The sequence below is a fragment of the Actinophytocola sp. NPDC049390 genome (assembly GCF_044466355.1).
GTDB lineage: Bacteria > Actinomycetota > Actinomycetes > Mycobacteriales > Pseudonocardiaceae > Actinophytocola.
On record NZ_JBITMQ010000017.1, the window covers coordinates 167505 to 208198 of the forward strand.

At 68.5% G+C, this 40694-nt stretch carries 47 protein-coding genes (1 of these 47 only partly in view); 31 read left to right on the forward strand and 16 right to left on the reverse strand.

Features of this window, described 5'->3' with window-relative positions; genetic code table 11:
• The 5 genes in view from ACIBVP_RS37860 to ACIBVP_RS37880 are tightly spaced (at most 13 nt apart) and all read left to right on the forward strand, a layout consistent with a single transcriptional unit that may run on beyond the window.
• Window positions 1-217 carry the 3' end of a hypothetical protein gene (locus ACIBVP_RS37860; protein WP_396111297.1) on the forward strand. It extends 233 nt beyond the left edge of the window, so only the last 217 of its 450 coding nucleotides appear in the window; the start codon falls outside the window, past its left edge; it ends in the stop codon at window positions 215-217.
• Window positions 214-648: a hypothetical protein gene (locus tag ACIBVP_RS37865; protein ID WP_396111298.1), complete on the forward strand. Its 435-nt coding sequence runs from the start codon at window positions 214-216 to the stop codon at window positions 646-648. Before ACIBVP_RS37860 ends, ACIBVP_RS37865 begins: the two co-directional genes overlap by 4 nt.
• Window positions 645-977 (forward strand): metal-sensitive transcriptional regulator, encoded by a 333-nt coding sequence (locus ACIBVP_RS37870; RefSeq protein WP_396111299.1) that lies wholly within the window; start codon window positions 645-647, stop codon window positions 975-977. The genes ACIBVP_RS37865 and ACIBVP_RS37870 overlap by 4 nt, the downstream gene beginning before the upstream one ends.
• Window positions 978-990: 13 nt before the next feature.
• Entirely contained in the window at window positions 991-1683 is a 693-nt protein-coding gene (locus tag ACIBVP_RS37875) for an ABC transporter ATP-binding protein (RefSeq protein WP_396111300.1), read from the forward strand.
• On the forward strand, window positions 1680-3191 hold the full coding sequence (locus ACIBVP_RS37880) for an ABC transporter permease (protein ID WP_396111301.1): 1512 nt from the start codon (window positions 1680-1682) through the stop codon (window positions 3189-3191). Before ACIBVP_RS37875 ends, ACIBVP_RS37880 begins: the two co-directional genes overlap by 4 nt.
• Window positions 3192-3742: 551 nt before the next feature.
• Here the strand turns inward: ACIBVP_RS37880 and ACIBVP_RS37885 are convergent.
• Complete coding sequence (locus ACIBVP_RS37885) at window positions 3743-4396, reverse strand: TetR/AcrR family transcriptional regulator (protein WP_396111302.1); 654 nt, start codon at window positions 4394-4396, stop codon at window positions 3743-3745.
• A 416-nt stretch (window positions 4397-4812) separates the two neighbouring features.
• On the opposite strand from ACIBVP_RS37885, the gene ACIBVP_RS37890 reads away from it, so the two are divergent.
• Window positions 4813-5547 (forward strand): alpha/beta fold hydrolase, encoded by a 735-nt coding sequence (locus tag ACIBVP_RS37890; protein WP_396111303.1) that lies wholly within the window; start codon window positions 4813-4815, stop codon window positions 5545-5547.
• 293 nt (window positions 5548-5840) lie between these two features.
• Here ACIBVP_RS37890 and ACIBVP_RS37895 read toward each other — a convergent pair whose 3' ends face one another.
• The 5 genes from ACIBVP_RS37895 to ACIBVP_RS37915 form a co-directional block, all read right to left on the reverse strand.
• Entirely contained in the window at window positions 5841-6725 is an 885-nt protein-coding gene (locus ACIBVP_RS37895) for a hypothetical protein (protein ID WP_396111304.1), read from the reverse strand.
• 282 nt (window positions 6726-7007) lie between these two features.
• A complete protein-coding gene (locus ACIBVP_RS37900; RefSeq protein ID WP_396111305.1) occupies window positions 7008-7229 on the reverse strand; it encodes a hypothetical protein in 222 nt (73 codons plus the stop codon).
• 88 nt (window positions 7230-7317) lie between these two features.
• A complete protein-coding gene (locus ACIBVP_RS37905) occupies window positions 7318-7572 on the reverse strand; it encodes a hypothetical protein (protein ID WP_396111306.1) in 255 nt (84 codons plus the stop codon).
• A gap of 328 nt (window positions 7573-7900) precedes the next feature.
• Window positions 7901-8428 carry a hypothetical protein gene (locus tag ACIBVP_RS37910; protein WP_396111307.1) on the reverse strand — a complete coding sequence of 176 codons (528 nt, stop codon included), beginning with the start codon at window positions 8426-8428 and terminating at the stop codon, window positions 7901-7903.
• 61 nt (window positions 8429-8489) lie between these two features.
• Window positions 8490-9392, reverse strand: a complete 903-nt coding sequence (locus ACIBVP_RS37915; protein ID WP_396111308.1) for a helix-turn-helix domain-containing protein — start codon at window positions 9390-9392, stop codon at window positions 8490-8492.
• On the opposite strand from ACIBVP_RS37915, the gene ACIBVP_RS37920 reads away from it, so the two are divergent.
• The 4 genes from ACIBVP_RS37920 (at window position 9355) to ACIBVP_RS37935 (ending at window position 11646) form a co-directional block, all read left to right on the forward strand.
• Window positions 9355-9564, forward strand: a complete 210-nt coding sequence (locus ACIBVP_RS37920) for a hypothetical protein (RefSeq protein WP_396111351.1) — start codon at window positions 9355-9357, stop codon at window positions 9562-9564. The two genes, ACIBVP_RS37915 and ACIBVP_RS37920, sit on opposite strands and share 38 nt — an antisense overlap.
• A gap of 141 nt (window positions 9565-9705) precedes the next feature.
• Window positions 9706-9942, forward strand: a complete 237-nt coding sequence (locus ACIBVP_RS37925; RefSeq protein WP_396111309.1) for a hypothetical protein — start codon at window positions 9706-9708, stop codon at window positions 9940-9942.
• Window positions 9943-10483: 541 nt separating this feature from the next.
• Window positions 10484-11347, forward strand: coding sequence for a helix-turn-helix domain-containing protein (locus ACIBVP_RS37930; RefSeq protein ID WP_396111310.1), 864 nt, complete (start codon window positions 10484-10486; stop codon window positions 11345-11347).
• A gap of 41 nt (window positions 11348-11388) precedes the next feature.
• Window positions 11389-11646 (forward strand): DUF397 domain-containing protein, encoded by a 258-nt coding sequence (locus ACIBVP_RS37935; RefSeq protein WP_396111311.1) that lies wholly within the window; start codon window positions 11389-11391, stop codon window positions 11644-11646.
• A gap of 169 nt (window positions 11647-11815) precedes the next feature.
• Here the strand turns inward: ACIBVP_RS37935 and ACIBVP_RS37940 are convergent, their stop codons facing one another.
• The 5 genes from ACIBVP_RS37940 to ACIBVP_RS37960 form a co-directional block, all read right to left on the reverse strand.
• The gene (locus ACIBVP_RS37940) at window positions 11816-12658 is read right to left on the reverse strand and encodes a hypothetical protein (protein ID WP_396111312.1); all 843 of its coding nucleotides are present in this window, start codon (window positions 12656-12658) and stop codon (window positions 11816-11818) included.
• Window positions 12655-13515, reverse strand: coding sequence for a GNAT family N-acetyltransferase (locus ACIBVP_RS37945; RefSeq protein ID WP_396111313.1), 861 nt, complete (start codon window positions 13513-13515; stop codon window positions 12655-12657). Before ACIBVP_RS37945 ends, ACIBVP_RS37940 begins: the two co-directional genes overlap by 4 nt.
• 78 nt (window positions 13516-13593) lie before the next feature.
• Complete coding sequence (locus ACIBVP_RS37950; RefSeq protein WP_396111314.1) at window positions 13594-13743, reverse strand: hypothetical protein; 150 nt, start codon at window positions 13741-13743, stop codon at window positions 13594-13596.
• Window positions 13744-13747: 4 nt separating this feature from the next.
• On the reverse strand, window positions 13748-14872 hold the full coding sequence (locus ACIBVP_RS37955) for a radical SAM protein (protein ID WP_396111315.1): 1125 nt from the start codon (window positions 14870-14872) through the stop codon (window positions 13748-13750).
• 35 nt (window positions 14873-14907) lie between these two features.
• On the reverse strand, window positions 14908-15150 hold the full coding sequence (locus ACIBVP_RS37960; RefSeq protein WP_396111316.1) for a hypothetical protein: 243 nt from the start codon (window positions 15148-15150) through the stop codon (window positions 14908-14910).
• Window positions 15151-15276: 126 nt separating this feature from the next.
• On the opposite strand from ACIBVP_RS37960, the gene ACIBVP_RS37965 reads away from it, so the two are divergent.
• Genes ACIBVP_RS37965 through ACIBVP_RS37975 form a run of 3 tightly spaced genes read left to right on the forward strand, consistent with a single transcriptional unit; the run spans window position 15277 to window position 16869 of the window.
• Window positions 15277-15486 carry a hypothetical protein gene (locus ACIBVP_RS37965; RefSeq protein ID WP_396111317.1) on the forward strand — a complete coding sequence of 70 codons (210 nt, stop codon included), beginning with the start codon at window positions 15277-15279 and terminating at the stop codon, window positions 15484-15486.
• Window positions 15486-16007 carry a DUF6879 family protein gene (locus ACIBVP_RS37970; RefSeq protein ID WP_396111318.1) on the forward strand — a complete coding sequence of 174 codons (522 nt, stop codon included), beginning with the start codon at window positions 15486-15488 and terminating at the stop codon, window positions 16005-16007. Before ACIBVP_RS37965 ends, ACIBVP_RS37970 begins: the two co-directional genes overlap by 1 nt.
• A gap of 16 nt (window positions 16008-16023) precedes the next feature.
• On the forward strand, window positions 16024-16869 hold the full coding sequence (locus ACIBVP_RS37975; protein ID WP_396111319.1) for a helix-turn-helix domain-containing protein: 846 nt from the start codon (window positions 16024-16026) through the stop codon (window positions 16867-16869).
• A 197-nt stretch (window positions 16870-17066) separates the two neighbouring features.
• Here ACIBVP_RS37975 and ACIBVP_RS37980 read toward each other — a convergent pair whose 3' ends face one another.
• From ACIBVP_RS37980 to ACIBVP_RS37990, 3 genes are read right to left on the reverse strand one after another with little or no spacing between them, the layout of a single operon-like run.
• Entirely contained in the window at window positions 17067-17708 is a 642-nt protein-coding gene (locus tag ACIBVP_RS37980) for a DUF5701 family protein (RefSeq protein ID WP_396111320.1), read from the reverse strand.
• Window positions 17705-18577, reverse strand: a complete 873-nt coding sequence (locus tag ACIBVP_RS37985) for a virginiamycin B lyase (RefSeq protein ID WP_396111321.1) — start codon at window positions 18575-18577, stop codon at window positions 17705-17707. The genes ACIBVP_RS37980 and ACIBVP_RS37985 overlap by 4 nt, the downstream gene beginning before the upstream one ends.
• Window positions 18574-19227: a CatB-related O-acetyltransferase gene (locus tag ACIBVP_RS37990; RefSeq protein ID WP_396111322.1), complete on the reverse strand. Its 654-nt coding sequence runs from the start codon at window positions 19225-19227 to the stop codon at window positions 18574-18576. Before ACIBVP_RS37990 ends, ACIBVP_RS37985 begins: the two co-directional genes overlap by 4 nt.
• Window positions 19228-19355: 128 nt before the next feature.
• Here ACIBVP_RS37990 and ACIBVP_RS37995 point away from each other — a divergent pair, with 128 nt between their 5' ends.
• The gene (locus tag ACIBVP_RS37995) at window positions 19356-22052 is read left to right on the forward strand and encodes a helix-turn-helix transcriptional regulator (protein WP_396111323.1); all 2697 of its coding nucleotides are present in this window, start codon (window positions 19356-19358) and stop codon (window positions 22050-22052) included.
• 575 nt (window positions 22053-22627) lie between these two features.
• The gene (locus tag ACIBVP_RS38000) at window positions 22628-23008 is read left to right on the forward strand and encodes an Lsr2 family protein (protein WP_396111324.1); all 381 of its coding nucleotides are present in this window, start codon (window positions 22628-22630) and stop codon (window positions 23006-23008) included.
• 60 nt (window positions 23009-23068) lie between these two features.
• On the opposite strand, the gene ACIBVP_RS38005 is transcribed toward ACIBVP_RS38000, so the two are convergent.
• A complete protein-coding gene (locus tag ACIBVP_RS38005) occupies window positions 23069-23680 on the reverse strand; it encodes a hypothetical protein (RefSeq protein ID WP_396111325.1) in 612 nt (203 codons plus the stop codon).
• 83 nt (window positions 23681-23763) lie between these two features.
• Here ACIBVP_RS38005 and ACIBVP_RS38010 point away from each other — a divergent pair, with 83 nt between their 5' ends.
• Window positions 23764-26532: an MFS transporter gene (locus ACIBVP_RS38010; protein WP_396111326.1), complete on the forward strand. Its 2769-nt coding sequence runs from the start codon at window positions 23764-23766 to the stop codon at window positions 26530-26532.
• On the opposite strand, the gene ACIBVP_RS38015 is transcribed toward ACIBVP_RS38010, so the two are convergent.
• Window positions 26505-26900: a winged helix-turn-helix transcriptional regulator gene (locus tag ACIBVP_RS38015; protein WP_396111327.1), complete on the reverse strand. Its 396-nt coding sequence runs from the start codon at window positions 26898-26900 to the stop codon at window positions 26505-26507. The genes ACIBVP_RS38010 and ACIBVP_RS38015 overlap by 28 nt on opposite strands.
• Before the next feature lie 421 nt (window positions 26901-27321).
• Between ACIBVP_RS38015 and ACIBVP_RS38020 the strand changes: the two genes are divergently transcribed.
• From ACIBVP_RS38020 to ACIBVP_RS38090, 15 genes are all read left to right on the forward strand, one after another.
• Window positions 27322-27789: a hypothetical protein gene (locus tag ACIBVP_RS38020; protein ID WP_396111328.1), complete on the forward strand. Its 468-nt coding sequence runs from the start codon at window positions 27322-27324 to the stop codon at window positions 27787-27789.
• 431 nt (window positions 27790-28220) lie between these two features.
• The gene (locus ACIBVP_RS38025; protein ID WP_396111329.1) at window positions 28221-28616 is read left to right on the forward strand and encodes a hypothetical protein; all 396 of its coding nucleotides are present in this window, start codon (window positions 28221-28223) and stop codon (window positions 28614-28616) included.
• An 87-nt stretch (window positions 28617-28703) separates the two neighbouring features.
• The gene (locus ACIBVP_RS38030; RefSeq protein ID WP_396111330.1) at window positions 28704-29378 is read left to right on the forward strand and encodes an SAF domain-containing protein; all 675 of its coding nucleotides are present in this window, start codon (window positions 28704-28706) and stop codon (window positions 29376-29378) included.
• Window positions 29378-30226: a chromosome partitioning protein gene (locus ACIBVP_RS38035; RefSeq protein ID WP_396111331.1), complete on the forward strand. Its 849-nt coding sequence runs from the start codon at window positions 29378-29380 to the stop codon at window positions 30224-30226. The genes ACIBVP_RS38030 and ACIBVP_RS38035 overlap by 1 nt, the downstream gene beginning before the upstream one ends.
• Entirely contained in the window at window positions 30223-31605 is a 1383-nt protein-coding gene (locus ACIBVP_RS38040) for an ATPase, T2SS/T4P/T4SS family (RefSeq protein ID WP_396111332.1), read from the forward strand. The genes ACIBVP_RS38035 and ACIBVP_RS38040 overlap by 4 nt, the downstream gene beginning before the upstream one ends.
• Window positions 31602-32456 carry a type II secretion system F family protein gene (locus ACIBVP_RS38045; RefSeq protein ID WP_396111333.1) on the forward strand — a complete coding sequence of 285 codons (855 nt, stop codon included), beginning with the start codon at window positions 31602-31604 and terminating at the stop codon, window positions 32454-32456. The genes ACIBVP_RS38040 and ACIBVP_RS38045 overlap by 4 nt, the downstream gene beginning before the upstream one ends.
• Window positions 32453-33331 carry a type II secretion system F family protein gene (locus ACIBVP_RS38050; protein ID WP_396111334.1) on the forward strand — a complete coding sequence of 293 codons (879 nt, stop codon included), beginning with the start codon at window positions 32453-32455 and terminating at the stop codon, window positions 33329-33331. The genes ACIBVP_RS38045 and ACIBVP_RS38050 overlap by 4 nt, the downstream gene beginning before the upstream one ends.
• Window positions 33332-33357: 26 nt before the next feature.
• Window positions 33358-33594 carry a hypothetical protein gene (locus tag ACIBVP_RS38055; RefSeq protein WP_396111335.1) on the forward strand — a complete coding sequence of 79 codons (237 nt, stop codon included), beginning with the start codon at window positions 33358-33360 and terminating at the stop codon, window positions 33592-33594.
• Window positions 33582-33953: a TadE family protein gene (locus ACIBVP_RS38060; protein WP_396111336.1), complete on the forward strand. Its 372-nt coding sequence runs from the start codon at window positions 33582-33584 to the stop codon at window positions 33951-33953. The genes ACIBVP_RS38055 and ACIBVP_RS38060 overlap by 13 nt, the downstream gene beginning before the upstream one ends.
• A 59-nt stretch (window positions 33954-34012) precedes the next feature.
• Window positions 34013-34444, forward strand: coding sequence for a TadE/TadG family type IV pilus assembly protein (locus ACIBVP_RS38065; RefSeq protein WP_396111337.1), 432 nt, complete (start codon window positions 34013-34015; stop codon window positions 34442-34444).
• On the forward strand, window positions 34441-34968 hold the full coding sequence (locus ACIBVP_RS38070; protein ID WP_396111338.1) for a hypothetical protein: 528 nt from the start codon (window positions 34441-34443) through the stop codon (window positions 34966-34968). Before ACIBVP_RS38065 ends, ACIBVP_RS38070 begins: the two co-directional genes overlap by 4 nt.
• 271 nt (window positions 34969-35239) lie before the next feature.
• Window positions 35240-35737 carry a hypothetical protein gene (locus tag ACIBVP_RS38075; protein WP_396111339.1) on the forward strand — a complete coding sequence of 166 codons (498 nt, stop codon included), beginning with the start codon at window positions 35240-35242 and terminating at the stop codon, window positions 35735-35737.
• Between the two features lie 155 nt (window positions 35738-35892).
• Entirely contained in the window at window positions 35893-36300 is a 408-nt protein-coding gene (locus tag ACIBVP_RS38080) for a hypothetical protein (RefSeq protein WP_396111340.1), read from the forward strand.
• Window positions 36301-36322: 22 nt separating this feature from the next.
• The gene (locus ACIBVP_RS38085; protein WP_396111341.1) at window positions 36323-39271 is read left to right on the forward strand and encodes a transcriptional regulator; all 2949 of its coding nucleotides are present in this window, start codon (window positions 36323-36325) and stop codon (window positions 39269-39271) included.
• Between the two features lie 1178 nt (window positions 39272-40449).
• Window positions 40450-40581: a hypothetical protein gene (locus ACIBVP_RS38090; RefSeq protein ID WP_396111342.1), complete on the forward strand. Its 132-nt coding sequence runs from the start codon at window positions 40450-40452 to the stop codon at window positions 40579-40581.
• Window positions 40582-40694: the final 113 nt, after the last annotated feature.

The following is a 40694-nucleotide window of genomic DNA, read 5'->3' on the forward strand; positions in this document are numbered from 1 at the left end:
CGGAACCGGGGCCTCGGCGATCGGAATGGTGGCCTGCTGCGCCCACCACGTCGCCGATCTCGCGCCGATCATCGGCGTCTCCGGCGTGGCGGTGTTCCTCACCGACTACCGCGTCCCGATCATGCTCGTCGGCATCGCCGTCAACGCCCTCGGCATCGTCCTCGCGACCCGGCGGCTGCACCGCGCCCCGCTCCCGGCAGGAGGCGATCAGAGATGAAGGCCCTGACAACCTCGCGGCGGCGCACCATCGCCGTCTGCGCGGCCGTCGCACTGGTCGTGCTCGCCGGAATCACGTGGTGGATGGCGCGATCCGACGACACGGCCGCCTCCAGTCTACCGGTTCGCACGGTGCAGGCCGGCGCGGTCGAGGTCACCCTGACCCCACTGACGCTCGACACCTCGGGCGCGGCGTTCCGGGTCGAGTTGGACACCCATACCGTGCCGCTGGACCTGGACATAGCCGCGTCCGCCCAACTGCGCGTCGACCACATCAGCGCCGACGGGGCGCGGTGGGAGGGACAAGGGCCAGGCGGCCACCACCGCGAAGGCACACTCCGCTTCACCATCGCCGTGCCGGCGGGCGCGAACGTGGAGCTGCGGATCACCGGCCTGCCCGCCGACGTCATCGCCTCGTGGAGCGCGCCATGACCAGCGCACCCACCCCGCTGAAACCCGGCGCCGACGGCGAGCTGAGCCCGCTGCGCCGCCGGTTGCGGCGCGTTGCCGGCCAGGTCCTCGGCATCGAGCGGATGCTGGCCGAGGACCGGTCCTGTGAGGACGTGCTCATCCAGCTCGCTGCCGTGCAGGGCGCGCTGCGCGCGGTCGCCCAGCAGGTACTCGCCTGTCACCTCACCCGGTCGGTCGGTGCGGTGGGCACCGGCTCCCTGCCCGCCGCAGCGGCGGCCGAGGAAGCCGCATACCTGTCCGGGCTGCTCACCGGCAACCCCGGCCCGCGTCCGTCACCGACGAAGACCTGAAGGAGTGGACCCCATGGCCGCGGTCCGCCACACCGAATCCGCCACCCCGACGAGCGCCGAGGCTGTCGCCGCCGAGCCGGTCCTGCGGGCGTCCGGCATCGAGAAGAGCTACCGGCGCGGGATCTGGCCGGTTCAGCGCACCCGGCAAGTGCTGCGTGGCGCCGACCTGACACTGGAACGCGGTGAGGTGGTCGGCCTCGTGGGCGAGAACGGGTCGGGCAAGTCCACCCTGATGAAGGTCCTAGTCGGTGCGCTGCGCCCGGACGCGGGCACGGTGACCGTCACCGGGCGGCTTGGCTACTGCCCGCAGGAACCGGTCGTCTACGAGCGGCTGACCTGCGACGAGCACTTCGAGTTGTTCGGTCGCGCTTACCGCATGAGCACCGACGCCGAACGCGCATCCCGGCGGGCGCTGTACGCGGCGCTCGGGTTCGAGCGCTACGCGACCACTCGCGCCGATCAGCTGTCGGGTGGCACGCTCGCCAAGCTCAACCTCGGGCTCGCGCTGCTGGCCGACCCCGACGTGCTGTTGCTGGACGAGCCCTACGCCGGGTTCGACTGGGACACCTACCTGCGGTTCTGGGACCTCGTCGCGCAGCGGAGGGAAGCCGGCCACTCGGTGTTGATCATCAGCCACTTCGTCGCCGACGAGGAACGCTTCGACCGCCTCGTCCGGCTCCACCACGGCAAGGCGGTGCCGCGATGAACATCCCGACGTTCACGCGGCCGGTGCGCGACACCGCGCTGTTCGTGCACCCGTTTCTCGCCGACTACCGTCGCAACCCCGTCAACCTGCTAGTCCTGGTGCTGGTGCCCGTCGTGTTCGTCGTGGTCGCCGCAGGCCCGATGGCCGCCGCGGCGAAACTGCTCGGCGGCACCGGCTTGTCGGTGGAGACCGCCGCCGCGGGCTGGGCGGCCGGATTCCTGGCCGCCATCGCCATGTACTTCCAAACCCGTGCGGCCAGGGCGACAGACCGGCGCCTGGTGCTGGCGGGCCTGCCCACCACCAGCCTGGTCGGCGCCCGCCTGCTCACGGGCCTCGCACTGGCCGCTCTGGCGGCGGGGACGGCGTTGGTTGCCCTGGCCTTGCGCACCGGTATCGACAACCCAGGCCGTGTCGTGGCTGGGACGGTCATGTTTGCGGTGGTCTACCTGGCGATCGGCGCGCTCGTCGGTGTGATGGTGCCCAACTCGGTCAACGGTACCGTGCTGATCCTGTTCGTCTGGATCCTCGACGTGTTCTTCGGTCCGGCCCTCGGCTCTCCCGACCGCGTCGCAACCCGTGGAATGCCGACCCACTTCGTCACGCTGTGGATGGTCGACCTGCCCTCCCGCCACGGCGGCAGGATCGGTGACTTCGGCTGGGCACTCGCGTGGACGATCGGCGCGCTCGTCGTCGCCGCGCTCGTGTTCACCGCCACGACCCGTGTCGCCCGCCGCGCCCACCGCCGTGGCAAGCCGGGTTCCCCAGTCGAACAGGTCGTGACCGGGGTGCGTATGGGGCTGCGGGACTATCGCCGCAACCCGGTCCTATGGGCGTTGCTCATCGCAGTGCCAGTGGTGTTCATCTGGCTGTCCAAGGTCGTCACGCCCGGCGAGCACACCACGCTGTCGTTGATCGAGAACGGGAAACCGGTCACCCCGACGTTCTGGTTGCCCGAGGTGCACGCCGGAACCATGACACCGATCGCGATCGCCTCACTCGCCGTGCTCACCGGGCTGTTCATCGTGCTCGACGCCCGCACCGGCGACCAACGGCTGGCGTTGGCGGGCTTCCGCGTCGCCGCGCTCCTGAGCGCCCGCCTCGGGGTGATCGCCGCCGCTGTGCTGATGACCACCGCGGCCTCGCTGGTCGTGACCGCGGCGGTGTTCGACGCCCGCCGGTGGGCCCTGTTCGCGGTCGCGAACCTGCTGCTCGCCGCTGTCTACGCCCTGCTCGGTGTGTGTCTCGGCCCGGTGTTCGGCCGGGTCGGCGGTGTGCTGATCGCCTTCCTCGTCCCGTTCCTCGATCTCGGCATCGGCCAAAGCCCCATGCTGCGCACCGAACCCGCCACTTGGGCGTGGTTCCTGCCCGGTTACGGGCCGTACCGCGTGCTGCTCGACGGCGGCCTCACCGACCGCTTCGACACCCTCGTCCCGCTTCTGCTGGGCATCGACTGGCTACTCGCACTCGGCCTTATCGCGGCCCGGCTGTTCCGGAGGACCGCCTCATGAACCCCATCAACCGACGCACGTTCCTGGTCATTTGACCTGACGGCCCCGGTCAAGTGACCGGGGTTGGAACGTCGGTGCCGTGCAGCGCATCGTCGATGGTGAGGCAGGTGGTCACGAAGGTCAGCAGCATCTCGATCTGTGCTGGCTTATGTCGCTGCGGCGAACTGTCGTTAAGGGGAACCGGCGATATTGCACTGTTGTGTGGTGCCACGCTGAATACGTCGCCGGAAGGTGACGCTGGTGGTCACGTCTCCGATGCCTCACAGAGGCAGAGCGCGCAATGGGCTGAGGCCAGGCAGTTGATACACGCCATCGAGGCGGCACCCGCGCCGACGGGACCAGGCCCCGCGCCGAGGAGTGTGCGTCGGCCGCGGGGCGTGTCAGACGGAAGGGCCCACGGGGGTGACGCGGCGCCACCGGTGCTGACTTGCCGCAGCACCCAGGATTCTTGTCCGAGTATTCTGGAGTTACTTTGCGGACCGCGGGCGGTGTTGTTCTACGCGTTCATCGTGTTCTTGCTGGCTTCCGCGCTGCGGCTCGTGGCGCGTGCGTCACCTGTGGTGTGGCTGGCTGACCGCGCTCTGCCGGGACGCGAGCGCGGAAAGAACGGTGGCGTCGAGTATCCGGCCGGCGTCGTCCTGGGCGAGCCGTCCGACGTTGACGTCTTCGGCGGCGGCGTGCAGCAGGGTGTAAACGGTGGTGACCAGCCAGCCGAGCGGCAGGTCCGTACGAAACGCGCCCTCATCCTGTCCGCGGGTCAGCAGCTTCTCGACCCGCGTCATGGCGGGATCGTGGTGCTCGCGGAGCCGGGGCGGGCCTAGTTCACGCTGGGCGACCTCGAACAAGCGGCGATAGCGGTCCAGGACCTCCCAGGAAGAGCGCAGCAAACGGCGCAGCGCCTCGTCCGCTGGTCCCTCGTCCGGCTTGCACTCCTCGATGACCGCTCCGGCTTGCGCGATGGTGCGTTCGAGAACCGCGTCCAGCAGCACCTCGCGGGACGGGAAGTGCGCATACAGCGTGACTCTGCCGACCCCGGCCGCGCGGGCGACCTCGGTCATGCTGACCTGCGGCTGCCGGCTGAGGCAGGCCGTGGCCGCGTCCAGGATCGCGGCGATGTTGCGCTCGGCGTCCGCGCGGCGCCGGGGCGGCCCGTCCGGCTGCGTCCCGACGTCGCGCGGCTGGCGTCGCGAAGTCTTGCTGTTCACGATGCTCCAGCCTACGGCCGATCAGTGTGCGAACCACCGGACCGTCGCCGACCGCGTCCGCCCGCCGTCCACCCAGCAGCACCAACCCGCCGAAGCACATCGTGTAGGCGGTCACCACCCAGGTCAGCGCGGCCCGTCCGGGGTGAGCTGGTCGGCGATCACCGGCAGCGCCAGGTTCACCACAGGCACGTCCAGGATGATCATGAACTGCGCCAGGCACAGCAGCACCAGCACTGACCGGCGACGCGTGAACCGCGTGATGCCTGGCGGCGGTCTGACTCATCACAACTCCTTAAGTCGAACAGTGCCGTACGAGTTGAGGTACCCTTCGTGGTGCAGGGAAGTCGAACATGAATGTTCGGGTTAACAGGAGGGATATGGAGCTGCGGGTTGACCGGCGTGGGAGTGGGCCGCCGGTGGTGTTGTTGCACGGGATCGGGCACGACCGGCATGCCTGGGATCCGGTCGTCGGCCTCTTGGCGCCGCAACGCGAGCTTGTGCTGGTCGACCTACCCGGTCACGGCGATTCGCCACTGCCCGATACCGCCGTGCCGGGCGTTCGTGAGCTCACCGACGTTGTCGAACGGTTTCTCGTCGAGAGCGGTCTGGACCACCCGATCGTCGTGGGCAACTCCCTGGGTGGGGCGATTGCCCTGGAGCTGGCCCGGCGGGGGCGAGTTCGGGCGGTGCTGGCGCTGGCACCGATCGGGTTCTGGTCGCGTCCCGAGATCGGCTACGTGGTCGCGGTGCTCCGCGGCTCGCGCGCCCTGGCCCGCATGCTGCGGCCCGTGTTGCCTCGACTGCTTCGGATACCGGCGATGCGCGCCGCGGCGCTGGGTCTCTACTTCGCGAAACCGCTGCGGTTGAGCGCGGACGCGGCAGTGCGCACGGTGCGCGGGTTCGCCGACGCACCGGGTGTCCCGGCAATCCTTCCCCACAGCCGCCACTACCGGTTTCCGGACGACGCCGACGCCGACCTGGTGCCAATCACGATCGCCTGGGGTGCGAAGGACAGGCTGTTGATCGGCGGCCAGGCCGGGCGCGCCCGCACACGAGTGCCCGGAGCGCTGCACGTCCGGATTCCCGGCAGCGGCCACGTCCCGATGTCCGACAATCCGCACCGGATCGCCGACCTGATCTTGGATCTGTGAGCCTGCGGTTGCGATGACGCTGCTCGTCGTTGCGGGTGTTGCCGAGCTGACCGTCGCGGTGCTGTCTGAACGCTGGGCTCCGTCTCCTGCGCCCACCTCCCCTTCGAGGACGACACTGCCTATCCCATAGTCATCGAGAGCGGCCTGCTCCGCGGAACCGGGCTGAGTGTCGCGGCGTTCCACAATCGGTTTCCGCCCACGTGACCAACCAGCGTGCGTTAGAAATCCACTGTGGACCGACGCCTTCCGGCATTCGACCACGACTCAGCTTGGTGATGCGGGCTTACGTGGCGTCAGCAGCGGGGCCCGCTGGGGGCTGAGTCGATGATGGCTGCTTCGGCCTTGGAGGGGATGCTCTGGAGCTTGTGGATTGTGAGCGCTGTCAGGGTGGCTCTCTGTTCGTGAGTGCACGCTTCCCAACAAGCCAGGGCCTCTTGTGTCTGGAGGATCGCGCCCACTTCGCCGTCGATCTGGGCCCAGTGGAAGGCCGGCTGGAAATCGGCCTGCGGGTAGAAGGAGAAGTCGCCAGTGGTGTCGGCCACGGCTCGAGCTGCGGACCACTTACCGATGCCGTGAATCTCCTGTAGTGCCTTGAAAAGCTCGACGGGCTTCATCGAAGTCAGGTCAGGGAGGCGCCGGAGGTATCCCTGGGCGAGCAGGCGCGTGGCGTGTCCTTGGTACTTGAATCCGATCTGGGTGAACGCGTCGTCGTCGAGATCGATGACGGCGTCGGGTCGGGGTGGGAGCAGTGCGCTTCCGGCCGTGGTCGTGACTTCGGTGCCGTATCGCTTGCAGAAGGATCGGTATGCGCGTGCACCGTCGGCAACTCGACGGCGATGGCAGAAGAACTGAGGGAGCATCGCGTCCCAGAGGTCGGGGTTCCGAATCCGATGGACCCGTCCGAGGCCAGTGATGAGCAGTGGTTCGCGCAGTAGCAGGGGAAGTGTTCCGGGATCGTAGGTGTCGATGATGGGACACGCGTTTGCGGCAACGGTGCCGTGGCGGACGATTTCCACGTCCACTTCAGGTGGGTTGCGGTCGCTTTCGGCCGTGATCATCCAGATCGTGCCGCCGCGCTGGAACGCTCGTCGAGCACGGCCACCGGTTGTGACGAACCAGCCGGGGTGGTCCACCATCAGCTGCGTCGCTTCGCCGGTGGCCATCTCAAGAGTCGTCATCGCGGCACCTCCAGAGAGCCGGTCTGCGGTGATGGTGCTTGGAACCGCACAGGAACGGGTGTCTCCTCCCGGCTTGCGCCCAGGACGTCATGCAGTGCGGCTGCCGAGAGAACAGCTGCGGCTACGTTCTGCCACCTCGCTCGTACGCCGGAGTCTTGTTCTGCGAGTGGTTCGCGAGGGTCTCCCACTTCCTCGCGCCATGTGGCGTAAGCGGCGTCGGCGGCGGCAAGCAGCCGGGCATCGGTGGTGTTGGGCATGTTGGTCATTTCGCGTGCCACCTGGCTATTCGTCGTCCGTTCCGGCGGCGTCGATGCTCCGCAGCGTCTCTCCGCCCAACCTGACCATCGTGTCCAGGATGCTCTGATGCAGGATGAGTTCGAACGGGTCGTGGCCGTCGCTGAAGGCAATCCGAACGTGGTCGGTGCCTTCTGCGTCCATGGTCAGGGAACAGCCCTCGTCGACGATGACGTCCGACCTGACCAGCAAATTCCTTCCCAACATCAACTTTCACTCCTCGTCGTGATCATGCGGCCTTCCCGGTCCGCAGTTCGGGACATATGACGTACAGGACAAGTCACGTTCGGTTGCCGCTCTAGACATGGCCGCCGCCCATCAGGCGACGGCAACGATCGCCGAAGCTGAGCGCGTCGTACGCCAACCCGAACGCGAACGCCTCCGCGTCCCCTGGGTCGGCGACATCCAGCACGAGGGCGGCGCCCCCGTAGTCGATCAACAAGCGGGGAAAGCCGTTCGCCAGCTTGACCGACTGGGTGAAGCACTGCGACGTCAACGCAACGATCAGGCGGGCGTCATCGTTGATCGGTTCGGTCTTCGCGTGCCTGCTCATGCCGCGGATCGCCCCCGTTCGGCAACGGTGCGCGCCTTCGTCGAGTGCGTGCGTGCGTGGTGGGGCGGCCGGGCCACCGGAGACGGTGCGGGAGGCGGATGGGCCTCGACGGTGGCCCGACCAGTCTGGATGCAGACGACGGATTCGGGCACGTCGTCGTGCGGGAGATGCTTGTGAGGCGCCAGCTTGGATTGCGCCACGCACTGGTGATGGCGGTGCGGCGGGCGCACCTGGTCCCACGCGGTTCCGTCGCGGCGAGGCAACCCTGTCCGGTGCGGGTCACGCCGCCATTCGCGGCCTCGTTTCGGCAGCCTCTGGTGGTGGCCGATCATGACTCGACCTCCGATCGCACGGGTGGTTGAAGTACCGCCAAAGCCTCGGCGTCGCTCGCGGCAGATACTCGCCCCGCTGCTGCCCTGCGGCCTGCGGCTCGCGCGTGCACGCTCCTTGCCACCGACGCCACCCGGGTGGCCAACGCCATCTCGTCGTCGACCGACGATTCGTCGCGACCGGTGTCGAGCAACGTCAGCAGGTAGCGGCCGATGAGCGTGCTGACAACCATGACCTCTCGCATCAGCACGTCGTCGCTGGGAACGTTTCTCGGCGATGGTGTCCGGCTCATGTCGCCTCCCGACAAGCCGTGCGAATCGGAGAATCTTTGCTTCGGCCAGCCGCCAACGGTGCGTTTCGAGAAGGGCGAGCAACTGGACGGAAGCGCTGCATGCGCTGTGCCGCCGAGCTCTGCTCGGCACCGCTGCCGACGGCGCGGTGCATCCAGGGATTCAGTGACGACGCGGTAGGTGGCGCGCTCACAGCCTTCGTGTGCGCGGAGATAAGTCTTGTGCGCATCGGTCACTTCTCCCTTCAAAGTGCGCTGCCGCTCGTTCGGCGATTGCGGCTCCGGAGCCGGCTGCTTGCTATCCCGTAGGGCCCGAAGATCGCCCTGCGCCTCGACGTGGGTTCCGCCGGAGTCGCCCATGCTCGATGCATGCCAACTGATAGTTCTCGAGCATCCGGGTGATCAGGATGCGGCTGTCGTTTTGTGACAGGGCTACCTTGTCCAGGCGCTGCAAGGCGAGTGCATACGGCTTCACGTCATTGTCGTGGATGTAGAACGCGGCTGGCATCAGCTCGACGTGAACGACGGGGTTGGCGGATCGTAAACCCATCCAGAGCCAGGAGTGCAGGAGCAGAACCTGCGTCTGGTGTTCCGGGATGATCCGGACTCGCACGGCGCGGTCTTGGGCTGCGAGGAGGTGCGCGAGCTGGCCGCGGAGTGCGGCTGGGCCGCCGAAAGGGCTGCGCAGTGCGGCTTCGCCGATGAAGGCGGTGTAGTCGACCTTGCTGAGGATCTGCTGCCGTCGCCGCCGAGCCAGCCATCGGGTTTCGATGTCTGCTGCTGGGACGCCGTCGGCGCGCATCGCTCCGACGGCGGTTTCATAGGTCTGGAGCAGGCCAGGTACGAGCGTGGTGGAGACGTTGATCAGTTCGTGGGCGTCGTTCTCGTAGCTGGCGAGGGCGCCGGCCTCGGCTGGTATGCCCGGCAACGTGCGGTCCCACCAGCCTGTTGACGCGTCGGACTGAACTTCGGCCAGCACCTTTTCCCGATCCTTGGCTGGGATACCCCAGGCAGTGAGAAGGGTTGCGACCTCGTCCGTGGTCACGCAGCGCAGTCCCCGCTCGGTGCGGCTGAGTCGCGCCGGGGTCCATCCGGCCAGCTCTGCCCCTCTTTCCAGGGGTATCCCGGCCCGCTTGGTGCGGATCGCGCGTAGTTTCGCGCCGATGATTCTGTCGCGGGCCGTCGGTCCGCCTCTGCTCATCTGTCACCTCGTGCAGGCTGTACTGCTCTTTGTCGCGATCGGTGTGAATTGGCGTAAGGAGCGCGTCAGTTCGTTCTGCGAGCTCTCGGCGGTCGTCTCTGATCGGCTGGGTCCTCGCGGGCTTGCTCACGCCGCCCACCGCCGGGCGCCGATCGGCGCGGCCATCGACTGAACAGGCTCGTGCGGATTGGGCGGCCGGACCACCGGCGGCTGTGACGGAGGCGCAGGTGTCTCGACGGTGGTCCGGCCGGGCTGGGGCTGCTCGGCAGGGTTCGCTGTGCCATCGGCTTGGGGGAGTGGAGGCGCGAACACGATGGCCGGTCCGTGGCGTAGGTCGGTCATGGCGCGGTGCCATGCCGGAAGCGTCGCGCCGCAGTACCTTCGCCGCACGTTCTTCGCCAGCCAGCGACCGGCCATCCCCGAGTACGTCACGCCGCCGCACGCGCACCACTCGACAGCTCCCATGTGGTTGCCCGGCGTGGTGTCGATGGTCCACATCAGCCTGGACTGCGCCACACATCGGTGGTTCCTGCGCGGCGGGCGCACCTGATCCCAGGGAAGCCCGTTCCGGTGCAGCAAGCCGTTCATGACTGGGTCCGGCTGCCACTCGCCTCCCGGTTTCGGCAACCGGAGCCGGTGCGCGTTCATGCGGCGGCCTCCCCTCGCCCGGACTGCCGGAGGGGTGCGACCGTGCCCCTCTCGCCCTGTGGGTGAGCGAGAGGGGCACGGCGTGGGCCGCGCCACGAGGCGGTGGCCGCAGCGACTCCAAAGGGGGCGCTTCGATCGCTTCGGCCAGCCGCCGCCGATGCGGGTCGAGCCGGACGGGCGCACTGCACGCGCTGTCCCGCTGACAGTTGCTCCGCACCGTGGTCCATGGCGCGGCACATCCGAGGAAGCGGTGACGACGGACTGGGTATCGCGCTCACGGCGCTCGTGATCGCGGTGCTAAGTTCTGTGCGCATCGGTCACTGCTCCCTTCAAGCTGTGCTGATGCGACTGTAACTCTTGTACATAAGTTATGTACATGACTGAACGGGTGAATCCGTGGTTCACTGAACGTGATCCCGAAGCCCGGAAGGTGGAGGTAGTTCGTGGCGCAGCAGCCGCAACAGCAGAAGTTGCCCGCTCCGGTGATGAAGATCCTGTTGGGCCATGAGCTCGAGCGGCTGAGGAAGGCTGCCGGGTTCACCCAAGAACAGTCCGCTGAGGTGCTGCGGTGCACTCAGCAGAAGATCGCCTACATCGAGCGTGGCGGCGGGATCAAGCACCTCGAGTTGCAGGGCTTGCTGGACGCCTACCAGGCGAGCGACACCGACCGTGCCTACGCGGAGGACCTGCACAAGGAGAGCGATCACCGGTCCAAGCGCGGCGGGTTCCGCTCACGCTTCCAGCAGCACCTCCGGCTGCTGGTGGACATGGAGCCGACCTGTCAGCGGTTGTTCTCCCACCAGTCGAAGTTGGTCGACGGCTTGCTGCAGACTGAGAACTACATGCGCACTCTGTTCCGAGCGTGGCGGCCATCGCGCAGCCAGGACCAGATCGACAGCGATACGGATGCCCGTCTGGCCCGGCAGCGGATTCTTGACAATCCGGAGCAGCAGTTCTGGTTCATCATGGATGAGGCCGCGCTTCGTCGTTCTGCGGGCAGCAAGGAGATCATGAGGGAGCAGATCATGCGGCTGGTGGAGATCATCGATCGGCCGAATGTCGAGCTCCAGGTCGTGCCGTTCGACGTCGGCTACTACATGGGCCAGGCACACAGCTACACGATCTTCGGCTATGACACGAACCCACCGGTGGATATCGTCTATCTTGACCAGCACGACGGCGGCGAGTACGTGGACGACACCAGGCGGACACCCAAGTATCAGATCCTGTGGGAGCAGCAGAAAGCCGCTGCCATAGGGCCCGAGCAGACCCGGCGCTTCCTGCTCGAACTCGTTCGCTCGTTGTGATCACCGTTGGCACTGCACACCATCGGAAGGCACGACCCGACATGAACAGCGAACTTCCCGGTCAGGACAGCTTCGGCCGTTGGCGCAAGTCCTCGTTCAGTGAGCCCAACGGCGCTTGCGTCGAAGTCGCGTGGCGCAAGTCCTCCTTCAGCGAGCCCAACGGCGACTGCGTCGAAGTCGCCTTCAGCCAGGTGATCGTTGGTCTGCGGGACAGTAAGAACCCGGAGGGTCCGAAGCTGAACTTCGGCCACAGCCCCTGGCTTGCCTTCACGGCGGCCATTTCGAACGCCACGTCGTAGTTGAACTGCTTGGCAGGCCGCCAGCCTGGCGAGGACGCCGTGACTGATGGCCGACGGACCGAAGCGGATTCGGTGGAAGGTCGGTCAGGCAAGACCGCTAGGAGGCCGGGGCTTTGTTCTGCGCAGTTTGACCGACATCGGCGACCTCGACCGACGCCTGAGTCTGGGGTCAGAGTGTGTGTCGGTAGCTGTGCCAGGTCTGGGCTGCCGCGTGGAGCCGTTGTTTCCAGGGCTGGGGGTCGGCGTCCGCGATTTCTTCCCAGAGGCTGCTTTGCGCGGCGGTGAACGCGCTGACCTCAGCCGGGGCGACACGGTTCCAGGTAGGAGAACTGAGAGCCCAGGCTTCGGCGTCGTGTGGGGTGTGGCCTTCGGCGATGAGCCAGAGTGCGACGGAGGCGGTGTCGATCCAGGGGGCGCCTTGGCTGGGCCAGGACCAGTCGACGAGGTAGGCGAGGCCGTCGACGATGAGGATGTTGTGGGGGTTGAGGTCGGTGTGCAGCAGCCGGTCGCCTGCGAACACCTCAGGATCGACACCAGCTCGTTGGGCGGCGTCGGACCAGCGGTCGGTCACGTTGCGAGCGGTGGGTGGGGCGGTGATGGTGGCGAGCTTGGTGAGGGTTGTCGTGAGCAGGGGCAGGTCGGCTGAGCCGGGGGTGTAGTCGGCGCGGTGTCCGTCGAGGTGGTCGAAGGCGAGGAGGTGCCATCCGCTGGTCTCGAGTTCCCACCGCAGCCGGGGTGACAGGCCGGTGACGAGCGGGTTGATCTGGGCTTCGCGGCGGGCGGCGGTGGCTCGTTCGCTGCGTGTGCCTTTGAGGAAGATCGGGCCGGTGGTTGTGTCGATGCGGGCGGCGAAGGAAGAGTTCAGCCCGGAGGTGATCGGTTCGATCCGGTGCACGGTGTCGGTCTTCTGTGTGATGGCGTCGCGTACGTCGTGTGGTAGGTCGTCCCAAGTGGTGCGGGGTGTGCTGGGCGCCATGGCGTTGGCCGTGCCGCTGATCGAGCTGCTGGTCATGCGTGCACCGTGGTGGCGAAGCCGAGCGTGTGGAGTCCTTCGGACAGGAACAGCTGGTCGGATGCCTGGCCGAGTTGGGTTTGCAGGAGCTGGTAGGCGGCGCCGTGGCGGTGCCCCCAGTCCGCGGCGGCTCGCCAGAGCGCGCGCCCGTGCCCGTGTCCGTGGTGTTCGGGCAGCACGCCGAAGTACTGGGGGAGCAGCATCCGGGTCCCCTGTCGATCACGGAGGGTGTCGAGCGGGCCGATCGCGCCGACCATCTGGTCCTCGTCCCAGGCGACGAGGACCGGGCCGGTGACCCGGCCATCGGCGAGGCGTTGGCCGAGGAAACCGAACCCGTGCTCGGCCAGGCGGTCCGCGAGGACGAGAAACTCGGTCAGCTGGTCCGGGCGCAGCTCGCTGATCGGTGATGCTCCTGGCCTGGGGGAGGGGGCCTGGAACTCCTTGAGCAGGAGTCGGGTGACCCGGCCCTCGCGCACCGCAGGCTGCTGGTCGAATACGACAACCTGGCCGTGCGCGGCTTTGTGTACTCGACAGCTCACCCGCACGATCTTCTGCAGCTCCGGCAGGTCCGAATGGGCACCGTAGAAGAAGAGCTTGATCGTTCCCGCGCCTCGGCGGGACAGGACGGGGATGATCGTGTGCTTTGGCTGGTGCACGATCTCGTCCACGAGCGGCACCTCGGGTCGCTGGCGGTGCCACCGGCTGTGCTTGTCGTAGGGCAGCACCACGCCCTCGAGGGCGGCGGTGAGCACCTCGTCGAACAGGATGGCGTCGGCGAGGTCGGGGTGGACCGGGCCGAGGATGGGCACGTAGGGCACGGTCAGCACCTCGCGTAGCCAGTCGGCCCGGAACCGCATGGCGGGCAGGCTACCGGCGGGTCGATGGGTGCGGGGTGAGCACCGCCGTGGGACACGCCGATGCTCACCCGCGCGGGATCAGTACGGGTTGTCATCGCCGGCGTTGCAGCTGCACTTCGACGATTCGACGAGGGCGTCGAGGTCGTCGACGAACTCGATCTCGTCCGTTCCCGAGGCGGCTGGGGTGTCGGGTCGGCGGAACGTGATGTCGACCATGACGGCGGTCATCCGGTCACCTCCTCTGCTGGTCGCGGCGGTCGGGGCCGTGCTGGCAGTAAGAGGCCAGGGGTGCGTTGGCTTTGCGGTAGAGGGTGACCAGCGGCATGCAGGTGCCGCAGGTGCCCTGCAAGCCGCAGCCGGTGCAGCCGCCCTGCCGGAGCAGGAGCTTGTCGGCGATGGAGCGGAGGCGGGCGAGGCCGTCGACGCCTTCGGCCAGGAGCGGGATCTGCGGGTCGCGGCCGACCTTGCAGATGCTGGCCTGGCCGTGCGGGTCGACGTGGAAGAACGTGTGGCCGGCGTTGCAGCCGGTGAACGGCTTGCGTTTGCGCAGGTACTCCCGGGATTGGGCGGGCAGGCTTTCCGCGCCGCCGTAGATCGTGGGGGACATGTTGGAGAACACGTGGTGCGGCAGCCCGAGGCGGTCGGCCATGTCGATCATCGCGTCGTGTTCGTGGGCGTTGTGCTGGGTGACGATGAGGTTCAGGTTCAGCGGGAGCCCGGCCTCGTGCGCGGCGAGCAGGCCGCGCTGGAACTTGGCGAACGATCCGGGGCGGCGGGTGAGGCTGTCGTAGGACTCGGCGGTGGCGCCATAGACGCTGATCGTCAGCCGGTACGGCCGCAGGGTGGTGAGCAGGTCGAGGATTGACCGGTTGGGCAGGCGCGACCCGTTCGACGAGACGCTGATCATCATGCCCAGCTCGTAGGCGAGCCGGTAGACATCGGGGAACAGCTTGTCGATCAGTGGTTCGCCGCCGGTGAGCTGCAGCCAGAGCACGCCCGCGTCCCGCATCACGTGAAGGAGCCGTTTTCGGTCGGGCCAGGGCAGGCCATCGAACTTCTTCAGGGCGAGGTAGCAGTGTTCGCAGTCGTAGTTGCAGCCCAGGTTCAGCTCGTAGGAGGCGCGACCGTACCCGAACGGTGAGGCCTGCCGGACCAGCACGACCTCATCGACACGGCGACCGGCGAGCTGGAGGTCGGGCCAACGACGGCCGACCGCGTCGACCAGCCACGGCGGGCAGGGCGAGTTGGCGGCGGCGAGTTCCTTGAAGCGACGTTCGCCGATCCGAAGGCCCTGGGTGCTTCCCGGCCGCAGAAGCAGGTGGTCGTCCAGGAACGGGCTGGCGATGAGCGTGTGCATGCCGTGCCTCCGTGATCGGCGGGCGGTTCGGGGATTCACGACGCGGCGGAGCCGGGATGCTCGCGTGCTCGGTGTCTGTCCAGCCGGTCGGCCGCGTCGGCTTCGTCGTCGCCGAACACCGTCGTCTCGCAGTCGTCGCACGGAACCGGCACACGGGGACCGCGGCGTATCTGCTGTCGGTGATGCGCGGCGGTGCCCGCGAGGATCACCGCGCCGTTCGCCCACGCGGTGAACAGGTGCAGGAGGCCGACATCACGAGCCTTCGGCGGGTTGGTCATCGCTCATCCCCCAGAGCTCGTCGGCGCACCCCAACAAGTGTGAGCAAGTTTGAAGCATTTTTCAAGCAAGTTGAGCATGTACACTGGTCGCAGGCCACACCAGGTCCTCAGGAATGGAGCTAGCCCGTGAAGATCCGGCACCTCGGAACGGTCGATTCAGGCAAGTCCGGCTCGCCAACCGTGTTCGCCACAGACCGCGACACGCTGCTCATCCAGGGCTGGAAGGTGACCGACGAGGAGGCACTCACCGAGGCCCGTCGCCGTGGCCTGCCCGACCACGAGGACATCGTCGAAGTCCCCATGGACATCCTGCAGTTCCTGCCCACGGACCACTGATGCTGTCGCGCACCGAGTTCGAAGCCCTCTTCGACACCTTCACCGAGTCGGCGTGGCGGCTGGAGATCCAACCCGCCTACGACGAACCGGAGGAACGTGAACCGCTCCGCCGCTGGCTCGCCGGCGAGCCCGACGACCTCGAGTGGATCGCGGACTGGTGGGCATGGATCCGCGACATCACCAGTGCCGGGAAACGGTTCGGGCGCGTGCGCGTCCTGTACGACCCATCCACGGACTACCAACGCTACGAACTCAGCGTCCTGACCCCGCCCGCGGTCGAGGCCGGGGAAGACATCCGCATCCTGCCCGAGGCCCGCGCACGCGAGCTAGAGCTGCCGGAGCAGGACTTCTGGCTGTTCGACGACGCACGCGTGGCCGTGCTCCACTTCGGATCCGACGGTGTCGCGGGCGCCGAGCTCATCGAGGACACGGCGGCCGTCCGCCCGTTCCAGCAAGCGCGTGACCGCGCATGGGATGCTTCGGTCGCCTACCGAGAATGGGCACACGCGAACATCCCATGACCTGCTAGAGGACCCGGTGAACTACGAGACGCAGCGCCTGGAATTCGGCGACCGGCTCGCCGCGCTGCGCACACAAGCCGACCTCAAGCAGAAGGAACTCGCCGCCGCGCTCGGCTGGGACCCCACCAAGGTCAGCAAACTCGAGCACGGCAAACAGCTGCCCAACGACCGCGACCTCACCGACTGGCTGCGGATCACCGACGCAGACGATCACCTCGACACGATGCGCGACCACCTGCGTCGCCTGCGCATCGCACACGGCGCATGGCGACGCCAGGTACGCGGCGGGCATCGCGCCCGCCAAAAGCAGGACGCGCGAGAGGAAAGCGCGGCATCGGTCATCCGCGCGGTCGACATCATGGCCGTCCCCGGCCTACTGCAGATCGCCGACTACGCCCGAGCCGTCTTCCTGTCCCAAGCAGAACTGCTCGGCACCTCCGCCGACGACGTCGACGAAGCCGTCCGCGCACGCCTGCAACGCTCGCAAATCCTCTACGAACCCCGCCGCACCATCGAGATCCTCATCGCCGAATCAGCCCTGTCCACCGCGGTCTGCCCACCGAACGTCATGGTCGCCCAACTCGACCGCCTGACCACCGTCGTCGGGCTACCCGGCGTCAGATTCGGCATACTGCCCGCCTACCAGCAGCTCCCACACCTCGTGCCCACCGGATTCTGGATCGTCGACAACGAAGTCTTCGTCGAACACCCCGCCGGAGAACTCCGCATCGACGACGAAGACCAAGTCAGCACCTACAACAAACTCACCGACCGACTCTGGACCGCAGCACACGAAGGCGACAAAGCCCTACCAATCATCGCCGAGAACCGGCATCGGTGGGCGGACGTGTCCGACGAGTAACCATCGTGCTGGCGTTGCTGGCCGGTCCGCTGCTCGCTGGCTTGATAGATAGCATCGCAGAGCGCTGTCGTTGAGCGTGACGACGGGCCGGTCTCGAGGTCAGCCCGCGATGCGTTTCGGGGTTGGTCGGTGGGCGCGAAGCGTATGAGCGGAGCGCTTGGGCCCTGTGGTCGCTGCCGGCCGACGTGGCCGACCGATCATCGGCTGCGGGCGCGTGCGGAGGCCATGCCGAGCCAGCTGTGTGGGTTGCCTTGCCAGCACCAGCCGAGTTTGGGTGCGTGCTGGCTGATCCAGATGGCGGGGACACGGCGGTCGCCGGAGCGGGAACCGCCGAGGGAGAAGCACTTGTTCTTGACCAGGATCTCGGGGTGGTGGGTGATCAGCGCGACGCCTTCCTCGATCGTGAGGAGGGTACGTCCGCGGGACGCGATGGTGGCCATGGCGTCGTTGGGAACGACACCGCAGAACTCCTCGCCGCGTTCGATGTCGAGCAGCAGGTAGGCGCGCTGGTCGGCGACCCCGGTCTCCTCGATGGCGATGAATCGTTCGAGGGAGCCGGGTTCGAAGGAGCGGTCGACGAAACCGGGTTTGTCCTTGCCGTGCAGGGTCGTACAGGGCATCATCTGCTCGATCGGCACGACCTGGCGGGTGATCACGAGCAGGAACGGGACCCGGCCGTCGGCGGGCGGTGCGTGGTCGGTGGTCGTAGCGACCGCTCGCAGTGGGGTGACCAGGTCGGTGAACTCGTCGCGGGAGAGTCCGGCTAGCGTGGGGTAGTCCCGGTGGATCAGGTTGGCGAACTGCCGGTCGAACTCGACGGCCGGGTCGAAGGAGTTCACGGGGTTCCTCTCGGGTCGATGCGGGCCAGCGCGCCGGGTTCCAGTGCGATCCACATGGCGCGGTCGGGGCCGAGGGCGATGCCGTGTGGTTCGGCGCCCGGGGTGGGCAGGTCGTGGGTCTCGACCACGCCGTCGACGGTGATGGACCCGACGCGGTTGCCACCCCATTCGGTGAACCACAGGGCACCGTCGGGACCGGGGGTGATCGCGTGCGGACGGCCCGCGCGGTCCGGCAGCGGGAACTCCGTGATCTCACCGTCGGGGGTGATCCGCCCGATCTGGCCCGCGGCGATCTCGACGAACCACACCGCGCCGTCCGGTCCCGCGGCGATCCCGACGGGGGCGGCCGCCTCGGTGGGGAGCGGGTGGACGGTCACCGCGCCGCCGGTGTCGACGCGGCCGATGGCGTTGGCCTGGTTCATGGTGAACCACAGGGCGCCGTCCTGCCCCGCCGTGATCGCCGACGGGAACGCGCCCGTCGCCGGGAGCGGGAACTCGGTGACCTGTCCGCCGACCGTGATCCGTCCGATGTGGTCGGTGGCGGTCATGGTGAACCACAGCGCCCCGTCAGGCCCGGTGACGATGCCGAACGGGCCGCACTCCCGCAGCGGGAACTCGGTGACCTCGCCGCCGGTGGTGATGCGGCCGATCCGGTGGGCGTGGTACTCGGTGAACCACAGCGCACCGTCCGGGCCCGGCGTGATGTTCGTCGGCCCGCAGCCCGGGTCGAGCCGGTGGGTCTCCTGCTCGCCGCCGGGCACCAGCCTGCCGATCTGTCCACTGTGGACCAACGTGAACCACAGCGCGCCATCCGGACCGGTGGTGAGCGCGTACGGTCCGCCGCCCGCCACCGGGTACTCCTCGATCATGCCCTCTCCAGCCCGTGTTCGGCGGCGACGCGGGCGATGTCGGCGGGCGTGCCGGCCATGATGGTGCGGACGTGTTCGGTCACCAGCTCGGCCGGCCAGTCCCACCACGCGGCCCGCCGCAGCAGCGCGACGTCCGCGTCGTCGAAGCGCTGTCGGATCGGGCGGGCCGGGTTGCCGCCGACGACCATGTAGGGCGGGACGTCGGCGGTGACCAGGGAGCCCGCGGCGACGATCGCGCCGTCGCCGACCGTCACCCCGGGCATGACGGTGGTCTGGTAGCCGAACCACACGTCGTTGCCGACCACGGTGTCGCCCCGGCTGGGCATGCCGGTGACGATGTCGAGCGTCTTCTCGGCCCACCGACCGCCGAACATGGTGAACGGGTAAGTGGACGCGCCCATCGTGGGGTGCTCGGCGCCCGCCATCAGAAACCGGGCACCGGCGGCGATCGCGCAGTACTTGCCGATGACCAACCGCTCCGGTCCGTAGGCGTAGAGCACGTTGCGGTGCTCGAACTCGGTCGCGCCGTCCGGGTCGTCGTAGTACGTGTACTCGCCGACCTCGATCGTGGGCGAGCTGACCAGCGGTTTGAGGAACACCACCCGTTCGTGTGCCGGCAGCGGGTGGCGGGTCGTCGGATCAGGTGACAACGTGCGGCTCCTGGGTCGTCCCGGTCGAAGACGTCGACCACGCTACGGCCAGAGGCGACGTGCGGAATCTGTCACACCCTGCCGATGCGGGCCGGTTCTCGCCCGTCGGTTTAAGTACTGTCGCCCCCGTGCTGTACGGGCGGGAGGAGGAGATATCGGTCATCGACCGGCTGCTGGCCGCGTGCCGGGCCGGTCGGAGCGGGTGCCTGCTGGTCACCGGGGAACCCGGCATCGGCAAGACCGCGCTGCTGGAGTACGCGGCGTCGGCGGCCACTGACCTGCCGGTTCTGCGCAGCACCGGGATCGAGTCCGAGGCGCACCTTCCGTTCGCGGGCCTGCACCTGCTGCTGCGTCCCGCGCTCGACCGGATCGACGCCCTGCCCGCGCCACAGGCACGTGCCCTGCGTGGCGCGTTCGGGCTCGCCCCCGCCGAACCGGGTGACCGCATGCTCGTCGGCCTGGCCGTCCTCTCGCTGCTCGCCGACTTCGCCGACGGCACCCCCGCGGTCTGCCTGGTCGACGACGCGCAGTGGCTGGATCGGGCATCGGCGGAGGCGCTGCTGTTCGCCGCCCGCCGGCTCGACGCTGAGGGCGTCGCGTTGATCATCGCTGCCAGGCCGGCGTTCACCGCGCCCGGACTCACCCATCTGTCACTGAGCGGTCTCGACACAGGCGCAGCCGCCGGGCTGCTGGACGGGCACGCCGCAACGCTGTCCCCCGCTGACCGGAACCGGGTGCTGGCCGAGGCACAGGGCAACCCACTCGCCCTCCTCGAACTGCCCGCCGCACTCAGCGGCCGATCGCACGCGGGTGCCGGTCAGGCGCTGCCCATGACCGACGCGGTCCAGGCGGCGTTCCTCGACCAGGTACGGCGGCTGCCAGAGCCGACCAGGAACCTGCTGCTCGTCGCGGCGGCCGAGGACACCGGGCATCGCGACGTCGTCCTGCGTGCGGCGGCCACCCTCGGCTGCGGGCCGGCGGACCTGGTGCCCGCCGAAACGGCACGGCTGATCCGGGTGGACACCCACACCGTGCGCTTCCGCCACCCGCTGGTCCGGTCCGCCGTCTACCAGGCGGCACCCGTCAGCCTCCGTCTCCTGGTCCACACCGCCCTCGCCAACGCCCTCGACCACCCCGACGACGCCGACCGCCGCGCGTGGCACCACGCCGTGGTCGCCACCGGCCCCGACGAGCAGGTGGCCGCCGAGCTGGAGAGCACCGCCCGGCGCGCGGCGGCGCGCAGTGGATACGCCGCCGCGGCCGCAGCCTACGAACGGGCTGCCGAGCTGACTTCCCCGGGCGTAGACCGCGCTCGCAGGCTCGTGCTGGCCGCTGAAGCGGCCGCCGAGGAAGGCGACGTCGAACGTATGACCGCACTCGCCGCCGACGATGCCGACGACCCGGCGCTGGCCGTCCGCGTCATGCGGGTGCGGGCCACCGCGGCGTTCCACGCAGGGGCGCTCCGCACGGCCCACCAGCTCCTGACCGGGGCCGCCACGTTCGCGGACGACCCGCAACTGGCCACCCACCTGCTGCTCGACGCCGTGCACGCCGCCTGGTACCTCGGCGACCAGGAGATCACGGACACCGCGGACCAGCTGGACGCCGTACCGCTACCGCTCGGCGACCCGCTCAGGCACGTCGCCCGCCTGCTGACCACGGCTGTGCGGTCCGCGACCGAACAGGCCGACCACGACCCGCAGACCCTGGCACGGGTGATCGCGGACGCCGAGCGAACCGGGTTCGGCGGCCCGCACGACGCCATCCTCGTCGGTGCCACCAGCCTCCAGGCCGTCGGCCACGACACCACGGCACGTCAGGTGGCCCAGGAACTCCTCACCCGATGCCGCACCCACGGATGGCTCGGCCGCACTCCGCCCGTGCTCGCCTGCATGGCCAGAGCGTCGACGTTTCTCAGCCGGCACACCGACGCCTGGGACGAGGCGACCGAGGCATTGACCATCGCACAGGAACTCGGGCACCGGCAGTGGATCGCTGAAACCAGCGGCGTGCTGGCCTATCTGGCAGCGGTGTCCGGAGACGAAGCACGCTGCCACGCCCTGGCCGACGACGCGCTAGCCGCGCCCGAACCCGGCACGCCCCCACCCGGCATGTCCTGGGCCCAGTGGGCACTGGCCTTACTCGACCTCGGCAACGCTCGGTGGGAGTCCGCCCTCACCCGGCTCACGACCCTCCACACCGGACCGATGCGCCACCAGCTCCCCGGCCTGCGCAGCGTTCCAGACCTGGTCGAAGCCGCCGTCAGACTCGGAAGACCCGAGGCCGCTCGCGACCCGTTCGCCCGCCTCACGAACTGGGCACGGCAGGCACGCCAACCGTGGATCGACGCCAACGTCCACCGTTGCCGGGCGCTGCTCGCCCCCGACACCGACGCTGACGACCTGTACCGGGCCGCACTGGGACGCCATCCGGGAGACCGGCAGTTTGACCACGCACGCACCGCCCTGCTCTACGGCGAGTGGCTGCGCCGTGCCCGTCGCAAATCCGAGGCGCGCTCGCAACTACGCGACGCGTACGAGACGTTCCGCAGACTCGAGGCCACACGATGGGCAGCCCGAGCCCGCACCGAACTCGAGGCGACCGGTGAGACCGTGTCAGCACTCGAACGCGACGCCACGAGCGGAACCCTGGCCACGCTCACCCCACAGGAGCGGAAGATCATCCGGCTCGCCGCCCGCGGACTCTCCAACCGCGACATCGCAGCTCAGCTGTTCCTCAGCCCACGCACAGTTGGCTATCACCTCTACAAGGCGTTCCCGAAGCTCGGCGTCACCGCCCGTACCGAACTCACCGAACTGTGTTGAAGGAACAGGATCAGTGCCGAGTGGTCGTCTCACGCAGCCTTGCAAGTAAGCCGTGAGCACGGCTTGTAGCGCTTCGATCCTGGCCACCGCGAGCTTTCGGTTGTCACCACGGGCCGCGAAACGGCCCAGCACCCCGAAGCCGCACCCGGCGCCACTACGTTGGCGCAGCAACGCGGCCTGGCCGTCCTGGCCGCAGTGAGGTAGCTGCCCGTTTCCCCGTCGACCTGGACCGTGATGCGCGCCGATCCTCTCTGGCAAGAGCTCACAAAGACATCAATGGGTAATTCCTGCCACGCACCAGCATTGAGGGTGGCCTCGTCGGGCCCGCAGAGGTCCGCATCCGGTTGCTCGCGTGTTGACGTGCGCCTCTTGAGTCCCGGATCGGCTGGCGGTCATAGCCGCGCTTCCTGTCAGTGATGTCTGTCGCGTTGGGAGCTGAAATTCGTTCGTGGACGGACATACAGGGTTTCGCATATTTAGGATGTTCTCGAGGTTCCGGCTCCTGATACTGTTATGTTGTATGTGACGCGTACGCCCCACGTATAGTGCGCATGGCTCTGTGTGAAAGTAGGAAAATGGCTCAAAAAGTTCTGGTGCAGCTGGTCGACGACCTCGACGGCACCTCGTCAGAAGATGTGTCCACTGTCTCGTTCGGACTTGACGGCGCGGAGTTCGAGATCGATCTCAGCGCATCGAACGCGAACAACCTCCGTAAGACGTTGGAGGAGTACGTCGCCAATGCGCGTCGAACTGGTGGCAGGAAGCGGCGGGTTGCGTCGCCCGGCCGGCTGGCTAACCAGAGTGAGGCCAGCGAGATTCGAGAATGGGCGAACGAGAACGGCTACGAATTGGCTGCCCGGGGACGGATACCAGGGCATGTTGTCGAGGCCTACAAGGAGGCCAAAGTGGCGGGACAAAAGCCGTTGACGGGGAAGGCGTCTCGCAAGCGGAAGTGACGATTCCCGCCGGGTGCTCCCGTGCCCGGCGGAATCAACGCGGGTCCCGGACGCCATCTGCTACAGCAGCAAGGCGGCAAAGGCGCCTGCGAGCATGCCAGGCCCATGGGGAATGGTCGTTCGCCGTCTGCACCATGCGGCACTGATTGCGCCTGTAGCGAGGAACCCCAGCACTGTGCCCGCCAACAGGGCAGACCACCCATGCCATCCGAGCACGCCGCCGACGAGAAACGCCGCCCGGACATCACCGGCACCGAGGCCGCCTCGACTCGCGAGCGCGACACCGAGGTAGCCGCCGACCAGTGCGATGGCACCAACGGCCGCTCGCGACAGGCGGCACATGTCCGCGCCATCGCCTATCTCCTCCGTGGCGAAGAGTGCCGCGACGGCTGCGCACGTGGGCCACACCAGTGTTCGGGGCAACCGCTGGACCAGGACGTCGACCGTCCCGAGCAGCACGCCGACGGAACCGAACACGGTCAGCGCCACCATCGCGGGTGTTACGGAGTACCGGTGCGCGAGGACGGCACAGGTGACCGTTGTGGTCATGGCGATCACCAGTCGGTAGAGCCTGCGGTCAGGTACTGCGGCGAGTCGGGCTGCGGTCGGGGCGAGCGTCGCGCCCACGGCCAAGCCGAGCACCGCCCACATCAGCACATGCAACGTGTTCATGGCTGGCCCGGACTCTCTCCGCAGGCTGTTACTGAACGTGATTGTGCCTCCACCGTTCGGGTACACCTTGCCGTAACGGGTCCATGACCTGCGATGAAGCACCTAACGTCGATTGTCGGGGTGGGGAGTTCGGGGCGATCTATGTAGTGCGCGGGTTCGGGGGAGCTATGACAGGGGAGACCAAGATCGGGCTGTTGGCGCCGCTGCGTGCCCGGGAGTTCCGGTACTTGTGGGGGGCCGAGCTGGCGTCGGTGGCCGGTGACCAGCTGGCGCGTGTGGCGCTGGCCGTTCTCGTGTACGCGCGGACCTCGTCGGCGTCGCTGACGGCGTTGACCTACGCGTTGACGTTCGTGCCCGCGATCATCGGTGGACTGTTGCTGTCCGGGCTCGCGGACCGCTTCCCTCGCCGTCAGGTGCTGGTGGTTACCGATCTGGTTCGGGCGTTGCTCGCGGCGGCGATGGCCGTTCCTGGGCTGCCGCTGCCGGTGCTGTGGGGTTTGGTGGCGGTGCTCAGCGCCGCGGCGGCACCATTCAAGGCTGCCCAGCTCGCGGTGCTCCCACAGATCCTGACCGACAAGGCGCTCTACCGTGCCGGGCTCTCGTTGCGGCAGGTCACCACACAGACTGCGCAGGTCGTAGGGTTCGGTGCCGGTGGTGTGCTGATGACGGTGCTCGAGCCGCACCTGGCGCTGCTGGTCAACGCGGCGACGTTCGCGATCAGCGCGGTACTGGTCATGACGGGAGTGCGTGCTCGTCCGGCCTCGGTAGACGCCGCCGTCGATTCCCAGGCATCTGGCGCCAGTGCAACGGCACCGGTGTGGCCGGTATTCGCCTTCGCGGCCCTCATCGGCCTGTATGTGGTCCCGGAGGGGCTCGCCGCGCCGTATGCGGACCAGTTGGGGCTGCTGGCCGTCGGAGCGGGCGTGCTGATGGCTGCGGACCCGGTGGGCAGTGTGCTCGGCGGGTGGCTCGCGCCACGAACCGGGATGCGCAGCTCGATCGGGACCGCGACGTGGCTGGCGGTGGCGGCGGGGCTGCCGCTGGTGTTCTGCGCGCTGGCACCCGGTCTGATCGTGTCCGCTGTGTTGTGGGCGGTGTCCGGTGCCTTCTCGACGTTGCTGATCGTGCAGATCCAGGAGTTGGTCGTCCAACGGGTACCTGACGCTCGCCGCGGCGGGGTGATGGGCCGGTTGTCGACGACGCTGTACTCGTCCCAGGGGCTGGCCATCCTGGGCGGTGGCGTGGTCGCCGAGGCTTTCGACGCGTACCGCGCGGTGGCCGTAGCGGGCATGTTGGCGATCGTGCTGGCCGCCCTGGTGGGGGCAGTGGTGTGGGTGGCTCGTTCCCGGCCGGCGAGTGCCGGGAACGAGCTTGACGTGAAAGCTGTTCATCACAGGTCCTTGTTGGCCACGTCGGGCACCTCCTCCCCAGGTACGGACTGCCAGCCCAATCCCGGAGTCGAGGAAGTGGTGGGCGACCAGGGATCAGGTGGAGACGCAATTTCGCCGTTCACCAGTGCAACACATCCTCGGGGCCCAGGTGAAGGCCGGAATCGCCGCCGTCGGTCACAGGGTGGTCCGTGGCGTATCTGGACCCTGCCTTCTCGACCGCGGGCATTCCTGGTCGGGGTGGAATTCGCGGCGGTCGTGACGACCGTTGTTCTCGCGTTCCGCTACCCGGTCACCGCCGAGGCGACGAGGAACTTCGCGGTCATCGTCGGCATGGGAATTCTGGTGGCCGAGGTCACCAAGCGAGTCGAGCGGATGCGCCGCCGGTTCTCCGACACGCCGCACGTGAACATGAGTTCGGTGTGGACATTCTCCGCGGCGCTGGTCACCTCGCCCGCCCTCGCGGCAGCCACGACCGTTGTGCTGTACCTGCACCTGTGGCGGCGCAGCTGGCGGGAGATCACTGGGATGCACCCGTTCCGGGTGGTGTTCAGCGTGTGCGCGGTCGTGCTGTCCTGCCACGCCGCGTTCCTGCTCAACGAATGGCTGCCCGGGACGTTGCCGGTCGACCTCGGCGGTCCGCTCGGGATCCTGGCCTTCGTGCTGGTGATCGTCGTCTACTGGACGGTGAACTCCACTTTGGTCGGTGTGGCGATCGCGTTGCTGCGCTCGGACCGTTCGATCGGTCGGCTCGTGGGCAGTTGGAGCGAGAACGCCATCGAGTACGCCACCCTGGTCTTCGGCGCGATCGTCGTGCTGGTGTTCGCGTTCTACCCGTGGGCTGTCACGCTCATGCCGCTCCCGCTCTACGTGCTGCATCGCAGCATTCTGGTCCGCCAGCTCGAGCACGACGCGACGATCGACGACAAGACCGATCTGCTCAAAGCCGGAACCTGGCAGAGCCTCGCATCCAGAGAGGTCGAGCTGGCCCAGCAGCACGGCACCGGCCTGGGTGTGCTCATGGTGGACATCGACCACTTCAAGGGCGTCAACGACCGCTTCGGCCATCTCGTCGGCGACAAGGCCCTGCGCGCGGTCGCCAACGCGATCAGGAGCTCGGTCCGCAGCACCGACCTCGTGGGCCGGTTCGGCGGCGAGGAGTTCGTCGTCCTGCTGGTCGGGGCCGACCACGCGGGTAGCGTGGAGACCGCGAAACGGATCTGCGAACGGGTGCGTGCGGTGCGGGTCGAGGACGCGCTCACCGGGGCGACCTACCCCGACCTTCGCCTGAGTGTGTCGATCGGCGTAGCCGCTTTGCCGGACAACGGCGTCGACCTCAACGAACTGTTGCACGGTGCCGACGAGGCTCTGTTCGCCACGAAGGACGCCGGACGTGACGGCGTGCGCGCGGTGCGGCCCTCGGCGAGCAGTGCGGGTCACGAAGCCGGCGCGTCGCCCATCTGACGCAGCCGCGCGTACCGATTCTCCTGTGCCCACTCGGCCAACGGACGCAACGCACGGAGCAACGACCTACCGGTCGGCGTGAGCCTCCACCACGTCGCCGCGCCGAAGTCGCTGCCCTCGGTACGTTTCTCGATCAGACCGTCCTCATGCGCTCGCTGCAGCGTGTCCTCCAGCACGCGATCGGTGAGCGGCCGGGCGTGCGACACGCGGCCGGCCCGCTCGTCGACCTCGTTGATCGCCGGGAGCAAGTCCTTGCGTCGTATCTCGCCCAGCGCGAGTGCGGCGAGGACCGCGACTGTCCACTGGCCACGCAACAACGCCAGCACATCTTCTACGCCCTGCCTGTACGGAACGTCCCACCCCTCCATGAACATCACCTAACACGAACTGCCGCCAACCCCGCCACGCGGACGTCACTTTTGTTCTGTGCCGGTGTTCGGTGGGCATTAGCCCGATCGAGTGAGAATCCCTGGACTGAGGCCACACTCAGTCGAGAACTGTCCTTGCACTCAGGCGAAACCCCGCCGGTACTCGTGGGATATCCAGGCGGACTGCCTGGAGACGCAATGAGGGATTGCGCGGTGGCCACACCCCCTGACCCGCCTCGCCACCGGGTCGGCCACCGCGCAATCCCGCGGAATCTCCGCGGAGGGGCAAGCAGTGGAAACACGAACTTCAATCGCGGTATCGCCGCGGATTACTGGTGCAGCTGCACGTGCAGTCGCCGTTGCGGTGTTCGCGTCCGTGGTCGCGTGCAGCCCTGAGACGTCGGTCGTCACGCAGACGACCGTGTCCGTCCCGTCGTCATCGCCGGAGTCGTCGTTCTGGAAGCCGTCGGAGGCCGAGATCGCGGGGAAGAAGGCCGTTGAGGTGTACCTGGGGATGTGGCGGAACATGGCCACGGCGGCGCGGACGTCGAATTGGCAGTCGCCATTGTTGAGCCAGTTCGCCACCGGCACCGCGCTGACCACGATCTCGCGGGGCTTGTACACCGATCATCAGAACGGGCTCGTGACGCTGGGCGAGCCGAAGCTCTCGCCGTCGGTTGCCGGGGTGGAACCCGAAGACGCCCCGACCTTGGTGCGGATCTCCGACTGCGGAGATTCGACGAACTGGCTGAAGTACGACGCGAAGACCCGCCTGGCCGCGGATGACGGTCCGGGTGGCCGCCGGTCGATCAGCGCGGTGGTGACTAAGCAGGCCAGTGGCCAGTGGATGGTGTCCGACTTCGCGGTGAAGGCGGTGGGCACATGCTGACGCGAACCGTCGCCCTCGGGGGAACGATCACGCTGGCGGTCCTCGTGGTGCCTGGTGTGGCGTGGGCGGACGGATGGGGGACGGTGGACTGCGGCCAGGCACCGACTCCGCAATGCCAGCTCGAGGCTGGAACGTCCGCGTCGCCGCCGACCAAGCCGGGTGCGGAGGCGGCGGTTCCGAAGCCGGGCGGAAGCACGGCAGGGAATCAGCCAGCGTGTGAGTACACGCCGAGCGCGTTCGAAGGATTCCCTGGCACGCCGGGATGGCGGCCGCCGGGCATCTGGTACGAGGGCGCCTGCTCGTTGACCGGAGTGATCCGTCCACCGGTTCAGGTGCCGAGTGTCGCCCCGGAGGATGTCGCACGGCTGGCGCGGGATCAGCTCGGGTTGCCGAGTCCGCGGTTGGCGTCGAGTCCAGCGGGGGAGCAGCTGGTGCAGCTGCCGACCTGGTTGTGGCTGGCCGATGGCTGGGAGACGGTGACCGCGACCGCCTCGGTGCCGGGGGTGTCGGTGACCGCCACCGCCAAGCCGGAGTTGGTGACGTGGTTGATGGGTGACGGCGCGATCGTCACCTGCCACGGGCCCGGTACCAGGTTCCGGGCCGGGATGGACCCACGATCCGGGTCGCCGGACTGCGGGCACGTCTACCGCCGCTCCTCCGCGTCCCAGCCCGGTGGTGTCTACCTGGTGCAGGCGACGGTCCGCTGGTTGGTCTCCTGGGCCGGAGCCGGGGACTCCGGGGTGTTCCTGCCGATGACCACTACCAGCACCGTCGAGCTTCGGGTGGCGGAGTCGCAGGCACTCAACACGGTGCCCGGCCCGCGCTGACCCCGTTCTTTCAGTAGTCCGTTCTGCCGTCGCGAGCACGCCACGTCGTGTGCTGGCGCGATAGCCCATACCCATTTTGGAGTGATCATGACTGCAACACCTGTTCGTTCGCTGCTCGGCGGCACGAGCGCGGAGGCACCGTCCCGGTTCCGGAATCGCAGCCGCCGGTCGATGCCGCACCTCGTGGTCGGGGCCCTGCTGGTGACCTCGTGCACCGCCGGCGGGATCTGGTGGTCCCACTTCGCGGGCGAGCGTGAGCCCGCTCTGGTCGTGGCGCGCCCGCTCACCTTGGGTGCGGTCCTGGAACCGGGGGATCTGCGGGAGGTCAGAGTCGCGCTCGACGGCCCGGTCGACGCGGTCCCGGCCGCCGAGGTGTCCCGCGTGGTGGGGCAGCGGGTCGCGGTGAGCCTGCCCGCCGGGGTGCTGCTGCCTCGTGGCGCGCTCGGCACCCCGACGGGCCCGGGGGAGGGGCGAGCGGTTGCTGCGCTCGCGCTCGGGCCTGGCCAAGCGGCGCCGGACCTCGTCGCCGGGGCCGCGGTGCTGGTCGTGCTCACCACCGGCATCACCCCCACGCCCGGCGACCTGGGGTCGGCGCCTGGTTCGGCGTGGCCAGGTCTGGTCACCAGCGTCACCGCGACGGCTGGTGCGGGGGAGGCGACCCGGGTGGTCGCGGTCGACCTGGACGAGGACGACGCCCGCCAGGTTGCCGCCACTCCGACGGGTCGGCTGTCGCTGGTGATCGTGCCCGGGGGTGAGCGGTGATGGTGATCGCGATCGGCTCGGTGAAGGGCTCGCCCGGGGTCACGACGCTCGCGGTGGCGCTCGGCGCCTGCTGGCCGGCGCCGGGGCACCCGGTGATCGTGGAGTGCGATCCGTCCGGCGGCAGCCTCGCCGCCCGGTTCGGGCTGCGGACCGCGCCCGGCTTGGTCAGCTTGACCGCGGCGGCCCGGCAGGACCCCGATCTCGCGTTGTTGTGGGCGCACACCCAGCCGCTACCCGGCGGGCTCCCGGTGGTGGTCGCGCCGCCCGGTGGCGACTACACCCGCGCCGCGCTGGCCACGCTGCTCGACGCTCGCCGCCAGGCAGTGCCGGTCCTGCGTGGCGCCACCGCACGCCCGGGCGCGGTGGTCATCGCCGACTGCGGCCGCCTCGACGCCGGTTCACCCGGCGTCACGATCGCCCGCGAGGCCGACCGTTTGCTGCTGCTGGCGCGCCCGCGCCCCGACGAGCTGTCGCATCTGGCGGCCGCGCTGTCGATGGTCGACCTGTGGGCCATGCACCCGAGCCTGGTGCTCGCCGGGACCGGCTACCCGCCGGCCGAGGTGACCCGAGCGTTGGGCGTGCAGGTGCTGGCGACGATTCCGGACGACGAGTCTGGCGCGGCGGCCTTGACCGGGATGCCGGGACGCCGTCGCGATCCTGCCCGCTCCGGCCTCGGCCGCGCCGCGCATTCCCTTGCCAATGCCCTGCTCGAAACCGCGCGCCCCCGTGATCACGCCGAGTTGATCGAGCGCCCCGCCGCGCCCGGATCGCTCCAGCACAACCACCCCTGGCCACAGGGTCGGCAGCTACCACCACGCAACGGTGCGAAGTTGGAGGACCGGCGATGACCCGCACCAGCCTCCAGCCCGTCCTGGCCGCACCCGCGCCATGGACCGGCCTCGAGGACACCCCGGCCAGCAGGCTTCGCGCTCGGCTACGTGAAACGCTAGCCCGGGACCTTCCGGGCCGGGTCGACACCGTCCAGCAAGACGGAAAGGGCCCGCTGCCTGTCGAGGAGCGTCGGGAACTGGCACGGCACCTTCTCGCCGACGCGCGGCGGGAGCACAGCGAGGCCGAACTGCTCGCGAACCGTGTCCTGCCCGATCCCTCTACCGAGGAGCGGGTGGTCGCCGAGGTCCTCGACGAGCTGTTCGGCATGGCCGGGCTGCAGCCGCTGCTGGACGACCCGGACATCGAAACGATCAACATCAACGGCTGCGACCGGGTGTTCGTCAAGTACACCGGCGGCCGCCGCGCCCGCCTCGGCCCGGTCGCCTTGTCCGACGCCGACCTGGTCGACCTCATCCGGACCCTCGCCGCCCGCGCCGGTAGCGAAGAACGCCGGTTTGACCGCGGCAGCCCCGCGGTCAGCGTCCAGCTGCCCTGCGGGGAGCGCCTGTTCGCGGTCATGGCGCTGACCGCCGGAGGCCGACCGGCGTTGTCGATCCGCCGCCACCGGTTCCGCACCGTCACCCTCGGGGACCTGTCCGGGCTGGGAACCGTCGATGTTGGGCTGCGCACGTTCCTCGCCGCGCTGGTGCGGGCCCGCCGCAACATCCTGATCACCGGCGGCACCGACCTCGGCAAGACCACGATGCTGCGCGCGCTCGCCAGCGAGATCGACCCGAACGAACGCCTGATCACGATCGAGGACGCGTTCGAACTCGGCCTCGACCACGACGCGGCCTCGCACGCCGACGTCGTCGCCCTGCAAGCCCGGGAACCGAATGTGGAAGGCGAAGGCGCGCTGTCACAGGCGGATCTGGTGCGGTGGGCGCTGCGGATGACCCCGGACCGCGTCATCGTCGGCGAGATCCGCGGACCCGAGGTCATCCCGATGTGCCACGCGATGTCCCAGGGCAACGACGGCTCGATGGCCACCCTGCACGCCTCGTCCTCGGCCGCGGCGTTCCCCCGGCTGGCGGCCTATGCCGCCCAGGAAGGGTTCACCCACGAGCAAACCAACCTGCTCGTCGCCACCTCGGTGCACTTCGTCGTCCACCTCGAGCACGCCCGCGATACCGGGGTTCGGGTGGTGTCGTCCATCCGCGAGGTCGTCGGCGCTGAGGGCAACCAGGTGATCTCCAACGAGGTCTACCGCCCCGGCCGCGACAACCGCGGCTACCCGGTCCCTGGCGCGCTGCGTACCGACACGCTCGACCGGCTCGCCCAGGCCGGGTTCGACCCCGCGCTGCTCGACGGCCCCGACGACTGGTGGGTCCGATGACCACACCAACGTCCGCGTGGGGCGCGGTCCTGGGCGTCGGTCTCGGGCTCGGTGCCTGCCTGATTGCGCTCGGCTGCCGGACACGGCACAGCGAACAGCACCGGAGGTCCCGAGAGCGACGCGACGGGCGGCGGCTCGCCGCCGCTGCAGTCGCCGGGGTCGCCGCCGGGGTGGTGACTGAGTGGGTGGTCGCTGCCGTCCTGGTCGGCGTCGCCGCCTGGTGCGTGCCCGCGTTCCTGGCCCGGAACCGGGAGCAGGCCCGTCAGGTCGCGCGGATCGAGGCGATCGCCGGGTGGGCGGAGTTGCTGCGGGACACCCTCGCGGGCGCGGCCGGGCTCGAGCAAGCCATCCTCGCCAGTGCCCCGGTCGCACCCGCGGCGATCCATCCCGAGATCAACGCCCTTGCGCTCCGGCTGGAGGCCGGCCAGCGGCTCGCCCCGAGCCTGCAACAGTTGGGCGACGACCTCGCCGACCCCACCGCGGACCTCGTCATCGCCGCGCTTCACCTAGCCGCCACCCAGCACGCCCGCAACCTCGGCGACCTCCTTGGGTCCCTCGCCGCCGCGGCTCGGGACCTGGCGTCGATGCGGCTGCGGATCGACGCCGGCCGAGCCCGCACCCGGACCAGTGTCCGGATCATCATCGCCACCACCACGGCGTTCGCTGGGCTGCTGGTGACGTTCAACCGTGGCTACCTCGCCGCCTACGACACCGTGACCGGCCAGCTCGTGCTCGCCCTCGTCGGCAGCCTGTTCGCCGCCGGATACGCCGGGCTGGTGAAGATCACTGCGGTCACCCCGCCCGCTCGCCTCCTCGCACCCGCCACACCACTTACCGGGGGTGGGGCATGACCGTCATGATCGTCCTTGGGGTCGGCGCCGGGCTCGGCCTCGCGCTGCTCGTCGTCTGGCTGGTGCCACCAGCCCCCGCACTCGGTCCGCAGCTCGCGCGCCTCACCGCCCCCGCCACTCCGCCGACCGACACCACCAGCCGCTGGCCGCTGCTCGGCCCGCTCATCCGGCTTCTGCGTGCCGCGGGACTACCGGGCCGCCGACTTCGCAGCGACCTCGCGATCCTGGACCGGCCCGTGCCCGATCACCTCGCGCAGAAGGCAGCGCTCGCACTCGCCGGGCTGCTCGTGCCGCTGCTCGCCGCCCTCACATTCGCGACGCTGGGTATCGATACCGGCATCCGTGTGCCCGTTCTCGCCGCGGCCGCCACCGCCGCGGCAGGGTTCCTGATCCCCGACCACCGCGTCCGCACGCTCGCAGCACGACGCCGGCGCGACTTCCGGCATGCCCTGTCCTCGTTCCTCGACCTCGTCGTCATCTCCTTGGCTGGCGGCGCCGGTGTCGACAGCGCCCTCACTGCCGCCGCCAGCACCGGCCACGGCTGGGCCTTCACCCAACTGCGCCGCGTCCTGGCCGCCGCGCGCCTCACCCGCACCACACCCTGGGACACACTGCGACAGCTCGGCTGTGACCTCGACATCCCCGAACTCGCCGAACTCGCGGCCTCCGTGGCACTCGCCGGGACCGAAGGCGCCACCGTCCGCCAATCCCTGCAAGCCAAAGCATCCGCCCTCCGCACCCGGCAGCTCACCGACGCCGAAGCCGACGCCAGCGCCGACACCGAACGCATGAGCCTCCCGGTCATGGCCCTGTTCCTCGGGTTCCTGTGCTTCATCACCTACCCGGCCATGACCCAGGTCCTCACCGGCTTCTAACCGCACGATCCAGAAAGGACCCTCTGATGTGGACACATACGAACGCCCTTGTCAACGCGCTCCGCGCGACGTGGAAGAAACTCACCGCCAACCCCGACGGCGGCTACGCCTCCGAAGCCGTGCTCGTCACCGCCCTGCTGATCCTCTGCGCGCTCGTTGTGATCGGCGTCATCACCGCCAAAGTCACCAGCAAAGCCAACGACATCGACCTCGGTCAGCCGCCTCCCGGCGTATCGATGACGACAGGGACATGGGAGCCGTGAACGCCGAGACCGCGCTCGCCGCGCCACTGGTGATGCTGATCCTGCTGACCATCACCCAGTTCGCGCTCTGGAGCCACGCCACCCACATCGCACAAACCGCCGCGGCACAAGGACTTTCCGTCACTCGCGCCCACAGCGGTACCGCCGCTGACGGCGAATCCCGTGCCCGTAGCACCCTCAACCAGCTCGGCGACGGCCCGCTCCGCGACGCCACCGTGAACGCCACCCGCACCGACGACACCGCCCGCGTCGAAGTGAACGGCATCGCCGCCAGCGTGCTCCCGTTCCTCCAGCTCCGGGTGCACGCCGAAACCGCGGGTCCGGTCGAACGCTTCCTATCCGACACCGCCGAAAGGTGACCACCATGTCCACATCACGACCACCCGAAACCCCTATACACCCGCCTCGCCCAGGACAGTTGCGAGCGTGGTGGCGCCGCGACGACGGCTCCGCCACCGCCGAGATCACCCTCGCCACACCGCTTCTCGTGATGCTGCTGGTCGTAGTCGGCATCGTCATCCACCGCGGTGTGGACGCCCGCATCCGCATCGACGACGCCGCCCACCAAGCCGCCCGCGCCGCCAGCCTCGAACGCCACCTGGCCGTCGCGACCGCCGCTGCTCGCGCCACAACCAGAGACGCCCTCGCCGCCGCTGGCGTGGCGTGCCGTCACCACGAGGTCACCACCTCAATTCATGGCCTACGACCCGGCGGCACCCTCCACGTCACCGTGACCTGCGACGTCGACATCGGCGACACGCTCATCCCCGGCCTGACCACCACCCAACACGTGTCCGCGACCGCGCACGAACCCGTCGACCAATGGCGGTCCACAAGGAACGAGCCATGAACAGACCAACCAGACCAACGTGGTGGCACGGCGACGACGGCCAGGTGACCGCGTTCGTTGTCGCGCTCAGCCTCGGCGTCCTCACACTCACTGGACTCACCCTCGACGGCGGCCTCGCTCTCGCCGCGACGACACGCGCCACCGGCCAAGCCGAAGCCGCCGCCCGCGCCGGAGCACAAGCCATCGACCTGAACACGTACCGCGCTAACGGCACTCTCCGCCTCCGTCCCGCAGACGCGATCGCCAATGCCCGCGCACACCTCGCCGCCGAGGGCGCCACCGGCACCGTGACCGCCTCCACCAACACCGTCACGGTCACCGTCACCACGATCCAGCGGACCCAACTACTCGGCCTCGTCGGCATCAGCACGCTCACGGTGCACGGACAAGGAATCGCCCGTCCTCAACGCGAAACAATCGCAGAAGGCCCGAGATCGGTGGCCAAAGTGGCGACTGCGGGCGAGAGAAGATTGTTCGCGAACATTAAGACATATTCCGACTTCCCTGTTGGTCATTATTGTTGACGTTCGCGCCCATCTCGCATATTTCCCTGCGTGTTGCTCTGTTTGTCATGGCGGCACCGAGATGCCTGTGCGTGCTGGTGGTCGCCTGCTGGACGGGTTCACGCTGCTCGCGTTGCGTGGGTTGATAAACCCTAGGAGAACCCTTTGAATTGTTTGACAAGACGGCTGCCGGTGGCGCACGGGCGAATTGCCCGGCAGATCCGCGACTCTCGCTGATTTACATCCGAGCTCGGATCCCTTGGGAAATTCTTTCAGTGCATCAGGAGGAACCATGAAGACTGTCGTAGCGGCCCGACTCCGTCGGCACATCGTGACCACCGGAATCCTGCTCGCCGCGCTCACTGGTGGCGCCTTCGCTGCCGCCCCGGCCACCGCCGCACCCGCTGCGGTCTCGCCACCGGCGATTCCCGGTGTGCCGGACGTCGGCGCACCGGGCGAAGGCGCTGGGAAACAACTCGAACCCACCATCGACCCGCGCGGCAACCAGGTCTGGCCCGACCGGACCGCGCTGCGGCGGGGGTGGACCGAGGTTATCGCCGTTGTCGACGGAGCCCGGATCCGAACCCGACCGGTGTCCGGCACCGTCATCGGCCTGATCTCCCGAAATGCGTATTTCTCGGTCTCCTGCAAGGTTCGCGGCAGGGACGGCTACACGTGGGGTTACTCCATCCACAAAGGACGCCTCGGCTGGGTACGCGGCGATCTCTGGGCCGTCGTCTACTACACGTACCCCAACGCCCCGGCACCTCGCCCGATCCCGTGGTGCTGACACAACGCTCCCGACATGCGGGTCCCCGGCGGGCGCGCACATGCCCGGCCGGGGAACCGCGGCCAGCTTCACCTCGCGAAGGAACCGTGACACACAGAACGGAGCAAGTCATGTCAACATCGACTCCGTCCCCCACACTGCCCGCGCAACCTGCAGTGGCTCTGACAGCTGACGAGATCGAGCGACGTGTCACGGAGAACGACACCGCGCGCAGCACCCGCCGAGCAACAGCGGCCCGCCGTGTCGGCGAACTAGCCCGCCAGCACGCGGCGATCGCCGGCCAGCTCGCCGACATCGAGCGGCAACTCGGCGAGCTACTCGCCGAGGCCGACGACGTCCTCACCATCGACGAGCTGGCGAGGTTCACCAACCTTCCCGCCGCGACCCTCACCCAATGGCGTGCGAACCACAAACCAAAGCGCGGCACCCGGCGGAAGCCCTCCAGCGGCGGCTCCCGCACCCAGACCAGTCCCGTCCTCCCACGGTCTACGCCCGCGCCGGATCCCACTACACGGCCAGCCGAGGCCGACGCAGGCGGACGGGGCGCCGGGCTCCTTTCCTGACGGCGGCACATGGGAGCGGATCGTGAACGCACCGACCCCGGACAGCAGCGCCCGAGCACAGCGTCGGGCCAGCAGCGCCATCAGGCTTGCGGCTGGGGTGCTGCGCCATCTCGCCGCCGCCGTGATGCTGGCAGTGTTGCTCGGCGGACTGCCCTGGGCACTGATTGCGCTGATCGGCTGGCCATTGCCTGACCACCTGCCGACATCGGCGGACGTCCAGGCTGTGTTGCTGGCGCCGATGACGACCACGTTCTTGCTGAACGTCCTCGCGTGCGGCTGCTGGGTGCTGTGGGGCCTGTTCACTGCCACCGTGGCTTGCAGCGCGCTGGACATCGTCCGCCACGCACGGATGCCGGATCCACGCACCAGCGGGCCGATCCGCCGGACAGCCGCCGTCCTGGTGGGCACAGTCCTGATCTCGATCCTCGGGCAACGCGCCGGGCTCGCCGCGGGGAACCACACCACGTCAGGCCCGATGACCGGCAACCGCGTGGTCGCTACCGCACCGGCCAACCCGAGCGCGGAGGCGGGCACCAACACACACACGACCTCACACCGTGCGAGGCCGACAACTGGACCGTCCGCCGCCCTGACAGGCAGGTCGGTCACCGTGCTCGCACCCGACCCGGAAACCGGGGTGCACGACTCGTTGTGGCGCATCGCCGAGCGCACCCTCGGCGACGGCACCCGCTGGCCGGAGATCTTCGCCCTCAACAAAGACAAACCCCAGCCCGGCGGCCGCACTCTCACGCGTCCCAGCCTGATCTATCCCGGCGAGACACTCCTGCTTCCCGCCGATGCCACCAAGCCCACAACCAGCCCCCGGCATGTACCGCGTTCTGCGGCCGACACCCCTGACCGGCCTCCCAGCACATCCAACGCGCCAACACCACCGCCGTCCTCGCCCCGGCCGTCGTCACCGTCCGCACCGCCGCCTGCCAACACCGGGGAAGCTCCAGAACCGACCGAGACGCTGGACGCACCGACGTCCGCTCAGACAAGGCCGGAGACGGCCGGGGCGACTGGAGACCCCGGAATCCGGTGGGGCGAGGAACTCTATGTCGGGCTCAGCCTTGCCGCCGCGGTCAGCGCCGCCCTCGTCCTCGCCCGCCGCCGACAACGCCGCCGGTACCGACCAGGCAGCGGCGACCGCAGCGACCTCGCCGTCCCGCCGGTGGTGTACCAACTACGGGTAGCTCATCTGCATGCTCGGCGCGCCGACGGAGCCGCAGGCCAAGCCGAAGAGCCCAACCTGGCACCCGCGCCAGGAGCAACGATGGTGCTCGGCGTCCGAGATGGCCGCCAGATCGCGCTCGACCTGGCCGCCGCGCACGGCCTCGGACTGATCGGCGCAGGTGCCGACGCAGCTGCCCGCGCACTGGTGGTCTCCGCACTGGCCACGACACCACACCGAGCACGCCAGACTGCACAGGTCGTCGTTCCGGCTGCGGACCTCGCGACACTTCACGGCCAGAACATGACACCGGAACAACTCCCCGCCGGCCTGCATGTAGCGGCCGACCTCAACGCCGCCCTGGACACACTGGAAGCCGAAATCATGGTCCGCGCAGGATCGCCACAAAGCAGACCGCGGGACGGATGGCCGCCGCTCCTCCTGGTCGCCCGCACGCCCGACCGCCAACGTCAACGGTTGCAGGCGATCCTGGACAACGGCACCACGGTCGGGGTGACGGGCCTGTTGCTCGGGCAGTGGCCCTCGGGCACCACCGCCTACGTCCGCGACAACGGAACCATCTCCACCGCCAACCCCGGTATCGGCGAACGCCTACGCGGTACTCGTGTGTACCGGCTCGGTAGCGACGACACCGCTGACCTGCTGACACTCCTGCACAGTGCTGGCCTTGAACCCCACGACGACACAGACACTGTGCCGAGTTTCGGCGAACCCGAACCTCGAGCGAGTCAGCCAGATGTCGATGCGGCCGATGGCGGCCTGGAAATCGTGGAAAATGCACCCGCAGGCAACGGGCCGACACCGTTCCCACCAACCGACCGTCCCGTCGACCCCACCCAGATCGCGAAGACAACCAGGACCACTGGGCACGACCTGACCGCTGGCCACGCTGCGGTGACGGCTGGGCACCACATCCGGAAAAGCGACAAACCCTCAACGCCCGCCCCCTTACGGATCAGCGTGCTCGGCGCTCCCCGGGTGTGGTGGCGCGCCGCACCGACCCCACCCGACACCCGGGCCACAGAACCGGCCGAACGTGAGATCACGGCGGCTTTCCAGCCCCGCGTGCGCGAACTACTCACGTTCCTGGCAGTGCACCCCGACGGCGCCAGCCGCGAGGCCCTCATCGCCGCCCTGTGGGCCACCAGCCCACCGGAGAAGACCACCAACGCGATGAACACCAGCCTCAGCCGCCTGCGCCGTGCCTTGACCGCGGCCACCGAGGGCGCCCTGTCGGACATCGTGCTGGTCGGTGAGGGTCGTTACCGCCTGGATCCCGGGTTGGTGGAGGTCGATTACTGGTCCTTCGCGGCCGCGGTGGCCGCTCGTCGAGCCGCTACTTCCGACCGGGACCGCGTCGAGGCGTACCGGCGCATCGTGGACAGCTACCGCGGCCCGCTGGCCGACGGGATGAGCACCGAGTGGATCGAAACCGCGCGTGAGGCCATTCGTCGCGACGCCATCGACGCCGTCGCCGCCTTGGCCCGCGCCTTGGTCGAGCATGATCCGCAGCAGACTCTGGATCTGTTGGAGATCGCGCGCGCGTTCGACCCACACAACGAGCTGATCTACCGCGACATCATGCGGCTGCAGGAGCGCCTCGGCCAGCTCGACGCCATCCCGCGCACGCTCGCCTTGCTGACTACTCGGCTGGCCGAAGTCGATGACCGGCCGACCCCGCAGGCGATCAGCCTGGCCGAGCGGCTGCGCCGCCGCCACGATGCGGACCCCCCACAACCGCTCGGAGCCGATCGTGGCCACAGCAAGGCCGGGTGATCCCTATGACGGTGGGCCCGGACGCCGACGACCTGGCCGGCCGTCGCTGCCGTCGCCGTTGCGTGGCGGGGGCTGCGGCAGGGGGAGTGGGGGTCGTCGTCGAGGTCTGCCGTGTCTCCGGGAAAAGGTACTTCGACCAATGTGCCGGCGGCTTCACAGCGGAGAATTTCCAGCTGCTCCGCGTACTCCCGAGGCTGCCTGATGAGACGCGCCGCGGCGTCAGCGCCATGGTGACGTCCGAGTTCAACGAGGGCAGGACTTCTGGTGGAAAAGACTTTTCGTAGGCTCTCTCAAAGGAAGGATCCTGTTGCCACATCTTTTTCGATGTCCGGGTCAGAATGCTATCGTGCAGGGCAATGTGTTCATCTGCCCCATTCTTGTCTATGGAATACAAGTTGACCGTGGAGAAGGTCGCCCCGACCCTACGGGCTGTCGCGGAGTGTCGCCAGGAGGGCGCGCACGTACTTATTGCCAAAAGATTCTTCGAGGCATACAGAGTCACCGCAGGGCTCAGTCGTCTGGCTCTGTCACCGCGCCCTTCGTCGTGCGTCGGCGTGGACCTGGGTCTTACTGAGAGTAGTCGGTGTGCAGATTGACTTCGCGTACGGTGATTTCCGTTGGGGGTTCATGTGGGGGATCACATGGGGGATCAGGTTGGGGATCCTGTTAGAACGCCACCCCCTCCGGTTAGAAACGGCACAGGTCAGTGCCCCAGTAGGGGATCCGGTGGTATCCCAGACTCGCTTGTCCGCAAGCCGGTGAACACATCGGGGCGGGCTGGGGTCGAACGTGATCTGCGCGCGGCTCTCGACTGTTCGCTTGCGTTCCGATGGGCTGCGCCTCCTATGTCCCTACTATCATGGCTTCTTTTGATTTCCTTAATCTTGACTACCGGCGGCTTGTGGCTCATTCCGCGGTCCGATGCCTTCGCGCATGCCGCTGACCTGCGTAGATGCAATCTATGAGGATTAATAAATTGTCCAGGTTTAGGGGATTGGAATGGCTGAGGGGTGGTGGTTTTGAAAAGAGTCTTGAAAAATGAGCTGTCGAACTGTTGCATAGTGTGCGGCGCAGAGTCATAATTGAATTGTCGCCGGGGGAATCGGAACCATGTCGAATACCATGCCCGGCGCGAGCCATGTCGAACGGGGGAGCCGATTATGTGTTACGCCGACACCGTGACGAATGACGACGGAACCGCCACCGCGTTTTGTTATTGCGGATGGTCGGCGGACCACGCCACGCCGGAAGCTGCCGACGCCGACGCCGAACGGCACGAAACCGCCGCCGAGTCCCTGCTCAACGCCTGAACCCCGCCGCCCCGCGCACCCGAAAGACATCCCAGGAGCTTGAATGTCAAGCCGCAACCGAGTTGACGTGATGCGACCAGGCGGTTGTTTCGTCGTAGCGGGTGCCGGTTTTG

Coding starts and splice junctions, on each gene's coding strand:
- ACIBVP_RS37895 (WP_396111304.1), bottom strand. CDS start 6,725: ATGACGACTCTTGAGATGGCCACCGGCGAAGCGACGCAGCTGATGGTG.
- ACIBVP_RS38005 (WP_396111325.1), bottom strand. CDS start 23,680: ATGAACACGTTGCATGTGCTGATGTGGGCGGTGCTCGGCTTGGCCGTG.
- ACIBVP_RS37935 (WP_396111311.1), top strand. CDS start 11,389: ATGAACAGCGAACTTCCCGGTCAGGACAGCTTCGGCCGTTGGCGCAAG.
- ACIBVP_RS37945 (WP_396111313.1), bottom strand. CDS start 13,515: ATGCGGTTCCGGGCCGACTGGCTACGCGAGGTGCTGACCGTGCCCTAC.
- ACIBVP_RS38015 (WP_396111327.1), bottom strand. CDS start 26,900: ATGGAGGGGTGGGACGTTCCGTACAGGCAGGGCGTAGAAGATGTGCTG.
- ACIBVP_RS37985 (WP_396111321.1), bottom strand. CDS start 18,577: ATGATCGAGGAGTACCCGGTGGCGGGCGGCGGACCGTACGCGCTCACC.
- ACIBVP_RS38055 (WP_396111335.1), top strand. CDS start 33,358: ATGTGGACACATACGAACGCCCTTGTCAACGCGCTCCGCGCGACGTGG.
- ACIBVP_RS38010 (WP_396111326.1), top strand. CDS start 23,764: ATGACCTGCGATGAAGCACCTAACGTCGATTGTCGGGGTGGGGAGTTC.
- ACIBVP_RS37880 (WP_396111301.1), top strand. CDS start 1,680: ATGAACATCCCGACGTTCACGCGGCCGGTGCGCGACACCGCGCTGTTC.
- ACIBVP_RS38035 (WP_396111331.1), top strand. CDS start 29,378: ATGGTGATCGCGATCGGCTCGGTGAAGGGCTCGCCCGGGGTCACGACG.
- ACIBVP_RS38070 (WP_396111338.1), top strand. CDS start 34,441: ATGAACAGACCAACCAGACCAACGTGGTGGCACGGCGACGACGGCCAG.
- ACIBVP_RS37970 (WP_396111318.1), top strand. CDS start 15,486: ATGCTGTCGCGCACCGAGTTCGAAGCCCTCTTCGACACCTTCACCGAG.
- ACIBVP_RS37915 (WP_396111308.1), bottom strand. CDS start 9,392: ATGAGCAGAGGCGGACCGACGGCCCGCGACAGAATCATCGGCGCGAAA.
- ACIBVP_RS38050 (WP_396111334.1), top strand. CDS start 32,453: ATGACCGTCATGATCGTCCTTGGGGTCGGCGCCGGGCTCGGCCTCGCG.
- ACIBVP_RS37920 (WP_396111351.1), top strand. CDS start 9,355: ATGATTCTGTCGCGGGCCGTCGGTCCGCCTCTGCTCATCTGTCACCTC.
- ACIBVP_RS37905 (WP_396111306.1), bottom strand. CDS start 7,572: ATGAGCAGGCACGCGAAGACCGAACCGATCAACGATGACGCCCGCCTG.
- ACIBVP_RS38060 (WP_396111336.1), top strand. CDS start 33,582: ATGGGAGCCGTGAACGCCGAGACCGCGCTCGCCGCGCCACTGGTGATG.
- ACIBVP_RS37925 (WP_396111309.1), top strand. CDS start 9,706: ATGGCCGGTCCGTGGCGTAGGTCGGTCATGGCGCGGTGCCATGCCGGA.
- ACIBVP_RS37870 (WP_396111299.1), top strand. CDS start 645: ATGACCAGCGCACCCACCCCGCTGAAACCCGGCGCCGACGGCGAGCTG.
- ACIBVP_RS37960 (WP_396111316.1), bottom strand. CDS start 15,150: ATGACCAACCCGCCGAAGGCTCGTGATGTCGGCCTCCTGCACCTGTTC.
- ACIBVP_RS37865 (WP_396111298.1), top strand. CDS start 214: ATGAAGGCCCTGACAACCTCGCGGCGGCGCACCATCGCCGTCTGCGCG.
- ACIBVP_RS38075 (WP_396111339.1), top strand. CDS start 35,240: ATGAAGACTGTCGTAGCGGCCCGACTCCGTCGGCACATCGTGACCACC.
- ACIBVP_RS38040 (WP_396111332.1), top strand. CDS start 30,223: ATGACCCGCACCAGCCTCCAGCCCGTCCTGGCCGCACCCGCGCCATGG.
- ACIBVP_RS37955 (WP_396111315.1), bottom strand. CDS start 14,872: ATGCACACGCTCATCGCCAGCCCGTTCCTGGACGACCACCTGCTTCTG.
- ACIBVP_RS37950 (WP_396111314.1), bottom strand. CDS start 13,743: ATGACCGCCGTCATGGTCGACATCACGTTCCGCCGACCCGACACCCCA.
- ACIBVP_RS37940 (WP_396111312.1), bottom strand. CDS start 12,658: ATGACCAGCAGCTCGATCAGCGGCACGGCCAACGCCATGGCGCCCAGC.
- ACIBVP_RS37875 (WP_396111300.1), top strand. CDS start 991: ATGGCCGCGGTCCGCCACACCGAATCCGCCACCCCGACGAGCGCCGAG.
- ACIBVP_RS38030 (WP_396111330.1), top strand. CDS start 28,704: ATGACTGCAACACCTGTTCGTTCGCTGCTCGGCGGCACGAGCGCGGAG.
- ACIBVP_RS38000 (WP_396111324.1), top strand. CDS start 22,628: ATGGCTCAAAAAGTTCTGGTGCAGCTGGTCGACGACCTCGACGGCACC.
- ACIBVP_RS38045 (WP_396111333.1), top strand. CDS start 31,602: ATGACCACACCAACGTCCGCGTGGGGCGCGGTCCTGGGCGTCGGTCTC.